This window comes from Virgibacillus subterraneus, assembly GCF_900110695.1.
GTDB lineage: Bacteria > Bacillota > Bacilli > Bacillales > Amphibacillaceae > Lentibacillus > Lentibacillus subterraneus.
The window spans coordinates 173,014-230,684 of sequence record NZ_FOEH01000004.1 but is presented as its reverse complement, the minus strand read 5'-3'; the positions used below and the strand labels follow the sequence as shown (position 1 = coordinate 230,684).

51 protein-coding genes and 1 other annotated feature (2 of these 52 only partly in view) are annotated in these 57,671 nt (G+C 37.7%); of the genes, 46 read left to right on the top strand and 5 right to left on the bottom strand.

Annotated features, from left to right (window positions below):
• From BMY13_RS12950 to pyrE, 14 genes are all read left to right on the top strand, one after another.
• A protein-coding gene (locus tag BMY13_RS12950; protein ID WP_092493023.1) for a DivIVA domain-containing protein crosses the window boundary here: on the top strand, positions 1–461 show its 3' portion. Its footprint begins 46 nt before the window's first position; 461 of the gene's 507 nt are visible here — the last part of the coding sequence; the start codon falls outside the window, past its left edge; the stop codon is at positions 459–461.
• A gap of 61 nt (positions 462–522) precedes the next feature.
• Positions 523–748, top strand: a binding site (T-box leader).
• A gap of 55 nt (positions 749–803) precedes the next feature.
• Positions 804–3,560, top strand: a complete 2,757-nt coding sequence (ileS, locus tag BMY13_RS12945; protein WP_092505093.1) for an isoleucine--tRNA ligase — start codon at positions 804–806, stop codon at positions 3,558–3,560.
• 201 nt (positions 3,561–3,761) lie between these two features.
• Positions 3,762–4,232 carry a signal peptidase II gene (gene lspA, locus BMY13_RS12940; RefSeq protein WP_092493021.1) on the top strand — a complete coding sequence of 157 codons (471 nt, stop codon included), beginning with the start codon at positions 3,762–3,764 and terminating at the stop codon, positions 4,230–4,232.
• The gene (locus tag BMY13_RS12935) at positions 4,229–5,137 is read left to right on the top strand and encodes an RluA family pseudouridine synthase (RefSeq protein ID WP_092493020.1); all 909 of its coding nucleotides are present in this window, start codon (positions 4,229–4,231) and stop codon (positions 5,135–5,137) included. The genes lspA and BMY13_RS12935 overlap by 4 nt, the downstream gene beginning before the upstream one ends.
• A 242-nt stretch (positions 5,138–5,379) precedes the next feature.
• A complete protein-coding gene (gene pyrR / locus BMY13_RS12930) occupies positions 5,380–5,922 on the top strand; it encodes a bifunctional pyr operon transcriptional regulator/uracil phosphoribosyltransferase PyrR (RefSeq protein ID WP_092493243.1) in 543 nt (180 codons plus the stop codon).
• A gap of 158 nt (positions 5,923–6,080) precedes the next feature.
• Positions 6,081–7,463 (top strand): solute carrier family 23 protein, encoded by a 1,383-nt coding sequence (locus BMY13_RS12925; protein ID WP_092505091.1) that lies wholly within the window; start codon positions 6,081–6,083, stop codon positions 7,461–7,463.
• 13 nt (positions 7,464–7,476) lie between these two features.
• Positions 7,477–8,397 carry an aspartate carbamoyltransferase catalytic subunit gene (locus BMY13_RS12920; RefSeq protein WP_092493018.1) on the top strand — a complete coding sequence of 307 codons (921 nt, stop codon included), beginning with the start codon at positions 7,477–7,479 and terminating at the stop codon, positions 8,395–8,397.
• Positions 8,360–9,643 (top strand): dihydroorotase, encoded by a 1,284-nt coding sequence (locus BMY13_RS12915; protein ID WP_092505089.1) that lies wholly within the window; start codon positions 8,360–8,362, stop codon positions 9,641–9,643. Before BMY13_RS12920 ends, BMY13_RS12915 begins: the two co-directional genes overlap by 38 nt.
• Positions 9,636–10,736 carry a carbamoyl phosphate synthase small subunit gene (locus BMY13_RS12910; RefSeq protein ID WP_092505087.1) on the top strand — a complete coding sequence of 367 codons (1,101 nt, stop codon included), beginning with the start codon at positions 9,636–9,638 and terminating at the stop codon, positions 10,734–10,736. Before BMY13_RS12915 ends, BMY13_RS12910 begins: the two co-directional genes overlap by 8 nt.
• Complete coding sequence (gene carB, locus BMY13_RS12905) at positions 10,729–13,929, top strand: carbamoyl-phosphate synthase large subunit (RefSeq protein ID WP_092505085.1); 3,201 nt, start codon at positions 10,729–10,731, stop codon at positions 13,927–13,929. The genes BMY13_RS12910 and carB overlap by 8 nt, the downstream gene beginning before the upstream one ends.
• Complete coding sequence (locus BMY13_RS12900; RefSeq protein ID WP_092505083.1) at positions 13,926–14,678, top strand: dihydroorotate dehydrogenase electron transfer subunit; 753 nt, start codon at positions 13,926–13,928, stop codon at positions 14,676–14,678. Before carB ends, BMY13_RS12900 begins: the two co-directional genes overlap by 4 nt.
• The gene (locus tag BMY13_RS12895) at positions 14,675–15,589 is read left to right on the top strand and encodes a dihydroorotate dehydrogenase (protein ID WP_092505081.1); all 915 of its coding nucleotides are present in this window, start codon (positions 14,675–14,677) and stop codon (positions 15,587–15,589) included. The genes BMY13_RS12900 and BMY13_RS12895 overlap by 4 nt, the downstream gene beginning before the upstream one ends.
• A complete protein-coding gene (pyrF, locus tag BMY13_RS12890; RefSeq protein WP_092505079.1) occupies positions 15,586–16,296 on the top strand; it encodes an orotidine-5'-phosphate decarboxylase in 711 nt (236 codons plus the stop codon). Before BMY13_RS12895 ends, pyrF begins: the two co-directional genes overlap by 4 nt.
• Positions 16,283–16,897 (top strand): orotate phosphoribosyltransferase, encoded by a 615-nt coding sequence (gene pyrE / locus BMY13_RS12885; protein WP_092505077.1) that lies wholly within the window; start codon positions 16,283–16,285, stop codon positions 16,895–16,897. Before pyrF ends, pyrE begins: the two co-directional genes overlap by 14 nt.
• Positions 16,898–16,953: 56 nt before the next feature.
• Here pyrE and BMY13_RS12880 read toward each other — a convergent pair whose 3' ends face one another.
• Positions 16,954–17,724 (bottom strand): class I SAM-dependent methyltransferase, encoded by a 771-nt coding sequence (locus BMY13_RS12880; protein WP_092505075.1) that lies wholly within the window; start codon positions 17,722–17,724, stop codon positions 16,954–16,956.
• Between the two features lie 113 nt (positions 17,725–17,837).
• Here BMY13_RS12880 and BMY13_RS12875 point away from each other — a divergent pair, with 113 nt between their 5' ends.
• Both BMY13_RS12875 and BMY13_RS12870 read left to right on the top strand, forming a co-directional pair.
• Positions 17,838–18,698, top strand: a complete 861-nt coding sequence (locus tag BMY13_RS12875; RefSeq protein WP_092505073.1) for a LysR family transcriptional regulator — start codon at positions 17,838–17,840, stop codon at positions 18,696–18,698.
• 194 nt (positions 18,699–18,892) lie between these two features.
• The gene (locus BMY13_RS12870) at positions 18,893–19,315 is read left to right on the top strand and encodes an organic hydroperoxide resistance protein (protein WP_092493008.1); all 423 of its coding nucleotides are present in this window, start codon (positions 18,893–18,895) and stop codon (positions 19,313–19,315) included.
• 36 nt (positions 19,316–19,351) lie between these two features.
• Here the strand turns inward: BMY13_RS12870 and BMY13_RS12865 are convergent, their stop codons facing one another.
• Positions 19,352–21,058 carry an Rqc2 family fibronectin-binding protein gene (locus BMY13_RS12865; RefSeq protein WP_092505070.1) on the bottom strand — a complete coding sequence of 569 codons (1,707 nt, stop codon included), beginning with the start codon at positions 21,056–21,058 and terminating at the stop codon, positions 19,352–19,354.
• A 967-nt stretch (positions 21,059–22,025) separates the two neighbouring features.
• Between BMY13_RS12865 and BMY13_RS12855 the strand changes: the two genes are divergently transcribed.
• The 15 genes from BMY13_RS12855 (at position 22,026) to spoVM (ending at position 38,467) form a co-directional block, all read left to right on the top strand.
• Positions 22,026–24,680 carry a calcium-translocating P-type ATPase, SERCA-type gene (locus tag BMY13_RS12855; protein ID WP_092505066.1) on the top strand — a complete coding sequence of 885 codons (2,655 nt, stop codon included), beginning with the start codon at positions 22,026–22,028 and terminating at the stop codon, positions 24,678–24,680.
• 360 nt (positions 24,681–25,040) lie between these two features.
• Entirely contained in the window at positions 25,041–25,922 is an 882-nt protein-coding gene (locus BMY13_RS12850; RefSeq protein ID WP_092493005.1) for a YicC/YloC family endoribonuclease, read from the top strand.
• 132 nt (positions 25,923–26,054) lie between these two features.
• Complete coding sequence (remA, locus tag BMY13_RS12845; protein WP_092493004.1) at positions 26,055–26,315, top strand: extracellular matrix/biofilm regulator RemA; 261 nt, start codon at positions 26,055–26,057, stop codon at positions 26,313–26,315.
• A gap of 15 nt (positions 26,316–26,330) precedes the next feature.
• Positions 26,331–26,951, top strand: coding sequence for a guanylate kinase (gene gmk / locus BMY13_RS12840; RefSeq protein WP_092493003.1), 621 nt, complete (start codon positions 26,331–26,333; stop codon positions 26,949–26,951).
• Positions 26,948–27,154 (top strand): DNA-directed RNA polymerase subunit omega, encoded by a 207-nt coding sequence (gene rpoZ, locus BMY13_RS12835; protein ID WP_281243709.1) that lies wholly within the window; start codon positions 26,948–26,950, stop codon positions 27,152–27,154. The genes gmk and rpoZ overlap by 4 nt, the downstream gene beginning before the upstream one ends.
• A gap of 159 nt (positions 27,155–27,313) precedes the next feature.
• A complete protein-coding gene (gene coaBC, locus BMY13_RS12830) occupies positions 27,314–28,522 on the top strand; it encodes a bifunctional phosphopantothenoylcysteine decarboxylase/phosphopantothenate--cysteine ligase CoaBC (RefSeq protein WP_092505064.1) in 1,209 nt (402 codons plus the stop codon).
• Positions 28,519–30,930: a primosomal protein N' gene (gene priA / locus BMY13_RS12825; RefSeq protein ID WP_092505062.1), complete on the top strand. Its 2,412-nt coding sequence runs from the start codon at positions 28,519–28,521 to the stop codon at positions 30,928–30,930. The genes coaBC and priA overlap by 4 nt, the downstream gene beginning before the upstream one ends.
• A gap of 16 nt (positions 30,931–30,946) precedes the next feature.
• Entirely contained in the window at positions 30,947–31,885 is a 939-nt protein-coding gene (fmt, locus tag BMY13_RS12820) for a methionyl-tRNA formyltransferase (protein ID WP_092505060.1), read from the top strand.
• Entirely contained in the window at positions 31,886–33,232 is a 1,347-nt protein-coding gene (rsmB, locus tag BMY13_RS12815) for a 16S rRNA (cytosine(967)-C(5))-methyltransferase RsmB (protein ID WP_092505058.1), read from the top strand. It abuts the gene before it with no gap.
• A gap of 46 nt (positions 33,233–33,278) precedes the next feature.
• Complete coding sequence (locus BMY13_RS12810) at positions 33,279–34,034, top strand: Stp1/IreP family PP2C-type Ser/Thr phosphatase (RefSeq protein ID WP_092492998.1); 756 nt, start codon at positions 33,279–33,281, stop codon at positions 34,032–34,034.
• Positions 34,034–36,040 (top strand): Stk1 family PASTA domain-containing Ser/Thr kinase, encoded by a 2,007-nt coding sequence (gene pknB / locus BMY13_RS12805; RefSeq protein ID WP_092492997.1) that lies wholly within the window; start codon positions 34,034–34,036, stop codon positions 36,038–36,040. The genes BMY13_RS12810 and pknB overlap by 1 nt, the downstream gene beginning before the upstream one ends.
• Positions 36,041–36,925: a ribosome small subunit-dependent GTPase A gene (gene rsgA, locus BMY13_RS12800; protein ID WP_092505056.1), complete on the top strand. Its 885-nt coding sequence runs from the start codon at positions 36,041–36,043 to the stop codon at positions 36,923–36,925.
• A gap of 2 nt (positions 36,926–36,927) precedes the next feature.
• Positions 36,928–37,590, top strand: a complete 663-nt coding sequence (gene rpe / locus BMY13_RS12795) for a ribulose-phosphate 3-epimerase (RefSeq protein WP_092492995.1) — start codon at positions 36,928–36,930, stop codon at positions 37,588–37,590.
• A gap of 4 nt (positions 37,591–37,594) precedes the next feature.
• Positions 37,595–38,263, top strand: coding sequence for a thiamine diphosphokinase (locus tag BMY13_RS12790; RefSeq protein WP_092505054.1), 669 nt, complete (start codon positions 37,595–37,597; stop codon positions 38,261–38,263).
• A gap of 120 nt (positions 38,264–38,383) precedes the next feature.
• On the top strand, positions 38,384–38,467 hold the full coding sequence (gene spoVM, locus BMY13_RS12785; protein WP_092492993.1) for a stage V sporulation protein SpoVM: 84 nt from the start codon (positions 38,384–38,386) through the stop codon (positions 38,465–38,467).
• Between the two features lie 205 nt (positions 38,468–38,672).
• On the opposite strand, the gene rpmB is transcribed toward spoVM, so the two are convergent.
• Positions 38,673–38,861 carry a 50S ribosomal protein L28 gene (gene rpmB / locus BMY13_RS12780; RefSeq protein WP_092492992.1) on the bottom strand — a complete coding sequence of 63 codons (189 nt, stop codon included), beginning with the start codon at positions 38,859–38,861 and terminating at the stop codon, positions 38,673–38,675.
• Positions 38,862–39,098: 237 nt separating this feature from the next.
• Between rpmB and BMY13_RS12775 the strand changes: the two genes are divergently transcribed.
• Positions 39,099–39,461 carry an Asp23/Gls24 family envelope stress response protein gene (locus tag BMY13_RS12775; protein ID WP_092492991.1) on the top strand — a complete coding sequence of 121 codons (363 nt, stop codon included), beginning with the start codon at positions 39,099–39,101 and terminating at the stop codon, positions 39,459–39,461.
• A gap of 330 nt (positions 39,462–39,791) precedes the next feature.
• Positions 39,792–41,456, top strand: a complete 1,665-nt coding sequence (locus BMY13_RS12770; protein ID WP_092505052.1) for a DAK2 domain-containing protein — start codon at positions 39,792–39,794, stop codon at positions 41,454–41,456.
• 534 nt (positions 41,457–41,990) lie between these two features.
• Here the strand turns inward: BMY13_RS12770 and BMY13_RS12765 are convergent.
• Positions 41,991–43,274 carry an NCS2 family permease gene (locus tag BMY13_RS12765; RefSeq protein WP_092505050.1) on the bottom strand — a complete coding sequence of 428 codons (1,284 nt, stop codon included), beginning with the start codon at positions 43,272–43,274 and terminating at the stop codon, positions 41,991–41,993.
• A gap of 256 nt (positions 43,275–43,530) precedes the next feature.
• Between BMY13_RS12765 and sdaAB the strand changes: the two genes are divergently transcribed.
• From sdaAB to rnc, 9 genes are all read left to right on the top strand, one after another.
• Positions 43,531–44,193, top strand: coding sequence for an L-serine ammonia-lyase, iron-sulfur-dependent subunit beta (sdaAB, locus tag BMY13_RS12760; protein ID WP_092505048.1), 663 nt, complete (start codon positions 43,531–43,533; stop codon positions 44,191–44,193).
• Positions 44,194–44,220: 27 nt separating this feature from the next.
• Positions 44,221–45,096 (top strand): L-serine ammonia-lyase, iron-sulfur-dependent, subunit alpha, encoded by an 876-nt coding sequence (sdaAA, locus tag BMY13_RS12755; protein ID WP_092505046.1) that lies wholly within the window; start codon positions 44,221–44,223, stop codon positions 45,094–45,096.
• Between the two features lie 14 nt (positions 45,097–45,110).
• The gene (gene recG / locus BMY13_RS12750) at positions 45,111–47,144 is read left to right on the top strand and encodes an ATP-dependent DNA helicase RecG (protein ID WP_092505044.1); all 2,034 of its coding nucleotides are present in this window, start codon (positions 45,111–45,113) and stop codon (positions 47,142–47,144) included.
• Between the two features lie 419 nt (positions 47,145–47,563).
• Positions 47,564–48,145 carry a transcription factor FapR gene (fapR, locus tag BMY13_RS12745; RefSeq protein WP_092492985.1) on the top strand — a complete coding sequence of 194 codons (582 nt, stop codon included), beginning with the start codon at positions 47,564–47,566 and terminating at the stop codon, positions 48,143–48,145.
• Positions 48,142–49,149 carry a phosphate acyltransferase PlsX gene (plsX, locus tag BMY13_RS12740; protein ID WP_092492984.1) on the top strand — a complete coding sequence of 336 codons (1,008 nt, stop codon included), beginning with the start codon at positions 48,142–48,144 and terminating at the stop codon, positions 49,147–49,149. Before fapR ends, plsX begins: the two co-directional genes overlap by 4 nt.
• On the top strand, positions 49,146–50,087 hold the full coding sequence (fabD, locus tag BMY13_RS12735) for an ACP S-malonyltransferase (protein ID WP_092505042.1): 942 nt from the start codon (positions 49,146–49,148) through the stop codon (positions 50,085–50,087). Before plsX ends, fabD begins: the two co-directional genes overlap by 4 nt.
• Positions 50,087–50,827, top strand: coding sequence for a 3-oxoacyl-[acyl-carrier-protein] reductase (gene fabG / locus BMY13_RS12730; protein WP_092505040.1), 741 nt, complete (start codon positions 50,087–50,089; stop codon positions 50,825–50,827). Before fabD ends, fabG begins: the two co-directional genes overlap by 1 nt.
• Positions 50,828–50,892: 65 nt before the next feature.
• Positions 50,893–51,129, top strand: coding sequence for an acyl carrier protein (gene acpP / locus BMY13_RS12725; protein WP_092492981.1), 237 nt, complete (start codon positions 50,893–50,895; stop codon positions 51,127–51,129).
• Positions 51,130–51,231: 102 nt separating this feature from the next.
• Positions 51,232–51,915: a ribonuclease III gene (gene rnc / locus BMY13_RS12720; protein WP_092492980.1), complete on the top strand. Its 684-nt coding sequence runs from the start codon at positions 51,232–51,234 to the stop codon at positions 51,913–51,915.
• Between the two features lie 334 nt (positions 51,916–52,249).
• Here rnc and BMY13_RS12715 read toward each other — a convergent pair whose 3' ends face one another.
• Complete coding sequence (locus BMY13_RS12715; protein WP_092492979.1) at positions 52,250–52,474, bottom strand: DUF1128 domain-containing protein; 225 nt, start codon at positions 52,472–52,474, stop codon at positions 52,250–52,252.
• 173 nt (positions 52,475–52,647) lie between these two features.
• Between BMY13_RS12715 and smc the strand changes: the two genes are divergently transcribed.
• The 4 genes in view from smc to ffh are tightly spaced (at most 50 nt apart) and all read left to right on the top strand, a layout consistent with a single transcriptional unit that may run on beyond the window.
• Positions 52,648–56,214: a chromosome segregation protein SMC gene (smc, locus tag BMY13_RS12710; RefSeq protein ID WP_092505038.1), complete on the top strand. Its 3,567-nt coding sequence runs from the start codon at positions 52,648–52,650 to the stop codon at positions 56,212–56,214.
• A gap of 16 nt (positions 56,215–56,230) precedes the next feature.
• A complete protein-coding gene (ftsY, locus tag BMY13_RS12705; RefSeq protein WP_092505036.1) occupies positions 56,231–57,229 on the top strand; it encodes a signal recognition particle-docking protein FtsY in 999 nt (332 codons plus the stop codon).
• 50 nt (positions 57,230–57,279) lie between these two features.
• Positions 57,280–57,600 (top strand): putative DNA-binding protein, encoded by a 321-nt coding sequence (locus BMY13_RS12700; protein WP_092492976.1) that lies wholly within the window; start codon positions 57,280–57,282, stop codon positions 57,598–57,600.
• A 13-nt stretch (positions 57,601–57,613) separates the two neighbouring features.
• Positions 57,614–57,671, top strand: the start of a protein-coding gene (gene ffh / locus BMY13_RS12695; protein ID WP_092505034.1) for a signal recognition particle protein. 1,286 nt of this gene lie beyond the right edge of the window; the window shows 58 of its 1,344 coding nt (coding positions 1–58); it begins with the start codon at positions 57,614–57,616; its stop codon lies beyond the right edge, outside the window.

The window sequence follows — 57,671 nt, the reverse complement described above, 5'->3', positions numbered from 1 at the left end:
GTTTTCGTGGATATGATGAAGATGAGGTCAATGAATTTCTGGATCAGGTAATAAAAGATTATGAGATGGCAATTCGTGAGAAAAAAGATTTAACAGAAAAAGTTGAGCAGTTAAATGAAAAGCTTGGTCATTTTACCAATATTGAGACAACATTAAATAAATCCATTTTGGTTGCTCAGGAAACAGCGGAAGAAGTTAAAGGGAACGCTACTAAAGAATCCAAATTAATTATTAAAGAAGCTGAGAAAAACGCTGATCGCATTATTAATGAAGCCCTTAATAAATCCCGCCGTATATCAATGGATGTTGAAGAGTTAAAAAAACAAGCTAAAGTATTCCGAACCCGTTTAAAAATGCTTGTTGAGGCTCAATTAGAAATGATAGGTACAGATGACTGGGAAGAATTGTTCGACGCAGAGTTTGGCGGAGAGCTTGAGGCTGCTGCAGATAAAGAATCATAAGCCTTGACGTTTTATGGAATTTTACATATAATTCATTATACACAAATGTTATATGCAAATGAAAACTACGATGATAGAGGCAGTATGAATGTAATTGCTGTTTAGCGAGTCGGGAACCGGTGGAAGCCTGATACAGTAATACTTCAGAAAATCACTCTTGAGTACCCATTTTGAATTCAACTAAAGTAGAAATGGGCGTCTGTTCACGTTACGAATATCGAGTGAATTTAAAATATGCATTATTTTAAATTTATAAGGGTGGTACCGCGAGTCTTCTCGTCCCTTTTGGGGATGTTTGAGGGCTTTTTTTAATTAAATTGAAATGTATAGGAGGATGAACAAGTGGAGTATAAAGATACATTGCTAATGCCAAAAACCGAATTCCCAATGCGCGGAAATTTGCCGAATAAAGAACCAGAGCGCCAAAAAGCGTGGGATGATAAAAAACTATACGAAAAAGTACAAAAAAGAACAGAAGGACGTCCATCATTTATTTTGCATGATGGCCCTCCATACGCAAATGGTGATTTGCATATTGGTCACGCACTAAATAAAATATTAAAGGATTTTATTACACGCTATAAATCAATGACTGGATATCATGCTCCATATGTGCCTGGCTGGGATACACATGGACTTCCTATTGAAACTGCACTGACAAAAAAGAAAAAAATTAAGCGTAAGGAAATGAGTATTGCTGATTTCAGACAAAAATGTGCTGAATACGCAATGGGGCAACTTGATAATCAACGTACACAATTTAAACAATTAGGTGTACGGGGTGATTGGGATAACCCGTATATCACGCTTACTAAAGATTATGAGGCAGCACAAATCAGAGTTTTCGGTGATATGGCTAAAAAGGGGTATATTTATAAAGGACTTAAACCTGTGTATTGGTCACCATCGTCAGAATCAGCATTAGCTGAAGCAGAGATTGAATATCATGATAAACGTTCACCATCCATTTATGTCTCATTCGATGTAACCGATGGAAAAGGCGTACTTGATGCTGGAGACAAATTCATCATTTGGACTACTACACCCTGGACTATTCCGGCCAATCTTGGAATTAGTTTACATCCAGATCTTGAGTATTCCGTTGTTGCTGTTAATAATGAAAAATATATTATTGCTTCCGACTTAGTAGAAACGGTAACCGAAGAATTGGAATGGGAAAATCCAGAGGTAGTTAAAACATTTAAAGGCGAGAAAGCAGATAAAGTTGTTACAAAGCATCCATTTTATGAACGTGATTCACTTATCATGCTTGGTGACCACGTTACTACAGATGCAGGTACTGGTTGTGTCCACACAGCTCCAGGTCATGGTGAAGATGACTTTTATGTATCGAGGTCTTATGGACTGGATGCTCTGTCTCCAGTTGATGATAAAGGTGTTTTCACCAATGAGGCTCCAGGATTTGAAGGATTATTCTATGATCAGGCGAACAAGCCGATTACGGAAAGGCTTGAAGAGGTTGGTGCGTTATTGAAGCTTACATTTATTACGCATTCATACCCACATGATTGGCGTACGAAAAAGCCAACAATCTTCCGTGCTACCTCACAATGGTTTGCATCCATAAAAGATTTCCGCCAAAATATTTTGGATGAGATTAATCGGATTAATTGGTATCCGTCATGGGGGGAAACACGTCTTCATAACATGGTTCGTGACCGCGAAGATTGGTGTATTTCACGTCAACGTACATGGGGTGTTCCAATTCCAGTATTTTATGGGGAGGATAACACACCAATTATTACCGATGAAACGATTGAACATGTTTCACAGGTATTTGCAGAACATGGTTCGAACGTATGGTTTGAGTGGGAAGCTAAAGACCTATTGCCTAAAGGCTACACTTCAGAACATAGTCCAAACGGTAAGTTTACCAAGGAAACGGATATTATGGATGTATGGTTCGATTCAGGCTCATCTCATGAAGCAGTCCTTGTAGGGCGGGAGGATCACCGTCGTCCAGCAGATGTTTATCTGGAGGGCAGTGACCAATATCGTGGCTGGTTCAACTCGTCACTATCAACTTCTGTTGCGGTGACAGGTAAAGCGCCATATGAAAATATTATCAGTCATGGATTTGTGCTTGATGGCAATGGGAGAAAGATGAGTAAATCATTAGGAAATGTTATGGTTCCATCTAAGGTTCAGAAACAATTAGGTGCTGATATCTTGCGTTTATGGGTATCATCTGTTGACTATCAAGCAGATGTTAGAATCTCACAGGAAATCTTGAAACAAATTTCTGAGGCTTATCGTAAAATTAGAAATACGATTCGCTTTATGCTGGCGAATCTGTCAGACTTTGATCCAGCAAAGGATGCTGTCCCTGAAAGTGAAATGGAAGAAGTGGATCGCTATATGGTTCATCGTTTGCAAAACTTAGTCTCAAATGTTCGTGCAAATTATGAAAAGTTTGAGTACTCACCAATCTTTTCACAAATTCATAATTTCTGTGCGGTTGATTTAAGCTCGTTTTATTTGGATTTCGCAAAAGATGTCCTATATATCGAGGCACAAGATAATAAGCGTCGGAGAAGTATTCAAACAGGATACTATGAAATCTTAACAACACTTGTTAAATTACTGACGCCAATTATTCCACATACAACAGATGAAGTATGGGAATATATTCCTGGGGTAGAAGAAGAAAGTGTTCAACTTACGGATATTCCAGAACCAAGAAAAATTACTGACTTTGAAAATTCCCAGGATAAATGGGATCACTTCATGAAAGTTCGTGATGATGTCCTAAAAGCATTAGAAGATGCTCGAAATGAAAAGACTATTGGTAAGTCGCTTGAAGCCAGAATTACCTTAGTTCCAAAAGATCCGAAAACTAAAGAAGTATTAGAGGAAATCTTTAATGTTCATCAACTGTTTATTGTTTCCGAAGCTGTTGTTGCAGAAAAATCAGCTGATGCTTCTGAATACCGTTACGTTGATATAGCAGTTGAAAAGCATCCCGGAGAGAAATGCGAACGCTGCTGGACTGCTTCAGAAACTGTTGGTGAAGATAAAGATCACCCAGAGTTATGTACACGATGTGCAGATATAGTGAAAGAACACTATAGTGCATAATTTGATTTTAAGAGCGCCTGTTCCTTTTGAATTTTTTCAAGGAAGAGGCGCTTTTGCTATATCTATGGTAAAATGCAAAAGTAATAGTTTGTTTGCAGATAAGATAGTATAACTACTTTCTTACTACATAGTAGTTAAGGCGCTCGTCATTAAGGCTTGGTGATAAGCCAAGTCTTCTAAATGAAAATTGGGGGAAATGAAATGTTTTTATATTACATAATTGCACTTGTTATTATAGCCGTTGACCAACTATCAAAGTGGGCCATTATAAAAACAATGGAAATTGGGGAACAAATAACTGTGATTGAGAATTTTTTCTACCTAACATCACATCGAAATAGTGGTGCAGCATGGGGAATATTGCAAGGGCAAATGATTTTTTTCTATATCGTTACTGTAATTGTGATCATTGGTGTTGTTTATTACATGGAAAAATATGCAAAGGATAGTAAGTTATTGGCTATATCCTTAAGTTTTATTTTAGGTGGTGCAATTGGTAACTTTATAGACCGCCTTTTTCGAAAAGAAGTTGTCGACTTTTTTGACTTCAACCTAGTTGGATATGACTATCCAATATTTAATATAGCAGATTCGGCCTTAGTAGTTGGTGTGATTCTTGTGCTTATTGCAACATTCATCGATGAAAAGAAGAAAGGAAAAAATCAAAAATGACTTTAAACCAACACATCGTATTAGAAACTGAAAACAAAATAAGAATAGATAAGCTGTTATCGAATTTGGTTAGCGAGTCCCGTTCACAGGTCCAATCATGGATTACCAATGAACTTGTATTAGTAAATGGCGAAATTATAAAACCCAACTATAAATGTCAAACTGCGGATGAGATTAGATGGACGATTCCTGAACCAGAACCATTAAACATAAAACCTGAAAACATTCCACTACGGATAGTTTATGAGGATAGTGACTTGCTTGTTGTTAACAAACCCAAAGGAATGGTAGTGCACCCATCCGCTGGCCACCAAAATGGCACATTGGTAAATGCGTTACTTTATCACTGTGACGATTTATCTGGGATTAATGGTGTAGAACGGCCAGGCATTGTCCATCGGATTGATAAAGACACCAGTGGACTTCTAGTGGTTGCTAAAAGCGATCTCGCACATACAAATCTGTCAGAACAGATGGCCACAAAAGATATTGAGCGAAAGTACGAAGCAGTTGTTCATGGTGTTATTGAACATGAAACAGGGTTAATTGATGCCCCAATTGGCAGAGACAAAAATGATAGGCAGAAAATGGGTGTTGTAGATAGTGGTAAACCAGCAGTTACCCATTTTAGGGTTATACGACGATTTGAAAATTTCACACATGTAGAATGCCAGCTGGAAACAGGCCGTACTCATCAAATACGTGTACACATGAAATATATAGATTTTCCAATTGTTGGTGATCCTAAATATGGACGGAGAAAAACGTTGGAGACAAATGGACAGGTATTGCATGCTAAATCACTGGGTTTTAAGCATCCGAGAACAAATGAATGGCTATTTTTTGAGGAGGAAGCACCAGCTTATTTCAAGGAATTACTGTCACAAATGGAGAAAATGTATTGACAGATTGAAGCTGGTTTGTAATAATTAATCAAATGAATAAAAGATCCTTTAACAGAGTCCAGTGAGGCGAAGAAGGAAGCGGAACGTATTAAGTATGTAGAGATACGTATATCTAAATCCCTTTTTTCCTTATGGAGAAAAGGGATTTTTTAGCGGCTAAGAAGGTATAAAACCTTTTTTACGCATAAATGCAACTAAGGTTTGGTGATAGGCCAAGTTTTCAAACAGAAAGAGGTGCAGCAGTGAACAAAAAAACGGAAGTACTGGATCAGTCAGCAATGAACAGAGCCCTAACTAGAATCGCCCATGAAATTGTTGAAAAAAATAAAGGTGGGGAAAATTTACTTTTAGTAGGGATTAAAACAAGAGGAATTCCCATTGCGAAACGATTACAGGAAAAGATAAATCAAATCGAGGGAATTAATGTTCCAATTGGTGAGTTGGATATAACGTTGTATCGTGATGATTTAGAAAAAGCAACAACTAATCATGATCCTGAATTAAAGGAAACCAATATTGACGTCGACTTTAATGGGAAAAAAGTAATATTAATTGATGATGTGTTATTTACAGGCAGAACAGTCAGAGCAGCTATGGATGCCGTAATGGATGTCGGCAGACCCACGCAGATACAGCTAGGTGTATTAATTGACCGTGGACACAGAGAATTGCCTATACGAGCTGATTATGTTGGTAAGAACATACCAACATCAGATAAAGAGATTATCGTAGTAAACTTACATGAAGAAGATAACCACGACGAAGTAAGTATATACGAAAAGTAAATAATGAGACCTTTAACTAAATCCAGCGAGATTTAAAAGGTTGCCCTGAGAACACGTGTATTTTATTGTAACTACACGTATACCTCTTTGCGACCTTATGCAAAGAGGTTTTTTAATGGCAGTTTTTAACTAAAAACCAACAAATGGAGGAATGGAAGATGAAACAAGAAAAAGTAGCTTTGAATGTTAATGAAGTACCTAAACCACAAAAATGGCTTATTTTAAGTCTGCAGCATTTATTTGCAATGTTCGGAGCAACCATCCTCGTTCCATTTCTTACAGGGTTATCTCCGGCAGTAGCATTAGTTTCAAGTGGACTTGGAACGCTGGCATATCTGCTGATTACAAAAGGGAAAATTCCAGCATATCTTGGGTCAAGCTTTGCATTTATCGCACCTATTATTGGAGCTACTGCTTCAGGTGGAGTCGAAGGTGCAATGGTTGGTAGCTTTCTTGCCGGAATTGTATATGGTTTGGTTGCGTTATTCATCCGGTTGCTGGGACTGGATTGGCTGATGCGCATTCTGCCACCAATTGTCGTTGGACCAGTCATCATTGTGATTGGGCTAGGACTAGCTTCAACTGCTATTGATATGGCGATGTATGTTCCAGGAATAGATGAGCAAGTATATAGCAGTACACACTTTCTGGTAGCACTAGTAACACTTACTGTAACAATTATTGCTTCCATTTTTCTTAGAGGATTTTTTGGACTTATTCCAATTCTAATTGGCATTGTATTTGGATATATTTTCTCTATCTTCCAAGGAATTGTTGATACTTCAGAAATCAAGGCTGAATGGGCAGAAATTACTTCTGCAGGTTCGATTGGAGAATTTTTCACAGCAATCTTTCAAAAACCGGATTTTATTATTCCGTTTGTTAACTATTCACCTTTTGAAGTACTAAGTGGCGAGATTATTCTTATAATGGTTCCTGTTGCACTAGTAACAATTGCAGAGCATATTGGCGATCAGATGGTGTTATCAAAAGTTGTCGGCAATAATTTCATCAAGAAGCCAGGTCTTCACCGTTCTATCCTTGGTGATGGTGTGGCAACGATAATTGCTTCATTTCTTGGTGGCCCTCCGAATACAACATACGGTGAAAATATTGGGGTTTTGTCAATTACTCGTGTATTCAGTGTTTTTGTCATAGGAGGAGCGGCAGTCCTCGCATTGTTCTTTGGATTTACTGGGATTATCACCGCAACAATAAGTTCTATCCCTTCAGCTGTAATGGGTGGGGTATCGATTCTCTTGTTTGGAATTATTGCATCAAATGGATTGCGTATGCTTATTGATAACCAAATTGATTTAAGTGATAAACGTAATCTGATTATCTCATCAGTGATTCTCGTGATTGGAATTGGTGGTGCTTTCATACAGGTTACAGAAAATCTGCAGATTGCAGGTATGGCATTATCAGCTCTAATTGGTGTTACGTTAAACCTTTTGTTACCTGGAAAAGAAAGCGGCTATGGTAATGGAACCATGTTTGATGATACTGATGTATCCGAAAATAAAGAACATGTGGCTTAGAAAAGGAGGAGTTATGCGACACTTTGTATCGACTAGAAATTTGTCTAGCAAGTATATTTTTCTTATTTTGAATAAAGCGGAAGAATTACGGCTCCAACAAGAAAAGTTACCAGAACAGATTTTCGTGGCTAATCTTTTTTTTGAACCTAGTACCAGAACGAAAATGAGCTTTAGTGTTGCTCAGAGAAAGTTAGGTATGGAAACGCTCGACTTTCAGATGGAAACGTCCAGTGTTACAAAAGGTGAAACGTTGTATGATACAGCAAAGACCTGTGAGGCGATTGGAGCAAATCTGTTGGTTATTCGTCATCAGGAGGATAATTGGTATGATGAACTCACTCCAAATCTATCGCTTCCGGTGATAAATGCTGGGGCTGGTAGAGGTGAGCATCCAACACAATGTATGCTTGATCTGTTGACTATCTATCAGGAGTTTGGAACGTTCACTAATTTAAACGTAGTAATAGTGGGTGATATTAAACACAGCAGAGTTGCCAGGTCTAATGCATACGCTTTAACTACACTAGGAGCAAACGTTTACTTTGCTGCAGCTCCTGGGTTTAAAGATGACACCATGAATTTTCCATATATATCTATCGATGAAGCTGTTGAAAAGTGTGATATCATGATGTTACTTCGAATACAACATGAACGGCATACAGCAAAGCAATATGATTCCACTTCTTATTTAGTGCAATTTGGCCTCACCAAGGAACGGGAAAGCAGAATGAAGGACCATGCCATTATTCTTCATCCTGCCCCTGTGAATCGTGGGGTTGAGATTGACACTGAACTAGTAGAATGTCAGCGGTCACGTATATTTAAACAAATGGAAAATGGTGTTTATACTCGAATGGCTATAATGATCATCTTATTAAAGGAATGGGGCTATCATAATGAAACTAATCCTAACAAATGCAAAAAGATTAATTAGTAAAAATGATGTAGAGAAATGTGAAATATTTATTGATGAAGGGAAAATCAAGCAAATAGCACCAAAAGTGTTGCAAGAAGCAGATGAAGTAATAGATTGTGAGAATAACTTTGTTTTCCCGGGTTTCATCGATGTACATATCCATCTTCGTGAGCCAGGCGGGGAACATAAGGAAACGATTGAGACTGGTACAAAAGCAGCTGCACGTGGCGGTTTTACAACGGTATGCGCGATGCCGAATACATCGCCTGTTCCTGACGATGTTGAAACGGTAAATGAGTTATTGGAAAAAATTAAAAGAGACGCCCATGTTCGTGTACTTCCATATGGAGCAATTACATGTAATTTAAAAGGTGAGGAATTAACCAATATTAGTGAACTCTCCAAATTAGGTGTATTTGCTTTCACCGATGATGGAGTAGGTGTTCAAACTGCTGATTTTATGCTTCAGGCAATGACTGAAGCAGCAGCCTCCGGGATGACAATAGTTGCCCATTGTGAAGATAATTCAATCGTATACGGCGGTGTAGTACATCAAGGAAATGTAAGTAAACGATTAGACCTCCCAGGAATTCCCTCGATAAGCGAATCAGTTCAAATTGCTCGTGATGTTCTTTTAGCAGAAGAGACCGGATGTCATTATCATGTTTGCCATGTTAGCACAAAAGAATCAGTACGAGTAATACGCGATGCTAAGAAGGTAGGCATCCATGTGACTGCCGAAGTAACCCCACATCATTTACTATTAAATGAACAAGCAGTTAAAACAGACGATGCTAATTATAAAATGAATCCCCCACTACGGAGTGAGGAAGACCAAAACGCCTTATTGGACGGGTTGTTGGATGGAACAATTGATTTCATTGCAACGGACCACGCACCACACGCAAATGAAGAAAAAGAACAAGGATTCCATAAGTCTCCTTTTGGGATTGTTGGTCTGGAGACTGCTTTTTCACTCTTATATACGAATCTAGTCTTAACGGATAAAATCACATTAAAACAATTAGTAGATTGGTTAACCATAAAGCCTGCTGGGGTTTTTAATTTACCATTTGGGGAATTAGAAGAGAATACTACAGCGGACCTTGCCATTTTCAATTTAACGAAAGAAGCTCACATAGATAAATACTCATTTTTTTCAAAAGGAAAAAACACACCATTTCATAATTGGAAGGTACAAGGCATTCCATTTGCAACAATAGCTCAAGGAAAAATCGTATACAAGGAGGATTCACATGACTAATCGTCGGCTTATTCTGGAAGATGGAACTGTATTTAACGGTGAAGGATTTGGCAGTGATGCTAGCACAACAGGAGAAGTTGTATTTAATACAGGTATGACAGGTTACCAGGAAGTCATTTCTGATCCATCATACTGTGGCCAAATCGTTACAATGACATATCCTTTAGTTGGTAATTATGGTATTAATCGGGATGATTTTGAAACTGTTACACCTTTTATTCATGGATTTATTGTTAAGGAATTATGTGAATATCCATCAAATTTTCGCAGCGACGAAACGTTGCATGATTATTTGAAAGCGAACAATATTCCTGGTATCTCCGGTATTGATACAAGAAAATTAACGAAAATTATTCGCAGGCATGGGACAATGAAAGCAATCATAACGGACAGCGACGATTCAGCTTATGAATTGGTCGCAAAAGTAAAGAAACTGCCATATCAGACGGATCAGGTAAAACAAACATCTACCATTAAACCTTATGTAGTACCAGGACGGGGCACGCGAATTATTTTAGTAGATTTTGGTATGAAGCACGGTATTTTACGAGAATTAACAAAAAGAGATTGCCATATTACGGTTGTTCCATATAATTATGGGGCAGAAAATATTTTACGATTAAAACCTGAAGGGATCATGCTGACAAATGGCCCAGGTGATCCAAAAGATGTTCCTGAATCGATTGAAATGATAAAAACAGTGGTAGAACAGGTACCATTATTCGGTATTTGTCTGGGGCATCAGCTTCTTGCATTAGCATGTGGTGCGGATACGGAGAAAATGAAGTTTGGGCACCGTGGAGCAAATCATCCGGTTAAGGATCTGGAAAAAAATAAAACATATATGACATCACAGAATCACAGTTATGCAGTTACACACGAATCATTAAAACAAACAGACTTAGAACTTACGCAGATTGCACTTAATGATAATACGGTTGAAGGAATAAGGCACAAAGGCTTTCAGGCATTTTCAGTTCAGTATCATCCAGAAAGTTCACCAGGACCAGAGGATACAAATCAATTTTTTGATGCATTTTTACAATTGATTAATAATGCGAAAGCTAAAAGTGAGGAGGAATCATATGCCTAAGAATACGAATCTAAACAAGATACTAGTCATTGGTTCAGGACCAATTGTGATCGGGCAGGCAGCTGAATTTGATTATTCAGGTACGCAAGCATGTCAAGCTTTAACAGAAGAAGGATATACCGTAATTCTTGCTAATTCCAACCCAGCAACAATAATGACCGATCATACAGTGGCAGATAAGGTTTATATGGAGCCTTTAACAGTTGAATTCTTAATCAAGATTATCCGCAAAGAACAGCCTGATGCAATATTGCCAACACTTGGTGGGCAAACAGGTCTGAATTTGGCGGTGGAATTAGAAAATACGGGTATTTTGGGAGAATATGGTGTTGAATTGCTCGGAACCTCACTCGAAGCAATCGAAAAAGCAGAAGATCGTGAAAAATTTCGTTCTTTAATGCATGAGCTTCATGAGCCTGTACCGGATAGTCAGATTGTAAATTCTGTCGATCATGCATGTGATTTTGCCAATGAAATTGGTTTTCCTGTCATTGTGCGCCCTGCTTACACCCTAGGAGGAACCGGCGGGGGGATGTGCTATGACGAACGGGAACTTAAAGAAATTGCCCGTAATGGATTATCATTGTCACCGGTTAATCAATGTTTAATTGAAAAAAACATTGCAGGATTTAAAGAAATTGAATATGAAGTAATGCGTGATAAAAACGATCAGGCCATTGTCGTCTGTAACATGGAAAATGTCGATCCAGTTGGAATTCACACAGGTGATTCTATCGTCGTTGCACCCTCTCAAACCTTAAGTGATCGCGAATATCAATTGTTACGCAATGCATCTTTAAAAATAATTCGTGCTTTGGAGATTGAGGGTGGATGCAATGTACAGCTAGCACTTGATCCTAATAGCTTTAATTACTATATTATTGAAGTTAATCCACGTGTCAGCAGGTCATCCGCTTTGGCATCAAAAGCTACAGGATATCCAATCGCAAAAATGGCAGCGAAAATTGCTGTAGGATTAACATTAGATGAAATTATTAATCCAATCACTGGCACAACCTATGCATGTTTTGAACCTGCACTTGATTATGTTGTGACCAAGCTCCCAAGATTCCCATTCGATAAATTTGTAACAGGGGATCGTTACCTTGGCACCCAAATGAAGGCGACTGGCGAAATCATGTCAATCGGACGTAATTTTGAAGAGTCATTATTAAAAGGAATTCGTTCTCTTGATATAGGTACAGAGGAATTATGGCTGCCAAGTTTAGCAAATAAGACTGTTGAGGAATTACAAGCGAGATTACAAAAAGCAGATGATGAACGATTGTTCGTTTTAGCAGAAGTTATTCGAAAAGGGATGACGGTTGAAGAAGTATTTCAATTAACAAAAATTGACCGATTTTTCCTAATAAAAATTAAGCGGTTAATTGATTGGGAAACAATATTAACTGCTAATAAACTTTCACAGGATATTTTACTAGAAGCAAAAACACAAGGGTTCTCTGACACGCATATTGCGAGATTGTGGAATGTAACAATTGATGACGTATACGAATTTCGCATGGAAAACGCAATAAAACCTGTTTATAAAATGGTAGATACCTGTGCAGCAGAATTTGAATCTGAAACACCTTATTTCTATAGTACCTTTGAAGATGAAAATGAATCCGTTCAGTCAGATAGCAAAAAAATACTAGTACTCGGGTCAGGACCTATTCGAATAGGGCAGGGTATCGAATTTGACTATGCTACGGTTCACTCTGTATTAGCTATTAAAGAGATGGGTTATGAAGCTATCATTATGAATAATAATCCTGAGACAGTTTCAACTGATTTCAGTATTTCAGATAAGCTTTATTTTGAACCTCTGACACTTGAAGATGTCATGCATGTTATAAATTTAGAACAACCTGAAGGCGTGATTGTCCAGTTTGGTGGACAGACGGCGATTAACTTAGCCGAAGGGCTGGAACGTCGTGGTGTGAAAATATTAGGTACAGATTTAGAATCAATCGACAAAGCAGAAGACCGTGACAAATTTGAACATTTATTAAATGACCTCTCAATAAAAAGACCTGAAGGAAGATCGGTAACAAAATTAGATCATGCAGTGGAGGTAGCAAAAGATATTGGCTATCCAGTATTAGTTAGGCCATCCTATGTAATCGGCGGAAGCCGGATGGAGATTGTTTACAATGATGAAGAACTTAATGCCTATTTGGCAAAATCAAATGGGGCTGATAGCGCACATCCTATATTAATCGATAACTATATAACTGGAATTGAAGTGGAAGTGGATGCAATCAGTGATGGTGAAACGGTTATTGTACCTGGAGTTATGGAGCATATCGAACGGTCTGGTGTTCATTCTGGAGACTCCATAGCAGTTTATCCTCCACAGCGAATTAGTAAAGCTGTTAAGGAAAATTGTTTAGATGCAACTGTTAAAATTGCTCAATCGTTAAATGTAAAAGGATTAATTAATATCCAGTTTATTGTTTGTGAGGAAGATGTCTACGTTCTCGAAGTGAATCCACGTGCAAGCAGGACGATTCCATTCCTTAGTAAAATAACAGGTGTAACCATGGCAAATATTGCTACTAGATGCATTTTAGGGGAAACATTAGAAAGTATGGGATATGAGTCAGGTATATTGCCTGAGCAAGATGCTGTATCCGTTAAAGTTCCAGTATTCTCATTTGAAAAACTACGTAGTGTTGATACTATTCTTGGGCCAGAGATGAAATCAACGGGAGAAGCAATTGGCCATGATAAAACGCTGGAAAAAGCATTGTATAAAGGACTGATAGCTGCCGGGTTATCTGTACCACAGGAAGGTGCAGTGCTGCTTACGATAGCAGATAAAGATAAGAAAGAAACAATTGAAATTGCCGATCGTTTTCATCAATTAGGATTTCAATTGTATGCAACATCTGGAACAGCTTCATTTATAAAATGGTACGATATTCCAGTTACAGAAGTTGCAAAAATAGGATCTAGCACACCAAATGTTTTATCTATCATTGAAAATGGTGATGTTCAATTTGTCATCAATACATTGACTTCGGGAATTAAGCCTAGATCTGATGGCTTCATGATTAGACGGGAAGCAGTTGAACATGGTATTGCTTGTTTAACCAACTTAGATACAGCAAATGCCATATTGAATGTAATTGATTCGACTACTTTTAGTGCAAGACCTATGACAGGTAAGAAAGTAGTTTCTTCATGAAGAGAAAAGTAGAACTGGTTGTTAAATCGGTAGATGTTATTGCGCTAGATACGTTTGAAATGACACTTGTGAATGAATATGTAGCCAAAACTGCGATCCCAGGACAGTTTCTACATTTGTTGGTTGATGGCCATACATTGCGTCGGCCAATTTCAATCGCAAATGTAGACCGCAATAATAATGAAATTACGATTTTATTTAAAATAGTTGGTGATGGAACAAAACAATTGGCAGCATATAAACCTGGTATGTCGATTGATGCTTTAGGACCTAGCGGTAACGGATTTTCATATGAGGGTAAATTGAATTCAGTATTGTTAGTTGGCGGGGGTATTGGAATTCCGCCACTATACAACCTGGGGAAGACTCTTAAAAAGAAAGGAATCAAAGTTACAGCTGTCCTAGGATTCCAGTCGAAAGAACATGTTTTTTACGAAGCGAATTTAAGAGAACTAGGAAAAACATATGTCGTGACGAATGATGGAACATACGGATATCGAGGGTTTGTAACTAGTGTAATGGATCAGATTGAAGATTTTGATACGTATTATTCCTGTGGTCCCATCCCCATGCTAAAAGCTGTTACAAAGCAATTGCAGGATCACAGTGGTTACATTTCACTTGAAGAACGGATGGGCTGTGGTGTTGGAGCGTGTTTTGCATGTGTTATTCCTACAGATAGTCATGGCGGTTATAAAAAAATTTGCAAGGACGGACCTGTATTCGCAGCGGATGAGGTGGTATTATGACAGACTTAGCGGTAGATTTACCCGGTTTAAAATTAAAAAATCCAGTTATGCCTGCTTCCGGATGCTTTGGATTTGGCAGGGAATATAGTGAATTTTATGATCTGAAAAAGCTTGGTGCAGTCATTATGAAAGCTGCAACAGGTGAAGTACGTTACGGTAATAAAACACCCCGTGTTGCAGAAACAACATCAGGAATGTTGAACGCAATCGGTCTGCAAAATCCTGGTGTAGAAAAAATTATTGAAACCGAAATACCCTTTATAGCAGCGTATGCTGTTCCAATCATTGCGAATGTAGCCGGAAGTTCCCTCGAAGAATATGTGAAGGTAGCGAGCGCTTTTAATCATGCTGAATCGGTTAACGCATTAGAACTTAACATTTCCTGTCCTAATGTAAAAGAAGGCGGGATTCAGTTTGGTACTAATCCTGATATGGCAGCTGAGGTAACGCAAAAAGTTAAAGAAGCTAGTAATCTGCCAGTCTATGTAAAGCTTTCCCCTAATGTTACTGACATTACAGCAATGGCAAAGGCAGTTGAAAAGGCAGGAGCAGATGGGTTATCTATGATTAACACGGTAACAGGGATGCAAATCGATTTAGATAATAAGCAGCCATTATTGGCTAATAAAACTGGTGGTCTTTCTGGTCAGGCAATTAAACCAATTGCGATTCGGATGATTTATGAAGTAAAGCAGCATGTCAATATACCAATTATTGGTATGGGCGGAATTTCTTCAGCTGAAGATGTACTGGAATTCTTGCTTGCTGGAGCTAATGCTGTAGCCGTGGGAACAGCTAACTTCCAAAATCCTTTTGCATGTCCGGAAATAATTGATGAATTACCAGCTGTATTACAAAAATACGGATTCGATTCGGTTAAGGATGCCATTGGAAAGGGGCATGGAGTATGAGGAATAACATGTATCTAGCATTGGATTTTTCCACCTGGAATGAAGCCAGAACGTTTATTGATGCTCATAATTTTCAAGGAGTTCCTGTAAAAGTTGGCATGGAGCTATTTTACCGGGAAGGTCCTCGATTAATAGAGAATCTAAAGCAGGATAATCATGACATCTTTCTTGATTTAAAGCTTCATGATATCCCCACGACAGTAATGAAGGCGATGACAAATATTGCGAATCTTGAAGTTGATATGGTTAATGTCCATGCGTTAGGTGGCAGTGAAATGATTAAACGGGCAAAAGAAGGGTTGATTTCTGGGGATTCGAATCACGAACCAAAATTAATTGCAGTAACAGTTCTTACGTCGATGGATGATACTTCTTTATATAAAGAGTTAAATATTGGCGGAAGTGTAAATGAGAATGTTGTTCGGCTTGCTGTAACAGCAAATAAAAATGGAGCAGATGGTGTCGTTTGCTCGGTTCAGGAAGCAAAGGAAATTAAAGATGTATGTGGCTCATCGTTTTTAACTGTTACACCCGGAATTCGGTTGCAAGGATCTGATGGGAACGATCAAAAGCGAATCGCAACGCCGGCTCTTGCTAGGGAAAATGGAGCTGACTTTCTCGTGATTGGTCGGACCGTAACAAATGCACAGGATCCAAAGTCAGCATATGAGAAAGTGCAGGAGGAGTGGCGAAATGGTATTAAGTAATGATATAGCAAGGGATCTTTTAGAAATAAAAGCTGTTCAAATAAGAACAGATCGTTATTTTACATGGACATCTGGAATCAAATCACCCATTTATTGTGATAATCGGCTGACAATGTCTTATCCAAAAATTCGCGCAAAAATCATTGAAGCATTTGTTGAATTAATCGAGCAAATGGACGAAAAACCGGATGTTATTGCTGGATGTGCAACAGCAGGAATTCCACATGCGGCATGGATTGCTGATAAGCTGGACCTGCCAATGATTTACGTTCGATCTAAGCCAAAAGGACATGGCAAAGGAAACCAGATTGAGGGAAAGGTTGAAGACGGACAAAAGACAGTAGTTATTGAAGACTTGATTTCTACTGGTGGGTCATCAATCGATTCAGCCAAAGCACTTCAGTTAGAAGGTGTTAATGTACTGGGTGTTCTCGCTATTTTTACATATGGATTAACGAAAGCCAAAAAGCAGTTTGATGAAATGAAATTATCACACCAAACGATTACGAACTATGATGAAATACTTAATTTACTTTTAGCAGACGGCATTATTAATGAATATGAGAATAAAAAGTTACAGGAGTGGCGGAATGAACTTTAAAATTATTATTGATAGCTGTCTAATGGTTTAAAGTCTTTTAGACAGCCTTCCTTATACTAATCTGTTCTTTTAGCACCCAATGCCATCCATTCATCAATGGCGAATGAATGGATGATGTCATCCTCAGTATCCACCTGAAAATAGTTCTTTGTTTCATTATCTGATTCAAGAATAAATTGACCTACATGTTGAATTGTTTCATCATCATCCAATGTGCGCTGAACCCATTCGCGGAATGGCAACACTTTCTTATGGGTTTGTTCTTTGATAATAGATAAATCATGATCAACAAACAGGTTTTTCCATTCTATTAAAGAGCGTGACCGTATATGACTGTGATCGCGCATTTTTTCGAGTGAATTAATGAATTGATCAAATTTACAATCTTCTGGAGCAATATTATCTATTAACAAAAACTGTCCTTCAGGCTTTAATACTCGATTAACTTCTGCAATAAACCTCTCTGGATTGGGAAAATGATGTGCAGCTATTCTGCATGTAACAATATCAAAATTTTCGCCTGTAAATGGCAAGTCTTCCGCATCAGCTACAGCATAATAAATATTTTTATGCGATTCCAGATACAGAGCTGTATTCTCTAGCATTTCTTCGGTAATATCAGTAGCTACAACTTCTTCAACATGATTAGCAAGATTCTTGGCAACATGACCGCCCCCAGTCGCAATATCAAGAACCTTCATCGTTGACTTAGGCTGCAGCCAGTTAATCATTAATGATAAATCTTTACCAAATGCATGTGTTGAACTCGTCACATAGGCTTCTTTATTTTTCGAAAAGACACGTTTTACATCAACTTTCTCTCGCATGGATTCACCCTCTTTTCATATTCTACTTTAATCATATGCTTTGTTATGCAATAAGTACAATATTAGTTTATAATATAAAGTAATAACAAATACTTATCATACGAGGAGCCATTATGAAAATAGAAGATTATGAACTACTGTTAAAATTGAATGAAGTAGGTACAATTCGCGGGACTGCCAAAGCGATATTAATTTCACAGCCAGCGGTTACCCAACGACTTAAGTACATAGAGGAATATTTTGAAGAAAGTATTTTTATTCGAACACCAAAAAAATTAGTTTTGACTCCGGCCGGTGAAATGATATTAAGCCATGCGAGAAAAGTGGTTGATCAGGAAGAAGTAATCAAAAGTTCGCTTGCACAATCAAGCGAAGAAGTTCAGGGAACACTATCTATTGCTTGCTCATCACTTGTGAGTCAGCGTTTTTTACCGTCAATTCTGGCAGATTATACGAAAGAATTTCCCAAGGTTGCTATTGATTTAGTAACTGGTATTAGTGAAGATATTAAAAGGGGCCATAAAAATTACCATGTATGCATTATTCGTGGTGAGAAGTTAAAAGAAAGTGTTTGTACGAATCTTTTCGATGATCCGTTATACATTTTTGATACCGAACCTTTTCCAAAAAATAAGTTAAAAGAACGCCCGCTAATATCATTTAAGAGTGATGATAGCATGCATGAATTAGTAGATAATTGGCTTTATCATCATCAGGATGAGATAAAACCTGTGAAAACGATTCGAGTTGATCAAATCGAAACATGCAAACAGTTTATGAAGCAAGGTCTCGGGATGTCCGTTCTCCCAAAAAGCGTCTCAGATTCGATGATGGATGAGTTTCCGCATATCTCTATGAAATTAAATGGTGAGCGAGTTACTAGAGATACCTGGGTTTGTTATCAGGAAGGTGTACGTAAATTACCACAAGTGGATCAGTTTATTTCTGCAGTATTGAGTGAAAACTTCCTTTAGCAGTTAAGAAAGCATACCTTCTTAATTGGTATATAAGGCTTTCGCCATTGATGGTTGCATTCCAATGTATAAGGGGTATTAAGGAAAAATACGCTTTCATAGTGTCTGACGATAATCCAAGTTTTCTAAGATGTTTAATAAGAACAATAAAAAGGAACATAATATATATATAGTACTCAAAGGAGTGTTTTAAGATGAGTGAAGTAATATTTACATCAAAAGCAACGGCAAAAAATGGACGTGACGGACATGTTAAATCGGATGACGGTTTAATTGACTTAAACTTAGTAAATCCGGCAAATAATAAAGATGAAAAAGGATCAAATCCAGAACAGCTTTTTGCAGCAACATACTCAGCGTGTTTTGACGGAGCGCTTAACTTAGTTGCCTCAAAGCAAAAAAAGAAGATTGACTCAGAAACTACTGCTGAAGTCAGTTTTTGCAAGGACCCTGAGGATGATGGCTTTAAAATTGAGGTAACTCTCAATATTAATATTGAAGGTGTTAGTCCTGAAGAGGCAGAGGAATTGGCTGAAGATGCCCATCAAGTGTGCCCTTATTCCAAAGCAACTCGTGGAAATGTTGAGGTAACCCTAAATCCAAAAGCAGTTTCCTAAATCTAATTAAAGTAAAACGGATAATCCAATTCAGGATTATCCGTTTTTTAGTTTTTCTACGGTAGCTTGATCTGGTGTTACAAATAACGTTTTCTGGTTGTCGTAGGTAACATAACCAGGTTTAGCACCATTCGGCTTTTTTACATGGCGAATTTTCGTATAATCAACAGGTACTGATGATGATTGCTGTGATTTACTGAAGAATGCTGCAAGCAGTGCTGCTTCAAGCAATGTATCTTCACTTGGCTCCTTATCACGAATAATGACATGAGATCCCGGTATGTTTTTCGTATGCAGCCAAATATCATCACGATGTGCAAGCTTCGTTGTTACATATTCATTTTGTTTATTATTTTTCCCTACAAGAATTGGTGTCCCATCTGTTGCAATAAACTTTTCTGGTTCAGGTTTAACTTCTTTCTTTCTCTTTTTTCCTTGTTTTTGCCTTTTTAAATAACCTTCTTCACGAAGTTCATCTCGGATTTCTTCAATGTCAGCCTCACGTGCGGAATCTATTTGCTGGAGCAATTGCTCTAAATAGGCAATCTCGTTATTTGCCTTTTTAATTTCCTGTTTTACTTTTTTCATGGAAGTTTTTAGTTTTTGATACGTTTTGAAAAAGCTTTGTGCATTTTCACTAGGTGTCTTATTTGGGTTTAATTCGATTATCATTTCATTTTGATTTGGATCATAATAATCGATTACTGTAGCTGATTGATCACCTTGCTTTACTTGATGCATATTGGCTGTTAACAGCTCGCCCAACCGTTGATAACGGTCGGCACCTTCAGCTTTTTTGATTGTTTTTTCATGTTTCTTTAGCTTACGTTGATTCTTATCTTTTTCATTTTTTATAAACTGATAAAGATCTTTTGCTTGCTGCTTCACACGATCTCTCTCTGCTTTACCGGAATAAAAATTATCAAGCATGTGGTTAGTGTCTGAAAAGACTTCCTCTTGACCGTCAAGAAAAGATATTGGGAGGACATGAAAATCTTCTTTTTTGTACCGGTAAATTGTTGGTGTATAGTTATTATTTTGTATCAGTTCCTGTATGGCTTCAAACCTGGCTTTATAGGTCTCAGATGATCCAAGCTTTGCCTGATGGACGATTTCTTTAGCAATTAAAGGAGAAACACCTATTAAGGTATGGACGATTTGGGCATCCATTTTTCCGGCATTAAAATCAAGCTTTCGAACAAATGTTTCTTTGTCAATATCCAATAAATTCAGCTTATCCTGACTTGGTGGAAGTTTATAGTCATGACCGGGTAATGTTGTTCGATATCGGTTTTGTGAGATAGATACATGTTTTAAACTATCAAGGATATGTCCCTTTTCTCCATCAACTAGCATAACGTTACTGTGTTTGCCCATTAGCTCGATCACAAGTTTTTTCGTTGTCATGTCGCCAATTTCATTTCGTGCTTGAATCGAAAAGGTAACAATTCGCTCCATTCCGTATTGATCTATGGATTCAACTACTGCACCGGATAAATGTTTACGAAGCAACATGCAAAACATCGAAGGTTCTTTAGGGTTTTTATAGGAATCTCTTGTTATGTGTAACCGTGCGTATACAGGATGAATCGACAATAGCAATGTATGGTTTTCGCCGTGACTTCGTATAGTGAAAACTAATTCTGTCAAAGTCGGCTGATAAATTTTCGTGATTTTTCCTGGGGTTAAGGTTGTATTTAGTTCGCTCGTTACTGCTCTTGTAACGATTCCATCAAATGGCATGTAATCACCTCTTGCTTTCTAATAAGTAAGGCTGCTTTTTAAAGTGTATGACACCGTTACGGAAATACACTTCGCTTTCTGCAGTCAACGCTTCAGCTTCCTCGGAAGCAAAATCACTTCCTGCGGGATCTTCAGCTGTTGGTTCGACGAACAGGACGTTCCAGTACTGGCGTTGGTCACAGGACGTGACCGGTTTTAGCCGGTGACACGCAGGAGTCTTCGTGTATTTCCTACGCTCGATTTTGCTAACTATAATCTAGAAAATTAACAAAATGTATATTCTGGTGGATAAAAGCAATGTTTTTTAAACTATTTAAAGAAACACGCAGTTCTTTTTAAGTCCAGCTGGAAAGATACTCGCTTTTCTGGGGCAGCAATTCAGCCTCAACGGAGCAAGTAACGCTCACTGCGGGATCCTCAATTGCTACTCTTCCCTTAGGAGAAACACATTTTTACACAGCTTGTAATTGCTCCACGAATGTTGATTTCATAGACCATAACTACTCATTAATCAGAAGAACTCTACCGGTGGAGGCAGTATAAGTAGACTCCTATGGGAACAGCACGTTACTAAGACTCCGGAAGAAGTATTCTTAACATTACGAGGAGGCTGATGCCGTGCTCATGGCTAAGAAGACACTACGAAGGCGATAGAAGGAGTATATGTCGCCTTTGTACCCGGAGAGGTGAAAGCAAAGTATTTTGCCGGAACGAATCAAGGCACTCACCATCATTAGAACGGGAAAAAGTGTCACAAAAGAAAATATCATTGAGACACAGTTTAAATCAACTGCAAGGGTTAAGAAGCAACAAAATTTAAAAAAAGAACCAAAAGTAAAATACATTCTTAAACGGGCACTTCCGCTTTTGATTCAATTATAGCATTTTTTGGGACGAGTCTGCATAGATATCGTATAAAGATTACGTTTAACTATAGTGCATGTAGATGAATTTGGAGGAATGCAGTGTGAAATGGTATCAATTAGATGTAGACCATGTCGAACAAAAATTGCATGTTACGACAAACCGCGGACTTGCAGAAAAACAAGTGGAACAACGCAGAAAAGAATTCGGAGCAAATAAACTAGAAACTGAAAAAAACACATCTAAGTGGTTGATCTTTTTTAAACAATTCCAGGATTTTATGGTTCTGGTTCTTCTTGCTGCAACCTTAATTGCTGGATTACTTGGTGAATATGTTGATGCAATAGCGATTATGGTAATCGTTTTAGTAAATAGTTTTCTTGGCTTTTTTCAAGAACAAAAAGCAGAAAAATCACTTGCTAAACTAAAAGAAATGTCTGCACCTGTGGCGAATGTTCTCCGTGATGGGAAGTGGGAAAAGATTCCATCCCAAGATGTGGTTGTGGGTGACGTATTGCGTATGAACAGTGGAGATCGGATTCCTGCTGATATACGCATAACGAAATCAAATAGCATGGAGACAGAAGAATCGGCACTTACCGGTGAATCGCTCCCAGTAATGAAGCATGCTACTGCAATAAGTAAAGACCACCTTGACGCACAGGATCAGGTCAACATGGGCTTCATGGGAACGTTGGTTACAAGAGGATCCGGACTAGGTATCGTTGTTGGAACCGGAATGAATACAGTAATGGGACAAATTGCATCATTAATGGTGAAGACAAAGAAGACTATCACTCCATTAGAGCATAAGCTTACAGAACTGGGAAAAATTCTAATTGTCGTTGCACTTTTTTTAACGGCATTAGTCGTTTTTGTAGGTGTTTATCAGGGTCATCCTTTATATAATATGTTTCTTGCAGGAGTATCTTTAGCGGTTGCAGCTATACCAGAAGGACTACCTGCAATCGTTACAGTTGCATTATCATTAGGTGTTCAGCGCATGATTAAGAAGAAAGCGATTGTTCGAAAGCTTTCTGCAGTGGAAACTTTAGGGTGTGCTTCAGTTATTTGTTCTGATAAGACTGGTACAATGACAGAGAACCAAATGACGGTAAAAGAAGTCTATGTAAATGGGAAAAACTTATATGTTACGGGCGATGGTTACGAAATACAGGGCGATTTTTTTGCAAATAAAGAAAAAGTGGACCGCGATTACCCCAATCTTGAATCGATGCTCTTATATGGTCTGTTATGTAATAATGCGTCATTACAAGTCAAAAAAGGGAAATACTTTGTTGACGGGGATCCAACCGACGGAGCATTGCTTGTTGCTGCCAGAAAGCTTGGGTTATCCCCAAAAGTGAATGACAATTTCCAAATTATAAAAGAAATACCATTTGATTCTGATCGCAAAAGAATGAGTATGGTTATTGAAGATGAAAACCACATGCGGTTTCTAATTACGAAAGGTGCTCCAGACGTATTATTGCCACGTTCTGCTTTCTTTTTAGGTGAAGGTGGTCGCAAATTGTTGCGTTCAGAGGACAAGCAAACGATTGACAATGAAATTAACAACATGGCTCAAAAGGCGTTACGAACGATAGCAATAGGCATGAAGCCAATTTCAAAGGATGATCCTTTAAATTCAGCCACACTGGAGAAAGATTTAACGTTTGTTGGCTTATGCGGAATGATGGATCCACCAAGAAAAGAAGTAAAAACAGCTATTATGGAATGTCGGGATGCTGGCATTAAGACAGTAATGATTACTGGCGACCATGAAAAAACCGCTCGTGCAATTGCGATTAACCTGAACCTGCTTCCTGAAAATGGAATGGTTTTGGATGGATACCAACTAAACCAAATGTCTGTCACAGAACTTCGTAATGTCATCGATCAGGTTTACGTATTTGCTCGTGTTACTCCAGAGCATAAATTAAAAATTGTCCAAGCCTTTCAGGAAAAAGGTCATATTGTAGCAATGACTGGGGATGGTGTGAATGATGCGCCAGCCATTAAAGCAAGTGACATTGGAATTAGTATGGGAAGGAGCGGAACAGATGTAACAAAAGAAGCTTCTTCATTAGTACTAATGGATGATAACTTTGCTACTATCAAATCTGCAATTAGTGAAGGAAGAAATATTTACGAAAACATTCGAAAATTTATCCGTTATTTATTAGCGTCAAATGTGGGTGAGATTCTTGTTATGCTCTTTGCTATGTTATTAGCACTCCCTTTGCCATTGGTACCAGTACAAATATTATGGGTGAACCTTGTAACAGACGGACTTCCCGCAATGGCACTTGGGCTGGATCAATCAGAAGGTGATGTAATGCGAAGGAGGCCAAGAAATCCAAGAGAAGGAATATTTGCTAGGGGGTTGGGCTTTAAAATAATCAGTCGTGGCATATTAATTGGTGTTTTTACATTGATTGCGTTTATGATGACATATCAGGATAACCCGGATAATTTAATTTATGGACAAACTATTGCATTTACAACATTGGTAATGGCTCAATTAATTCATGTGTTCGATTGCCGAAGTGAAAATTCGGTTTTTGCCCGCAATCCTTTTGAAAATAAATATTTGGTTTTAGCAGTACTTTCATCACTTCTATTGTTGCTTGTTGTTATCTATTGGGAGCCGTTGCAGCCAATCTTTCATACGACATTTCTAAATGTTAGAGACTGGATGCTAATACTTGTTCTCAGCTCACTTCCAACTGTTTTATTTGGGTTTACAAAAAAATAATTGTCAGAGCCCTTAATGTTAAAAGTGGTTCAGTTACGGTGTACAAAAATGCAATTTGCAGCCGTAATTGAACCGCTTTTTTAATATATTGCTGAAAAGATCAAATGGAATGAGCAGAAGAACTTTGATGGGAATTTGTGAGACATCCTTCGAAAACACTGGCTGGCGAGTTCCTACAGAGAGCGACAGAACGAGGATTTCACGGAAGGCGGGCACATTCCCGGCAACCACCAATAGCAATTACATTTCAACTGGTTTAACTTCAAAATCGAATTAGTATAATAGATGGGTTTTTATTTTTTTGTAAAGGACTGTTATAATAAGGAAATATAGTGTTTCTAATTGATGGATGTGATAAATATGGTAATGAGCATGACGGGGTACGGTCAGGATGTATTTCACCTTGGTAATACGACTGTGACCGTAGAGATACGGAGTGTGAATCACCGCTTTTTGGATTTCACTGCGAAAATTCCCCGTTCTTTATTGTTTCTGGAGGATAAAATCAAGAGAATACTTCAATCGTACTTTCAACGAGGCAGAATGGAAGTATATATAAATGTTCAGGGAGATGGACTTGTCCAAAAAGAACTCTATACAGATTGGGAATTGATGGACAAATACATAGACCAAATTAAAAGTGCTAAAGCACGGTATAACCTTGCTGGGGAAATTCCAGTTACGATCATGCCGGAGATTCCTGATTTATTTTCTGTTCAGGAGACAGAGAATTATTCCGATGAACTAAAAAATTTCATCACAACAAGTACGAAGCGTGCGTGTGAACAATTGCTGTTGATGCGGAAAGAAGAGGGGGCCTTTCTGCTAAAGGATGTACGTAATAGAATGCTTGAAATTCAAGAAACGGTTTCCCATCTGCAAACTCGTCGTGAAAGTGTGATTGAGGAATATCGTGACCGTATCCAGTCTCGAATTTACAACTATCTTGGTGAAAATGATGTAATTGATCAGACACGTATGCATCAGGAAATTGCGCTTCTCGCCGAAAAGGGTGACATAACCGAGGAGATCACTAGACTTCAGAGTCATATTGATCACTTTTTTGAAACAGTAGAACTAAATGATGCGGTTGGACGTAAACTGGATTTTATTATGCAGGAAATGCATAGGGAAGCAAATACTGTCGGATCGAAATCCACCGATGCTAAAATCGGAGTATGGATTGTTTCATTGAAAAGTGAAATAGAGAAAATTAAAGAACAAATTCAAAATATAGAGTAAACATTTGAATTTTGCATTCCATTTTACTTATAATAGTCGTATTATAAAGAGAGAAAGAGCTATATCATAGAAAGAGGAGTAATTTCATAATTAACAAGCTACTAAGGCTAGTATACTTAAGGGGGAGCAATTTTGAGCTTACGATTAATTAATATAGGGTTTGGTAATGTCGTTTCTGCCAATCGGATTATATCGATTGTATCACCGGAATCGGCACCGATAAAACGAATTATAACAGTGGCACGTGATAACAATAAACTTGTAGATGCGACTTATGGACGACGTACAAGAGCAGTGATCATTACAGATAGTGATTATGTTGTTCTATCTGCTGTTCAGCCCGAAACTGTTGGACAACGTGTTTTAAGTCATGAAGAAATTTCAGATGAATGACTAGGAGGAACTATTTTGATTGATGAAAAGGGTATATTGTTTATCCTATCCGGTCCATCAGGTGTAGGAAAAGGAACGGTTAGGCGAGAACTTTTTGAGAAAGCAAATGACTTAAAATATTCTATTTCCATGACAACAAGAGAAAAACGGGCTGGCGAAACTGAAGGCATTGATTACTTTTATAAGTCAAAAGAAGAGTTTGAAACGCTGATAGAAGAGAAACAGCTGTTAGAATATGCTCAATTTGTTAATAATTATTATGGGACTCCAAGAAAATATGTTGAAGATACACTGGCAGACGGTCACGACGTTTTTCTTGAAATTGAAGTACAAGGTGCTATGCAGGTAAAAGAGAATTTTCCGGAAGGTGTATTTATTTTTCTTTTCCCGCCTAGTTTGGAAGAGTTGAAGAATCGAATTGTCAGCCGTGGAACAGAGTCCAAGGAATTAGTTTTGCAGCGATTACGTGAAGCACGGAAAGAAATTGAAATGATGGATGCGTATAACTATGTTGTCGTAAACGATCATGTTGATTCAGCAGTTTCAAAAATACAGTCCATTATTCAAAGTGAGCACTGTAAACGGGATCGAATTGCAAAACAATATAAACAGCTATTGGAGGATGAAATGAAATGATGTTAGAGCCATCTATTGATGAACTGCAGGAAAAGATTAAATCAAAATATACCCTTGTAACCTTATCAGCAAGACGGGCAAGAGAAATGCGTTATGCGAAAGATATGTTAATCGAAAACCCAAAATCGCATAAGCTTGTTGGGGTTGCACTTGAAGAAATTCTCGCAGAAAAATTATTTGTAAAAGAAGAAGATAGTAAATAATCACAACGACCCTCGCTATTCAGACAATTGCGGGGGTTTTGTTTGGCAAAGGAGAAAGTATAAATTTTCTAATACTGATAGGGAGTACATAATTAATAATCGCTAATTATTATGTTATAACTAGGAATAGTAACTTTAAGTCAGGTAAGGGGTGCAGGTATGGTACATAATAAAAATATACTTTTGGGAGTGTCAGGTGGCATCGCCGTATATAAAGCATGTGCGTTAACAAGTAAATTAACACAGCAAGGTGCAAATGTTAAGGTGATGATGACAGAAAGCGCAACAAGGTTTGTATCACCTTTAACTTTTCAGGCTTTATCCAGGAACCCTGTTTATACAGATACATTTGATGAAAAAAACCCTGCTAAAATAGCTCATATTGATATAGCTGATTGGGCGGATATTGCGATAATTGCTCCGGCAACAGCTAATATTATCGGAAAAATGGCCAATGGTGTCTCTGATGATATGCTTTCAACTACTTTACTTGCGACTCAGGCCAGCGTTTATATTGCTCCAGCTATGAATGTTCATATGTACGCGCACCCTGCAGTAATTAAGAATATGAAGCTGTTGGATAAATGGGGATACCATTTTATAGAGCCTGGCGCAGGTTATCTTGCGTGTGGATACGTTGGAAAGGGACGACTGGAAGAGCCGGAAAGTATTATTGATGCTGTCGTAGAACACCAGGGAAGGGATACATTATTTACCGGTAAAAAAGTATTGGTTTCAGCTGGTCCTACTCAGGAGAAGGTTGATCCTGTTCGTTTCTTCACCAACAAATCATCTGGGAAAATGGGATTTGCCATTGCTGAAGCCGCTGCGAATATGGGGGCAGAAGTAACGCTTGTCGCGGGTGTGGTAAATCTTGAAACCTCTAATAAAAATATTAATAGAATCGACGTAACAACAGCTGCAGAAATGTTTGAGATAATGCATCAGCATTTTCAGGCAAATGATATTGTGATTAAAGCGGCAGCAGTAGCTGATTATCGTCCGAAACAAATTTATGATGACAAAATGAAAAAGCAGCCTAATGACTGGCAGATTGAAATGGAGAGGACGAAAGATATCCTTCAATCCCTTGGTGATGTGAAGCAGGATCAATTTTTAGTAGGATTTGCAGCTGAAACATCAAATGCACTTCAGAATGGTATCAGTAAATTACATAAAAAATACTTGGATGCTATTGTCATAAATAATGTTTCAGTTGATGGAGCAGGCTTTGGCGGGGATACAAATATCGTCACATATGTAAATAAATTAGAGCAGCCAGAAGAGATTTCTTTAACATCCAAGCATGAAGTCGCTAATCAGTTAATGGCTTTTATTGCCCGTGATATAAAGGGTGAAGTGAAGTGAATATAGCCAAGGTGATAGTAGATGTTCCGGCCAGTTCCATAAATCAAACGTTTGATTATAAGATTCCAGAGCAATTTCAGGATATTCTTAAGGTAGGAATGCGCGTTATTGTCCCATTTGGACCAAGGAAGATCATGGGGTTTGTTGTCGGGCGAACAGGTGAATCATCTTTTGATAAACTAAAGAATATTAGTGATGTCCTTGATTTAACGCCAGTTCTAACAGATGAATTAATAGGCTTGGGTAAATGGCTGGCAAACCAGACATTAAGTTTATATATTACTGCGTTTCAGGCCATGCTTCCACAGGTTATGAAAGCACAATATAAAAAAGAGTTAGAGCGGGTGACAGATGGTCCTTTATCGGATGAACTGGAATCCTTTTTCGCAGGGCGGGACTTTGTGGCATATGAAGAACTAACAGGCTCAGCAGTCAGCTATTCACAAATTCAAAAGGCGGTACAGGATGGGGATGTTGTTGTTAATTATCTTGTTAAGTCAAAAATAACCAAAAAACATGTCACGATGATTGCGCCTAATCGTGAGCCTCACCTTTTGGAAGAAGCAATTCAGGATTTATCCAAAAATGCCAGAAAACAAAAAGAACTGCTTGCCTTTTTTATCGATAACCAACAGGAAATAGAACAAAGTGTATTAACCAAAAAGTTTAATACAACTAGTTCTACTGTTAAGACGTTGTTAGATAAAGAATTGCTAAAATCAAACAGGAAAGAGATCTATCGAAACCCATATGACGATAAATCATTTGAACAGACAACTGCCTTGACCTTAACAGAGCAGCAGCAAGAGACAATTGTACCGATACAAGAACATATTAGAGATGAAAAGCATGATGTTTTTCTGATTCATGGTGTAACAGGAAGCGGCAAGACTGAAATTTATCTGCAGGCAATCCAGGATGTGATTGAAAAAGGACAGGAGGCAATTGTACTTGTACCGGAAATATCACTCACACCACAGATGGTCAAACGATTCAAAGGTAGATTTGGTTCAAACGTAGCAGTTTTACATAGTGCGCTATCAAACGGAGAAAAATATGATGAATGGCGTCGTATTCATCGAAAAGAGGTTCAAGTTGTTGTTGGTGCAAGATCAGCTATTTTTGCTCCGTTTGAAAATCTGGGTATCATAATTATTGATGAAGAGCATGAAAATAGCTATAAACAGGAGGATCAGCCGCGCTATCATGCACGAGATGTAGCTATTTTCCGTGGTGAGAATCATCGTTGTCCAGTTATATTGGGAAGTGCAACCCCAACGCTGGAATCATTTGCACGAGCGCAAAAGGGTGTATATAAGCTAGCTACGTTATCGAAACGAACGAATGAAAAAGAAATGCCTAAGGTTAATATTGTTGATATGAGAAACGAGCTCCACGAAGGAAATCGTTCGATGTTTTCAAGAAGTCTAAAGGAGAATATAGAGCAGCGCATACAACGCGGGGAACAAATTGTACTGTTATTAAATAGAAGAGGGTATTCTACGTTCGTTATGTGTCGAGACTGTGGTCATGTAAACGAATGCCCACATTGTGATATTGCACTTACATACCATAAGAACAGCAGCCAATTAAAGTGTCATTATTGTTCTTATGAAGAGTCAATGCCGACAAATTGCCCATCATGCAAAAGTGACTTAATCCGCTTTTTTGGAACTGGAACACAACGGATTGAAGAGTCATTGACACAGTTGATCCCAGAAGCAAGAATCGTTAGGATGGACGTCGATACAACCAGAAGAAAAGGATCTCACGAAAAAATACTAAACCAATTTGCTGATAAAGAAGCGGATATATTATTAGGAACACAAATGATTGCGAAAGGTCTTGATTTTGAAAACGTAACGTTAGTTGGTGTTCTAACGGCTGATTCAATGTTGCATTTACCAGACTTTCGTTCCTCTGAAAAAACATTTCAACTGTTGACACAAGTAAGCGGTCGGGCAGGCAGACACGATTTGCCTGGTGAAGTAATTATCCAAACATATACACCCGAGCACTATAGTATTGAACTAGCAAGTAACTACGATTTCATGCAATTTTATAAGAATGAAATGAGTACACGAAAAACATTTCAATATCCGCCATATGTTTTTCTTACATTAATTACCGTCTCACATCAAAATCATGTTACAGTCGTTCAAACAGCACAGCGAATTGCTCAGTTGCTTCTGAACAATATCAGCAATGAGGAGACAGTTGTCCTAGGTCCAACACCATCTCCAATAGCACGTATGAAAGATAGATATCGCTATCAATGCATGATAAAATACAAGAATGAACCGAATTTAAGAACATTAATAAGAAAAATTATTCGTCAATTTGATGATGAGGTTCGAAAAAATGATCTTTTGATTACAGTAGACATGCAACCGTATCAATTGATGTAGAAAGGAGTACTAGCTGATGAAAAAAATAGTCTTTATGGGAACACCTGATTTTTCAGTTCCAATTCTACAATCACTAGTACAAGCGGAATATGAAATCGTATTAGTTGTGACACAACCAGACCGTCCAAAAGGTCGAAAAAAAATAATAACACCAACTCCAGTAAAGTCGGAAGCCGAAAAACATGGAATCCCTGTACTTCAACCTGTAAAATTAAAAGATGAATATACAAAAATACTTGCATATGAGCCTGATTTAATTGTAACTGCAGCATTTGGACAACTGTTACCGAATGAATTGCTGAAGGCACCTGAGTTTGGCTGTATTAATGTGCATGCTTCATTATTACCGGAATTAAGAGGTGGTGCTCCAATCCATTATGCTATTTTGCAAGGTAAAGAAGAGACAGGTGTAACAATTATGTACATGGTTGAAAAGCTTGATGCAGGTGATATACTTACACAGCGACCTGAGCCAATTACAACAGTGGATAATGTTGGGACAATGCATGATAAATTATCCATAACAGGGGCAAACTTATTAATTGATACATTGCCGCGATTATTCGATAATAGCATACAACCTACTAAACAGAATGATGAAGAAGCAACATTTGCAAGAAACATAAAGCGTGAACAGGAGCAAATAGATTGGAATAAGAGTAATGATGCGGTTTATAACCAAATAAGAGGGCTGCATCCTTGGCCAGTGGCATTTACGACTTATCAAAATAATGTAATGAAAATCTGGTGGGGAGAACCGGATGATACGGAATATAAAGGATCTCCAGGGGAAATTGCAGGTATTGACGACGAAGCTTTTGTAGTAGTATGTGGTAATCAAAAAGGAGTTCGAATTACTGAAATTCAACCAGCAGGTAAAAAACGTATGACCGTCAAGCAATACCTTCAGGGATCTTCTGATCGTATAAAAACTGGCATAAAAATGGGTGATTAAATGAGTAACTATCAAGTAAGAAAAGCTATCGTTGATTTGCTGTTACGAATTGAGCAGGATAGCGGCTATAGCCATTTGTTAATTAATAATGAAATAAAGTCAAGAAAAATTGAACCAAAAGATGAGTCTCTTTTAACTGAAATTGTCTATGGTACTATTCAGCGTAAGTTAACGTTAGATTATTATTTAGCTGCTTTTATTGATAAAAAGAAAAAAATTCAGCCCTGGGTCCGAATGGTACTCAGGATGTCTGTCTATCAGATGACTTTTTTAAATAAAGTGCCAGATCATGCGGTTATTCATGAAGCTGTTGAAATTGCTAAAACGAGAGGACATAAAGGAATTGCTTCATTTGTAAATGGTGTTCTTAGAAGTGTCCAACGAAAAGGAGTACCTGATACATCTACAATAGAAAGTACTTCTAAACGTATTTCAATTGAAACAAGTCATCCAGAATGGCTTGTAGAGCGTTGGATTTCGATGTATGGTAATGATATTACACGCGATATGTGCCAAGCTAATCTTAAGAGAAAAGCATTAACTGTACGTGTTCAGCCTCTAAAAATTTCTCGACAAAAGGCGTTGGATGAGCTAGATAAACTCGGATTCGAAACACGAGAGTCAGAATTTTCAAGCCAGGGAATCATTATTGATAAGGGAAATATTTTAAAGACGGCGTTATTTTCTGAAGGATATCTAACAATCCAAGATCAAACCTCCATGCTCGTTGCAGAAATGCTTCATCCTAAACCAGGAATGGACGTGTTGGACGCTTGCAGTGCGCCAGGTGGTAAAGTTACACATATCGCAGAAAAAATGGAAAACAAAGGGTCAATTGATGCGTATGACTTGCATGCCAAGAAGACAAAACTAATTGAAGACAAAGCTGCTGTATTGGATTTAACGATAATTGATGCTAAACAAGGCGATGCAAGAAAATTACAAGAAAAACATGCAAAAGAAAGTTTTGATAGGATTCTTGTTGACGCCCCATGTTCAGGACTAGGTGTTATCCGAGGAAAGCCAGATATAAAATATAATAAACAGGAAAAGGATATCTACCAATTATCAGAAATTCAAAGTGATATACTAGAACATATAGCACCATTGTTAAAAAAGGGTGGATTGTTAATCTACAGTACTTGTACAGTAGATAAAAAAGAAAATGAAGATGTAGTAGAGGCCTTTTTAGAGAAAAACTCCGATTTCATCTTAGACACGTCCTTGTTTGAAGATTTGCCAGCAATGATAACAGGTTCACCAGGGATTACAGAGATGGGCTTGCAGATATATCCACAAACATTTTACACAGATGGCTTTTTTCTAACAAGACTTACAAAGGTTTAATAAAAATTTGCTATTAAAAAGTAGCACTGCTTTATGGGGTGATAGGATGAAAGGAAAATTTCTTACAGATAAGGGTCAAATCAGAAACCACAATGAGGATTCCGGGGGAGTCTTTTATAATCAAAGTGATCAAATGCTGGTAATTGTGGCTGACGGTATGGGAGGACATCAAGCAGGTGATGTAGCTAGTCAGATGGCAACATCAGTTATTCAGAAAAAATGGGAGGAATGTAATCAATTAAATTCTCCTGAAGAAACCGAAGTATGGTTATCAAAATCAATACAGGAAATAAACAATTCCATCTTTGAACAGGCAAATACTGATGAAGAATGCCAGGGGATGGGGACAACCGTAGTTATAGCTGTTTGTACAGAAAATTTTGCAACCATTTCACATGTTGGTGATAGTCGCGGTTACATATTAAATGAAACTGGATTTAAGCAGTTAACGGAGGACCACTCATTAGTTAATGAACTTGTTCGATCGGGGCAAATCAGTAAAGATGACGCAGAACAACATCCTCGAAAAAATGTATTATTAAAGGCATTGGGTACTGATATAAACATTATAGCTGACACAAAATCAATTGGCTGGGAACATGGCGATAAACTTTTGCTGTGTTCTGATGGTTTAACAAATAAGGTAACAGATAAAGAACTATTCCAGTTTACTCAACTGGAAAAAGGACTGGAATCATCAGGTAACGAGATGATTAAGCTTGCAAACGAACGGGGTGGGGAGGATAATATCTCCCTTGTTATTGTACACCATGATTCAACAGAGAAAGAGGGTGAGTCGTAGTGTTAAAAGGTCACCTGTTAAATGATCGTTACCAGATTGGCGAAACTATTGGCGGTGGTGGGATGGCCAATGTTTATTTAGCGAATGATACGATTTTAAATCGTGATGTTGCAGTTAAAGTATTACGATTGGATTATGCAAATGATGAAGAATTTATTGCCCGTTTTGACCGAGAAGCCCAGTCAGCGACAAGCCTTTCACATCCAAATGTCGTAAATATATATGATGTAGGTGAAGAAGATCATATTTTATATATGGTTATGGAATATGTGGACGGGATGACACTTAAAGAATACATACAGAGTTATGGTCCAATAGATGTACAAGAAGCATTGGATATTATGAAACAAGTGACAGCAGCAATTTCGCATGCACATGCTAACGATATTGTACACCGGGATATTAAGCCGCAAAATATTCTAATAGATTCTTATGGACGGGTTAAAGTGACTGATTTTGGCATTGCTGTGGCATTGAGTGCAACTTCACTTACACAGACGAATTCAATCCTTGGTTCTGTACATTATCTGTCACCAGAGCAAGCACGTGGCGGTATGGCAACCAAAAAATCAGATGTCTATTCACTAGGAATTGTATTATTTGAACTGTTGACAGGACGTTTACCATTTTCGGGGCAGTCACCAGTTTCAATAGCGTTAAAACATTTGCAAAACGATACGCCTTCCGTAAAAAGGTTTAACCCTGATGTACCGCAAAGCGTTGAGAATATTGTTCTTAAGGCAACTGCTAAGGATCCATTTCATCGTTATGATACGGTATATGATTTAGAAGATGGACTAGAAACTGCACTCGATCCGGATAGAATTGATGAAGAAAAGTATGTACCGCCTAGTGAAGCAGGAGAAGAAACAAAAGCAATTCCCATCATTACGGATAATCAGCTTCAAGATAATGTGCATGATAATACACTTGTCCATCAAGCAAACGAAAGTACCAAAAATTTCACAAATAATAATGATAATCAATCTGATTCTAAAACAGGCAATCGAAAGCGAAAGAAAAAATGGCTTATTTTTTTCATTATTTTATTTGCCTTATTTGGAATAGGAATAGCAGCTTACTTCATAATTTCTGCTTTCCAGCCAAAAGATGTCGTTATTCCTGATGTTACAAATATGGAATATGAAGAAGCATTAACTGAACTTAGAGATCTTAATTTAGAAACTGAGCGTGAGTTAATGTATTCAGAGGATGTTGAAGAGGATATTGTTATTAAAACAAATCCACAGACCGGAAGTACAGTGAAAGAAGAATCACTCGTTACAATATTTGTTAGCCAAGGTAAAGAGAAAGTGGCATTTGGTGATTATGTAGGTGAAGACTATAATCAGGTTAAATCCCTACTTGAATCTAAGGGATATACGGATTTTAGACAATTTGAAATATTTGATGATAATAAACCCGGGGTTATTATTGGTCAAATTGAGCCATCGCCAGGTACAGAAGTTGTGCCAAGTGAGACAAAGGTAATATTTGAAGTAAGTAAAGGGCAGAGACCAATTTATTTGGATAACCTTGAAGGAATGACGGAACAAGAAGCAATAACTGCTTTAGAAGACCAGGGTCTGTCTGCAAATATAGAAGAAGAATATTCAGAGACCGTATCTGAGGGCGAAGTTATCCGCCAGGACCCCACAACTGGAACCGAAATGGAGAAAGGTGATACAGTCAAATTATATATTTCGAAAGGTGCTGAGGAAAAACCACCTAAAAACCATTCTGAAACATTTACTGTTGTTTATAATCCCGATAGTCAAGAGTCAGAGAATCAGGATGAACCAGTAAAGCAGAGTGTTAAAATCTATATTGGTGATGCAAACCGTAAGATATCAGATGTTGCAATAGATGAAACGATAACCGAAGACAAGGAATATAACATTACATTAACTATAAACCCAGATAGTATTGCACAATATAAAGTTGTCCGTGATGGAAATGTATATATTGACAAATCGATTCGATATGAAGATGTAGAAGGTGAGTAAATGGCAGAAGGCAGAATTATAAAGGCGATAAGCGGATTCTATTATGTGAAGTCTGACGGTGAAGTGCACCAATGCAGAGGAAGAGGTGTTTTTCGCAAAAAAAACATAACCCCACTAGTTGGAGATTTTGTAGTTTTTGATAAGAATAATCCTGACGAGGGCTATGTAATGGAAGTAAAGCCAAGGAAGAACGAATTGATACGGCCACCAGTTGCAAATATTGATCAAGCGATCATTGTTAGTTCTGCTACTATGCCAGACTTTAATCCTTTGTTATTAGATCGGTTTCTTGTCTTAATTGAATCGAAGGGAATTAAGCCAATCATTTTTGTTACGAAGAAGGATATTATCTCTGAATCGCAACGACAGTTTATTGATGACTATGTAAGGGAGTATCAGCAAATAGGCTATGAAGTGGAACTACTGTCTTCCAAAGAAAACCTAAATGAATTAAGCAAACTGGAAAGTTATTTTTCCAATAATGTATCTGTTATTGCCGGTCAGTCCGGCGTTGGAAAATCATCATTCTTAAATGCAATTAATCCATTACTGCAATTAAAGACTGATGATATTTCAAAGAGTCTTGGAAGAGGTAAACATACAACAAGACATGTTGAATTGGTAGAAGTGGGTGATGGGCTAGTAGCTGATACACCTGGGTTTAGCACACTTGATTTCAATGAAATTGAAGCAAATGAATTAGATGAATGCTTTCCAGAAATAAATGAGCTAAAGCCTTACTGTAAATTTCGAGGCTGTATGCATAATAAAGAACCAAAATGTGCTGTGAAACAAGCTGTGGAAAAAGATGAGATTTCAAATAAGCGGTATGAGCACTATATAAGTTTTTTAAATGAAATTAATTCAAGAAAGCCGAGGTATTAATTATGGTAAAAATAGCACCTTCCATATTGTCAGCTGATTTTTCAAAACTAGGAGACGAAATAAAAAATGTTGAACAAGGTGGGGCGGATTATATCCATGTCGATGTAATGGACGGTCATTTTGTTCCAAACATTACAATTGGTCCATTAATAGTTGAAGCTATAAAGCCAAAAACAAAATTACCGTTAGATGTTCACTTAATGATCGAAAATCCTGATGCGTACATTCCGATGTTCGCTGAAGCCGGTGCTTCAATAATTACGGTTCATCAGGAAGCAAGCAGACATCTGCACAGGACAATACAGTTAATTAAAGATAATGGTGTAAAAGCAGGAGTAGTGTTGAATCCTGCTACTCCAGTAGACACAATTAAAGATATTTTACATGAAATTGATATGGTTTTAATCATGACGGTCAATCCTGGATTCGGTGGTCAATCATTTATTCATCATGGTGTACAAAAAATTGAGCAAGTTGCTGATTGGAGAAATGAATTTAATTTGTCCTTTGAAATCGAGGTAGATGGTGGTGTTAACAGGGACACAGCAAAGCTATGTACTGATGCGGGTGCGGATGTATTAGTTGCAGGCAGTGCAATATTTAAGCAATCTAATCGACGTCAGGCAATAGATCAGATTACACAGTCAATTGAGAAGGCGAATTGATGTTATGTCATATGTTGCAATAATGGGGAACGGACCTACGGAGTTACTTCCTGATCTTTCTTTATATATGCACACGGTGGATGTATGGATTGGAGCGGATCGAGGTGCTCTAACCCTAGCAGAAGGTAAAATGCCGCTTGACTATGCTGTAGGAGATTTTGATTCTATAAATAATATAGAAAAAAACACTGTACAAGCATATGCAAATTCATATGAAGTTTATCCTGTTGAAAAGGATCAAACCGATTTAGAAATTGCACTAACAAAGGCATATGAATTACAGCCAGAAAAAATTTATTTATTCGGTGTAACCGGAGGACGTCTCGATCATGCATTAATTAATATTCAATTACTTTACTCCATAATGAATCGGGGTATTCAAGGAGTTATTGTTGATATTCAAAATCAGCTTGAATTAACGTTCCCCGGCAGTTATGAAATAAAGCAGAATAAACGATATCCGAATATTTCTTTTATTCCATATACCCAGTATGTAAAAGGATTGACGCTAAATGGTTTTTATTATCCATTGCAAAATCAGTCGATAACGTGGGGGTCGACTCTCTGTATATCAAACAAGCTTCTTTCAAATTATGGTACTTTTTCGTATAAGGAAGGCATACTATTAATAATAAAGAGTCGTGATGCTATGTCAGATACGATTCCAATGTAAGCTTTGTTTAACAGGAAGAAAAGTTTAGAATTTTTCTTCCTGCATAAGTGTAACTAAGGCTTTCTCCATAAAGCTTGGCGAAAGCCAAGTTTTCTAATATACAGAGGAGGCGGAGAACTCATGAAATTTTATACTATTAAACTCCCAAGGTTTATCGGCGGATTTGTTCGAGTTGTCATTGGTACTTTTAAAAAGGATAGATAGGGTAAAATGAGCTTTTGTCAATTCATTTGGCAAAAGCTCATTTTTTTTGGACAAGGTTGAAAGTTAGAAGGATTTGTTTTAATGGCGGAGTTCTTAGTTGTAATTAGCAATAAAAAAGGTATTTTTACTAACTAAAAAAGCATCCAATTTAATGGATGCTTTTAAGCTATTAACTAATGTTCGATTGTTCTGATCTCAGGTATATTTATACGCGCTCTACTTTACCAGATTTCAAGGCACGAGTAGATACGTAAACACGTTTAGGTTTGCCATCTACCATAATACGAACTTTTTGCACATTAGCCTTCCAATTACGTTTGTTGGAATTCATAGCGTGAGAGCGTTGGTTTCCACTGCGAGTTTTACGTCCAGTAACAACACATTTTCTAGCCATGGTAATCCCTCCTACTCTGACATGTGTCATATAATTACTTAATTAATTTATCACATGTATCGCTAGAATGCAATTGTTATTGGGAATTATATAAAGAAAAATATCTTGACAGAACAATATAAATCATCCATTGTTATAGAGGATAAAATTTTACATAAGTGTGTCTGAAGCTTTTAAAATGAATATGCTTGTAGTAAAATATTCTTATAATGATTGGGTATTAAAGGAGGATAATTAATGTCCATTGAACTTAATACAAATGATGGTCAAGTAACTATTACGAACGAGGTTATATCTACAATTGCAGGTGGCGCAGCAGTAGAGTGTTATGGAATTGTTGGCATGGCATCAAAAAGCCAGATTAGAGATGGAATTGCTGAAATTCTTCGTAAAGAGAATTTTTCAAAGGGTGTAATTGTGCGCCAGGAAGAAAATCATCTCCATATCGATATGTATATCATTGTTAGTTATGGTACAAAAATCTCTGAAGTTGCACATAATGTACAATCACAAGTCAAATATACGTTAAACAAGTCCTTAGGATTGGCAATTGACTCGGTTAATATTTACATTCAAGGTGTCCGGGTCGCAAGGGATTAGTCTTTTCATTAGCAGTTAGGAAATATTAATACTTTCTTACTGCATATGCACAACTAAGGCTTTCGCCATTAAAGCGTGGCGAAAAGCCAAGTTTTTTAACATGTGATAACTTTGGAAAACTAAACAGCTGCTTTTTATTGAACATTTGGATAGAGCTCATAAATTACTTTTTTGTTAAACTAACTTGAAAAAATTAGTCACCAGATTATCTTGAGGCGCTTACGCTTTTCTTTCACTTTAATTCTAGTGGTTTAAAGTATAAGTGAAATAAAGGCTTTCGCCATTAATTCTTGGCGACAAGCCAAGTTTTTCGAATGAGGAGGAAGTATTTTGAAGGTACAAACGTTGAATGGCATAACGTTTACGCAAATGGTTCTCTCTGGAGCAAACCATTTGTCGAATAATGCTCAGAAAATAGATGCATTAAATGTTTTTCCAGTTCCTGATGGAGACACTGGAACAAATATGAATTTATCGATGACGTCAGGTGCAAGTGAAGTAAAGAAAATTAATAGTGAAAATGTGTCGGAAATCGCTACTGCATTTGCAAAGGGATTGCTCATGGGAGCCAGAGGTAACTCTGGTGTGATTCTATCTCAATTATTTCGCGGATTTGCTAAAGGATTAGAAAATAAAGAAACCGTATCATCCAAAGACATGGCAAATGCATTTGATAGCGGAGTAGACACTGCTTATAAAGCTGTAATGAAGCCTGTTGAAGGTACCATTTTAACAGTTGCTAAGGATGCTGCTAAAGTAGCGATTAGCAAAGCGAAAACAGAAAAAGATGTAATCGCTTTAATGGAAGAAGTCGTTAAAGAAGCAAAGGCATCATTGAAACGTACACCAGATCTTTTACCTGTGCTTAAAGAAGTGGGAGTTGTAGATTCTGGTGGACAAGGTCTTTTAACAATTTATGAAGGATTTCTTGCTGCTCTAAAAGGTGAAGAATTACCAGAACAGGATGCTGATGCAGCAGAAATGGAAGAAATGGTAAATGCTGAACATCATAAAATTGCACAAGATTTCATGGATACATCCGAAATTGAATTTGGTTACTGTACTGAGTTCATGGTCAAGTTTGAAGAAGATAAATTAAATGAAAATCCATTTGATGAAGAAACATTTCGTAATGAACTTAGTGAGCATGGTGATTCACTTCTTGTTGTGGCAGATGATGAAATAGCAAAAGTTCATGTTCATGCAGAATATCCTGGATCAGTAATGACTCTTGGGCAACGTTTTGGCAGTTTAATTAATATGAAAATTGAAAACATGCGTGAACAGCATACAGCAATTGTTGGAAGCCAAGATACAGAGGCTACCCCAAAAGCGCAAGCTGAATATGGAATTGTAACTGTTGCTATGGGATCTGGACTGACTTCTTTATTTGAAAGCCTTGGTGCGTCTGTTGTAATCGAAGGCGGGCAGACGATGAATCCAAGTACACAGGACATTACAAATGCAATTGAAAAAGCTAATGCTAAAAATGTACTTATACTTCCAAATAATAAAAATATTGTAATGGCTGCTGAGCAAGCTGCAGAACTAGCTGAAGTAAGTGCTGAAGTTGTTCCAACAAAGACAATTCCACAAGGGATAAGTGCATTGCTTGCCTTTCATCCAGATAGTGATATCAAGAACAACAAAGAAGCAATGGAAGAAGCAAGTACACAGGTTAAAACGGGTCAAGTTACATATGCTGTACGCGATACGCAAATTGATGGTATTACAATTGAAAAGAATCATTTTATGGGTATTGCAGATGGAAAGATTAAAGGATCCAATCAAGATAAAATAGAAACTGTTAAATTATTACTGAATGAAATGATTACAGAGGATGATGAAATTCTAACTATTCTTCAAGGTGAGGATGCAAGTGCTGAAGAAGTGGAATTAATTGAGAAGTATATTGAAGAGACGTATGAAGATATGGAAATTGAAATACACAATGGAAACCAGCCGATTTATTCGTTTATTTTTTCAGTAGAATAAACAAGCCTCGTCTTTTTGTGGTACACAAATAGTAAAAACGTAGAGTAAATTGGGCATTGAATTGGATAGCAATTTGATGCTCTTTTTTATATTTTGGTATATAGCTCTCATCTAAATTTTGCTTTAAAATGTTAGGTGATATGGTGGATCTTTAATGTACAACTGAAATAACCCATTTTCTGTGGACGAGCTTGGAAATCCCCATCGTTCGTCCTGAGTGAAGAGGCTTGCAAAATATATAAGGATGATCGATTAAGTATAAGGCACTTCCTGGGAATGCGATTACTCGCCCCATCTCATCGAAGCGACAGCTGAAGATCCCTCAGGAAACTGAAGCGTTGCCCGCGGAAAGCGGAATGTATCTCTGGAGCGGTGGCATAGCACTCAAGTATTTCCTCGCATTAATTTGCAGCTTATATCAAACACTTGTTAAGATTTATTGTTTGCAAAAGCTGAAATCAACTATATTAAAAAAATAGCAGTTCAATTAATGGTACAAGTTGCGTTTTGTACGTGAAATTGAACTGCTTACTTTTAAATTCCGGTTATTTTTATGATAAAGTCAAACAGAAACAATGCTGAGATAATAATTAATGTGATAGATAGTTCCTTCTGTTTACCTACAGCAAGCTTAACAATTGGGTATGCAATAAAACCAAATGCCATCCCATCCGCTATACTGTACGTAAACGGTATTAATGCGACGATTAAGAAGGCTGGCAGTGCTTCAGATAAATCATCCAATGGAACGTGTCTGATATTCTGCGCCATTAAAACCCCAACAATGATTAATATTGGGCTAATAGCAGCATTTGGTATCATGGATATCCATGGAATAATAAAAATCGTTGCTAAAAATAGTAATCCAGCTGTTACAGAAGCTTTTCTTGACCTACCATTTGATGCTATTACAGCCGCATTCTCTGCCGCTGATACAGTTGGTGATGTACCAAAAAATGCGCAAGTAAGCGATGAGAATGCAGTTACTTGATATGCTTTTTTATAGCTGTCGTTACGTTCCAACATATGAAGCTGTCCATGCAATAATCCCATGTTTTCGAAGATAAGAATCATCGCTAAAGGAAAGATTGCCAGCCAGAATGCAAGCTCATCAACTGCTGTAAATGATGGAACAAATAACATTTCACCCATATTAATACTCACAGTACTTTTTCCAGTGTCCAGAATACCGAAGAAATGCGCAAATATAGTCCCGCTTATCATCGTAATTAGGAAGTTAGCTGGGATATTCTTAATAAATAAAAATATAGCAATGAATAATGTTAATAAACTTACGATGACAGTAGGTGAAGTGAAATCACCAATAGCAACAATGGTGTTCTCACCACTGATAACAAGTTCGCTTTTTTCTAAGCCTATTAAGATTAGGAAAAAGCCTAGTCCTACTGTAATTGCATGTTTTAATGATTCAGGAATTGCTTCTTTTAGTAGGACACCTAAGCGACTAAACGCAGTAATTATAAATAATACAGAAGCAATCATTACAACTGCTAAGCCTTCTTGAAACGTTAATCCTGCACCTTCGACAATGGAATAGGCAAATAATGCATTAATCCCCATCCCAGGAATCAGAATCAATGGGAGCTTAGCAAATAATCCCATCAGAATTGTTCCGACAAAACTTGCCATTATCGTTGCAAGCATTCCAGCTTCAAGTGAAATCCCTGCTTCACTTAGGATAGACCCATTTACAGCAACAATATAGACTGTAGTAAGGTAGCCAACCAAACCGGCAACAATTTCTGTTCGCCATTTACCATTAGTAGCTTCTAACTCAGTGTTGTTATTATAAGGCATCTAATCTCCTCAAATTTCTAACTGTCCCTCTCCCACCCGACTATATATAGTGTACTCAATAGTTAAATGAATACACTCTTAATGTATAATCCACAAATAGTTATTATATGTTCCCCTTCAAAAAAAGTCAATGAAGTCAAGCAGTAAGTTAGACTTGAGGAAAATAAAGCTCAATTCAACCCTCGGGTGATTATTAGATGGGTTTTTGTTATAATTAGCAATGGAGAGAAATTTATTTTGGGGACGGTGTTGATTCGTGAAGTATAATTCAGTCTTTGATATTATTGGACCAGTTATGATTGGTCCTTCTAGTTCACATACAGCAGGTGCAGCAAGAATAGGAAAAGCTGCACGTAACTTATTCGGTGAAGAGCCAAAATGGGCAAGAATTCATTTATATGAATCATTTGCTAAAACTTATAAAGGACACGGAACAGACTTTGCTTTAGTTGGTGGATTGTTAGGGTACGAAACAGATGATACACGAATGAATCAAGCATTGGTAACTGCGAAAGAGAAAAATATCGATGTTCAATTTATTGAGGATAGTGCGGCTGTTGACCATCCCAATACTGCGCGGCTAGTTATTGGAAATGATACAGATCAACTTGAGCTTGTAGGTATATCTATCGGGGGCGGAAAAGTAGAAATCACTGAATTAAATGGTTTCGAATTACGGTTATCAGGCAATCACCCAGCAATTCTTATCATGCATAATGATCGCTATGGAGCTATTGCTTCTGTAACCAAAATTTTGGCTAAAAATGAGATTAACATTGGACATATGGAAGTGAACCGCAAAGATGTTGGAAAAGAAGCATTAATGGTTATTGAGGTCGACCAAAATGTGGAAGATACTATTTTAAAAGAGTTAGAGAGTGCTGATCATATTATTCAGATCTCAAAAATAGTGAGCTAATCGGCAATAGAGAGGAGTTTTCATCATATGTTTCGTAATGCTGCAGAATTAGTAGAAATGGCAGAAAAGGAAGATGTTTTAATATCTGAAATTATGATTCGTCAAGAGATGGAAGTAAAAGATAAATCACGTGAAGAAGTTTATTCCGAAATGGAAAAGAATCTGGAAGTGATGGAAAGAGCAGTAGAAGATAGCCTTAAAGGTGTAGAATCTGTTACTGGATTAACTGGCGGGGATGCAGTTTTAATTCAAAATTATATGAAGGAAAAGACTCCACTATCAGGTAATCTATTAATGGATGCTGTTAGTAAGGCAATGGGTACCAATGAAGTGAATGCAGCAATGGGTACAATTTGTGCAACACCAACTGCCGGGAGTGCAGGCTGTGTACCTGGGACATTATTTGCTGTTAAGAACCAGTTGAATCCGACGCGTGAACAAATGATACGCTATCTTTTTACTTCTGGTGCATTTGGATTTGTTGTTGCGAACAATTCGTTTATTTCTGGGGCTGCTGGCGGATGTCAGGCAGAAGTAGGCTCAGCAGGAGCAATGGCATCTGCTGCAATAGTTGAAATGGCCGGTGGAACGCCGCAGCAATCAGCTGAGGCATTTGCTATGACACTGAAGAATATGCTTGGTCTTGTTTGTGACCCAGTTGCGGGTCTTGTTGAAGTGCCTTGTGTAAAACGAAATGCTGGGGGGGCTTCACTTGCTATTGTATCAGCAGATATGGCTTTAGCTGGTGTTACAAGCAGAATTCCGTGTGATGAAGTAATTGGTGCCATGTACCGTATTGGGAAGCAAATGCCATCAAGCTTGCGTGAGACAGGTGAAGGCGGACTAGCAGATACCCCGACAGGACGTCTATTAAAAGAGAAAATATTCGGTATGTCCGTTTAGAAAGAGTGATTAACGTGCTAAGCGATCCAGTAATACAATTAAAAGGGGTAGGTGATAAATTTGCAGGAAATCTGGCAGAGATGAATCTTCATACTGTGGAAGATTTGCTGTATTATTTCCCCAACCGCTACGATGTATTTGAAATTAAACCTCTTAGCGAATTAATTCATGAAGATAAAGTTACAATCGAGGGAAGGGTAGTGAATGAGCCTTCCCTTACTTTTTATGGAAAGAAAAAGTCCCGGTTAACTTTTAATGTAGAAGTCGAGAATGTAGCGATTAAGGCTGTTATGTTTAACCGTGCATTTGCCAAAAAACAAATTAATGCAGGTGACACAATTACATTAACTGGTAAATGGGATGCACACCGTCTGCAAATAACTGTCAATAATTATAATAAAGGCCCGGCATCTGAACAAACTGCGATCCAGCCAATGTACCCGCTCAAGGGTGACGTAACAAACTATAAATTAAAGAAAACGATACAGTCCGCTATTAGCGAATATGGAGCTGAGATCACTGAAATTTTACCAAGTTATTATTTGGAAACTTATAAACTTCCAGAACGACGAAGTGCGGTAACTACTATGCATTTTCCTAAGAATAGAATTGATCTAAAACATGCAAGACGAAGATTTACATATGAAGAATTTTTATTATTTCAGCTAAGAATGCAGTTATTAAGAAAAATTAAACGTGAGGCGACAGAAGGTAATGCTCAGCACTATAACGCGATGCAAGTCCAGGAATTTATTGATACTTTCCCGTTCTCTTTAACCAATGCGCAACAAAAATCATTAAATCAAATTCTGGCGGACATGAAATCACCCTACCGAATGAATCGTCTTTTACAAGGTGATGTTGGTTCTGGCAAAACAGCAGTGGCAGCAATTTGCCTATACGCTGCAATAACTGCTGGTAAGCAAGGAGCCTTAATGGTACCAACAGAAATATTGGCCGAGCAGCACTATCAATCACTTACAGAATTGTTCGGTGATAAAGCGACAATCGTATTATTGACCGGTTCTGTAAAGGGGAAAAAAAGAAAAGAAATGACTGCCGCAATTGATAATCATGAGGTAGATATTGTTATAGGGACGCATGCTCTAATTCAGGATGATGTTTTCTTTGATAATCTTGGTTTTGCTATTGTTGACGAGCAGCATCGGTTTGGGGTTAAGCAACGCCGTACACTACGTGATAAGGGGTTAAATCCTGATGTTTTATTTATGACAGCTACCCCTATCCCACGAACATTAGCAATTACTGCCTTTGGCGATATGGATGTTTCAGTAATTGATGAAATGCCATCAGGAAGAAAAGAAATTGAAACATACTGGACAAAAGAAAATACGCTTGATCGGGTACTCGGATTCATTGAAAAACGTGTTAATCAAGGTGAACAAGCCTATGTTATATGTCCGTTAATTGAAGAGTCAGACAAGATGGATATTCAAAATGCCGTTGACCTTTTTCACCAATTACAAGAATTTTATTCAAATTCTTTAAAAGTTGGGCTTATGCATGGACGACTTACAGCCGATGAAAAAGATGAGGTCATGAAACAATATGCAGCAAATGAAATTCAAGTATTGGTCTCGACAACTGTTGTTGAAGTGGGAGTGAATGTCCAAAACGCAACAATTATGGTTATTTATGATGCAGAGCGTTTTGGCTTATCCCAGTTACATCAGCTTAGAGGGCGCGTAGGTCGTGGAAATAAACAAAGCTATTGTATTCTAATTGCTGATCCAAAAGGAGAAGTCGGAAAAGAACGGATGCGTATTATGACTGAAACTAATAACGGCTTTGAGTTATCCGAGCAGGATTTAAAGCTCCGTGGTCCGGGTGATTTCTTTGGCAAAAAACAAAGTGGTCTGCCAGACTTCAAGGTAGCAGATATGATTCATGATTATCGCGCTTTAGAAACTGCCAGGCAGGACGCGCAGGAAATAATTGAGAAGAATTTACTGGAGGAAAATAGTGAATTTTATCAACTAAGAGTTAACTTGGAAAACGATACATTTCTTCATGATAAACTCGATTAATTGTTAACTTGCATATTTAGACTTGGTATTATATATTACTATTAGTACCAAGTCATAGTATTAGCAGTAATACCACATTTTTTATTAGGATATTATAAAATGGAAGCGTTGTGTACAACTGAACTTAATAAATAAGCCATGTTCAGCTTCAGTGACCAGTGACTAGTGGACTTCCTACTCCTCCTTACGATAAGGTAACATCGAATCGAATGACGAAGGATGGCCGACTAAAAACGGGCTTTGCTCCCAACGTCCGCACACCCCTATGAAGGGCGTGTTGCCTTTATCTCAGGTAAAGGGAGATCGACTAAAATCGCCGCGATACGCGGCAACGTCAGACCCACCCGCGATGCGCGGGCGCAGTCCATACGTCACTAAACGGTCACTTACGCTTTTGTTTATTTGGATGGTGCCATTAAATGAAGATAAGTAAAATGGAACGGCAGCGATTATTAAAAGAAACGATTGAAAATACTCCATTTATTACTGATGACGATTTATCAAAAAAATTCAATGTTAGTATTCAAACAATTCGTCTGGACCGAATGGAACTATCGATTCCTGAGCTTCGCGAGCGTATTAAGTCAGTTGCGACATACCAATGGAACGAAACAGTGAAAGCACTAACTTTAGATGAAGTAATTGGGGAAATTATTGATTTGGAATTAGATAATCGGGCAATTTCAATATTAGTAATCAATAAAGAACATGTTTTTTCGAGAAATAAGATAGCGAGGGGACATCATTTGTTTGCTCAAGCAAACTCACTTGCTGTTGCCGTTATTAATGATGAACTTGCATTAACAGTAAAATCTGAACTTAAGTTTACCCGTCAGGTTAATGAGGGAGAACGTGTGGTTGCTAAAGCCTTTGTAGAAGAAGTGAGCGATAAAGGTTTAACGGTTGTCCGGGTGAACAGCTTCGTTGAAAACGAAAAAGTGTTTACTGGGTTATTTCATATGTATCGCTCAAATGATCAAAAAGGGGACAATCTAAAATGAAAATAGCAATTGATGCCATGGGAGGCGACCATGCACCTAAGGAAATTGTCTTAGGAGCGATGGATGCTGTTTCCCAAATTGAAAATTTAACGATAAACTTAATAGGTGATGAGAAAAAAATAAACGAATATTTAACCAATTCAAAAAATATTAATGTTATTCATACGGATGAAGTAATTACTGCTGCCGATGAACCTGTTCGAGCGGTACGGCGTAAAAAAAACTCTTCACTTGTATTAATGGGTAAAGAAGTAAAGGAACATCGGGCTGATGCATGTATATCTGCCGGGAATACTGGTGCCCTTATGAGCGCTGGACTATTTGTAGTGGGAAGAATATCAGGAATTGACCGCCCCGCACTTAGCCCGACATTGCCAACAATAGACGGAAAAGGCTTTTTATTACTTGATGTTGGAGCAAATGTAGATGCAAAAGCTCATCATCTTGTTCAATACGCAATTATGGGATCCATTTATACGGAAAAAGTGCGCGCTATTACTAACCCAACAGTAGGATTATTAAACGTTGGTACTGAAGACGGGAAAGGAAATGAGCTTACTAAAAAGGCGTTTTCTCAATTAAAAAAAGCCCCAATTAATTTCATTGGGAATGTTGAAGCCCGAGACATATTATCAGGAACCGCTGACGTAGTTGTGACAGATGGATTTAGCGGAAATATTGCACTTAAAACTATTGAAGGTACTGCAATGACAATGTTCTCGATGCTTAAAGAAACCTTTATGTCTTCTGTTAAAACAAAAATTGCCGCCGGAATGGTGAAAAGTGATTTGAAGGGGCTGCAAGGAAAGTTGGATTATTCAGAGTATGGCGGCGCTGGATTATTTGGTCTTTCTGCACCTGTAATTAAGGCACACGGTTCGTCTAATCGCCGTGCAGTATACAATGCAATTAAACAGGCAGCACATATGGTTGAATTTAACGTAACTAATACAATTGAAACTACTATGGAATCCATTGATTTGGAGGAGGGGGAGAGCGAATGAAACGAATAGCATTTATGTTCCCAGGACAAGGATCACAAACAGTGGGCATGGGGAAAGCATTTTATGATGAATATACTGAAATACAAGAATTATTTCGTGAAGCGGATCAGCTTTTAGACTCAGAGATATCAACTATTATGTTCGATGGTTCTAAGGAAATATTAACAGAAACCGAAAATGCTCAGCCCGCATTATTACTTTCGGGTTTTGCTGTACATACGTTACTCTTAAAAGAAGGAATAAAGCCTGACATGGCTGTTGGTCATAGTCTTGGAGAATATAGTGCACTAGTCGCAGCGGGTTCGATTTCCTTCAAAGAAGCATTACCTCTTGTTGCTTCACGAGGTAAGTTGATGGAAGAAGCGTTTCCAATGGGAAAAGGAGCAATGGCAGCGGTTCTTGGTATGTCTGAGGGGGATATAAAACAAACTCTTCAACATCTGGATGAAGATGAAGTTGTTGATATTGCCAACCTAAATTGCCCTGGTCAGATTGTTATTTCCGGGTCTAAAGAAGGAATTGAAACAGCAAGCACGCTTTTAAAAGAAAATGGTGCAAAACGTGTTTTACCACTTAATGTTAGTGGTCCATTCCATTCCAGACTTATGAAGACAGCTAATGAGCAGTTTTCAAAAGAGTTAAATGATATAGATTTTAATGATGCACGCATCCCAGTTTATGCGAATGTTTCTGCTCAACCAGTAACTGAAAAGGAAGAAATAAAAGATTTACTAATCAGGCAGCTTTATTCACCTGTTAGATTTGAAGAATCCATCCGTAATATGATTGATGATGGTGTGGATGCCTTTGTTGAGGTAGGTAATGGTAAAGTATTAAGTGGTTTAGTGAGGAAAATTGACCGTAACGTTAAAACATTTGCAGTACAGGATCCAGCATCGTTAAACGATTTTATTTCGTGGTATAAGGAGGACTTGTAATGTTACAAGGGAAAAACGCACTAATAACTGGTGCTTCACGAGGTATCGGTCGCTCCATTGCCCTGGAATTAGCAAAACAAGGTGCAAATGTGGCAGTAAATTATTCTGGCAGTGAAGAAAAAGCACAATCTGTTGTTGATGAAATTAAGCAATTGGGTGTAAAATCATTTAAGGTACAGGCAGATGTTGCAAACGAAGAAAACGCTAAAGCAATGGTTAAAGAAGTTGTAAGTCAATTTGGCAGTTTGGACATCTTAGTTAATAATGCTGGAATTACACGGGATAATTTGATAATGCGAATGAAGGAAGATGAATTCGATCAAGTGATTAACACTAACCTCAAAGGAGTATTCCAATGTACCAAAGCTGTTTCAAGACAGATGATGAAACAAAAAGCCGGTAGAATTGTTAATGTTGCTTCAATCGTAGGTGTGAGTGGAAACCCGGGGCAGGCTAACTATGTTGCAGCTAAAGCTGGCGTTATCGGACTGACGAAATCCACTGCAAAAGAATTCGCATCGCGCAATATCTTGGTTAACGCTGTTGCGCCTGGTTTTATTTCAACAGATATGACAAATGAACTAACTGATGAGCAAAAAGAAAGTATGCTTGCAATGGTTCCATTAGCGAAACTTGGTGAACCAGAAGATGTGGCAAAAGTTGTACGTTTCCTCACATCAGATGATGCCAATTACATTACTGGACAAACCATTCATATTGATGGTGGAATGGTAATGTAGTGTAAAAGCAGATTGTGAGCTTGCTTAGTATGAAAGATATTATCCTCGAAGGGGGGTGAAGTATTATGGCAGATGTATTTGATCGTGTAAAAAATATCATCGTTGATCGTCTTGATGTGGAAGAATCTAAAGTAAAAATGGAAGCCTCTTTCAAAGATGACTTAGAAGCTGACTCATTAGACGTTGTTGAGCTTGTTATGGAGCTTGAAGATGAATTTGATATGGAAATAGCAGACGAAGAAGCAGAGAAAATTAATACTGTGGGTGATGCTGTTAACTACATAAACAGTATTCAATCATAAATATAGTTGAAAGTCTCGCAAATGCGGGACTTTCCGTATATTTAATATTTCAGATTAATTTTTTGCTAAGCAAAATAAATAGTACAGAGTGGTGATAATGATATGAATATTTCATCGTTGCAAGAACAACTTGATATTACATTTAATGACCATGACTTAATCAGACAGGCTTTTACACATTCATCTTATGTGAATGAGCATCGTGAAGAATCGTTTTCGGATAATGAACGTTTGGAGTTTTTAGGAGATGCCGTTTTGGAATTAGGTGTTTCTCAATATCTGTATCGAAACCAGAATAGCATGGCTGAAGGAGATCTAACTAAACTACGAGCTTCAATTGTTTGTGAACCATCTTTAGTCAATTTTGCCCGTGAATTGAATTTCGGGGAATATATACGGTTAGGAAAAGGTGAGGAACAAACAGGTGGTCGGGATCGTCCAGCTTTATTGGCAGACGTTTTTGAAGCGTTCCTTGGAGCATTGTATCTGGATAAGGGATACGATGTTGCTACCCAATTTTTAGAGAAATATGTATTTCCGAAAATAAAAACTGGTGCTTTTTCGCATGCGATGGATTACAAGAGCCAACTGCAAGAGCTTGTGCAGCAACATAAAATTCATAACATAGAATATAGTATCGTGGAAGAAAATGGCCCTTCCCATGACAAGGAGTTTGTTTCACAGGTACTAATTAAAGGTGATGTTGCAGGAGTTGGTGTTGGTCGTACAAAAAAAGAAGCCGAGCAACGTGCAGCAAAGAATGGATTGGATAGCTATAACGATTAAGAAATATTAAAGAATAAACCAGAGAATCATTTGATTCTCTGGCCTTTTACATAGTTTAAAACTATAAAATTTATTGCTGGTATAACTGAACTACAAAACCAGCCACGTCAGATACGACATACAGGACGCACTAGTGCCGGTGAGGCCAAAGGACGTGTCGTTTTAAACGACCAGCCCGCCTAGAGACTAATGGACTTATCACACCGTCTCTACAATAAGAAATAAAGGTGACTAAGACCGCCACTGTGGCCACGTCCTCGAACCATCCGCAAAGTTGAGCGCATTGTATACGCGCTTAACAGGCGTTTTGCGCTTTTAATTTAATGGATTTATGTTATGATTTCCTTACAGACCGTAATTCATCAATAAATGCTTGTGTTTCTGAAGCACTTAACTGCCCCTTCTGCGTAATCATATCATACATAAATTTAATGTCCTCGTATTTTTCCAAATCATAATCTTCCGGATCCATAATGGTGCGGTTAACGACATTCAACATCTCTGCAAGTTCATCGAGGATAAACTTTAAGTTTTCTTGTGATGGATTCTCCAAATTCATGTAAACACCTCATCTAATTAGTTTGACAATAACAAAAGCAATAAATCACGTATGTACTTGGCTATGCCTTCTTTTGTGCCTATGTTTATGATAAAATAAATGCGGTAAAAAGCCAAATTTTATATGGTACATAAAATTTTACTTTATCTCGGCAAGAAATAGGAGAATGTATAATGTATTTAAAACGATTAGAAAGTGTAGGATTCAAATCATTTGCTGAACGGATCAATGTTGATTTTGTTCCCGGTGTTACAGCAGTAGTTGGCCCAAATGGAAGTGGAAAAAGTAATATAACGGATGCAATCAGATGGGTACTTGGGGAGCAATCAGCAAGATCCTTACGTGGTTCCAAAATGGAAGATATTATTTTCCAGGGAAGTGATTCCAGAAAGCCCTTGAATGTTGCCGAGGTCACTCTAGTACTAGATAATAGTGATCAGGCGCTTCCACTTGACTATGAAGAAGTTAGTGTTACACGTCGTGTATACCGTTCAGGAGAAAGTGAATTTTATATTAATAAACAAGCCTGTCGATTGAAAGATATCGTGGAATTATTTATGGATTCAGGTCTTGGTCGTGAAGCATTCTCGATTATAAGTCAGGGAAAAGTAGAGGAAATTTTAAGTTCCAAAGCAGAAGAACGACGAACTATTTTTGAAGAGGCAGCGGGCGTACTTAAATACAAACAGCGCAAGAAAAAGGCGGAATATAAATTAGCTGAAACACAAGAGAATTTAAATCGTGTAGAAGATATTATATATGAAATAGAGCAACAAATAGATCCCCTAGAAGAACAAGCTGAAACCGCTAAGAAATATTTGGATAAGAAAGAACAACTGAAACAACAAGAAATCTCGCTTCTTGTTACGGAAATTGAACAACTTCATGAACAGTGGCAAGCGTTACTCGATGAATTAGATAAAGAAAAAATGAATGAAATTAATTTAAAAACGTCAATACAGCAAAAAGAAGCAAAACTGGAAAAAGAACGTCAGGAAATTCATGATCTTGATGAAGAAATCGAAAATCTGCAGGCAAATCTTTTAACAACAACACAACAACTTGAACAACTTGAAGGCAAAAAACAGGTACATAATGAACGAACAAAACATTTTGCTGAAAACAAAGAAAAGCTGGAATCACAGAAAAATGAAACTGCAAATCGTATCGATAAACTAAAAGATGAACTAAATGAAAAAAATGAACAACTTTCATCTTTACAAGCGGAACGAAATAATACAAAACAGCAGGTTGAACAATTAGAAGAAAAGTTGACAACAGATAGAGAAAACATTGCTGAGCAAATCGAAGAACTGAAATCAGAATATATTGAGTTTCTAAATAAGCAAGCTGCAAAGCGAAATGAAAAACAATCGATTGAACAGCAGCAACAGCAGATTTCTGGCAAAAAAAATAAACAGGCAGAGAAATTTGAGGATTTGCTTATACAACGAACCGAGCTTACGAATCAAAAAGATAAACTGCAGTCTGACTATTCAGCTCAAGAAAAAAAATATAACGCTATGGCATCAGTTATACAACAATTGAAGGAAAAGTTGAGTACTGACCGACAAGAATTTCAAGAAGCACAGACGAAGCTATATCAAGGCTATCAATATATTGAGAAGTTAAAATCCAAACAAGAAATGCTTGAAGATATGAAAGAAGATTATCAAGGATTCTTCTATGGTGTGAAGGCCGTTTTGAAAGCACGCGAGGAACGGAAACTTGATGGTATCTCTGGTGCTGTGATTGAACTGGTTGATGTACCTAAAACATATATTACAGCAATTGAAACAGTACTCGGTGCTCAAGCTCAGCATGTAGTTGTAAACGATGATACGGCAGCTCGTAATGCGATTAGCTGGCTTAAAAAAACAAGTAATGGACGAGCAACCTTTTTACCATTATCCTCAATAAAAGCCCGTTTTGTGCCACAAGATGTATTAACAAAAGTGCAGAACCACGATGGTTTTATTGGTGTCGCTGCGGATTTAGTATCTGCACATAATGACTTTCAAAAAGCAGTCAATCACTTAATGGGGCATGTAATAATCGCGAAAACATTGCGAGATGCTAACGAAATCGCAAAAATTGTTATGCGTAAATACCGTATTGTTACACTTGAGGGTGACGTTGTTAATCCAGGAGGTTCAATGTCTGGTGGAGCGCAGAAGAAATCAAATCAGTCTTTATTCACAAGAGAAAAAGATTTGCAGGAAGTAACAGATAAATTAAGTGAATTTCAGAAGAAGGCTACTGCATTTGAACAGAAAGTTGACAAACAAAAGCAGCAAATTGATACGACAGAAAAGGAATTAGTAGATGAAGAACACGCTATTACGAATGAGCATCAAATGCTCCAGGAAATTCGATCCTCGTACAAAGAGGTGGAAATGAAACTGGTGTCACTTAATGATAGTCTTACGTTATATGATCAAGATAAACAGCAATTTGATCATGATAACGAGGAATTAGAATCCCGTGATAAGCAACTTTCAAGTGAACTAGATGATATTTCAAATCAGCTTGTAATGGTGCAAAATCAGATTAATGAACTTACTGAACAAGAAGCGGATTTTAAAGAAAATCAAGAGCAATTGCAGCAGGACTTTCAAAAAGCACAAGTAACTTTAGCTGAACAGGAAGAACGTTTGAGGAGCCAACGTGAAAAAACGAATACGGTTAGTGATCAATTAACAGAATACAAAGCCCAATTTGAAAAATACGCAAGCGATTTAAATGACTTACTTGAAATGCAAAATTCCACAGAAACCGAAGCTGATATTGATCAGAACATCAAGTTGGCTAAGGATGATAAGGAAGCTTTAACGAGTAAAATCCAGTATATGCGTTCCAATAGAGCAGAAAGAACACAGCTTATGCAGGATCAAGAAAGAGAGTTAAAAGAAGAGAACACAAAGCATCAATCATTTATGCAAGAAATTCAGCAAAAAGAAGTTAAAGCGAACCGTTTAGATGTAGAGCTGGAGAATAGGCTGTCGCAACTGCAATCAGATTATACGATTACGTTTGAAAAAGCTAAACAGACCTACGATAAGACAGAGGATATTGAAGAGACTAAATCAATGGTGAATCAAATTAAACAAGCGATTGACCAGCTTGGAACAGTGAATTTGGGTGCGATTGATGAATATGACCGTATTTCTGAGCGTTATGACTTTTTATCTGAGCAAAAGAATGACTTAGTGGAAGCAAAACAAACGTTATATACCGTGATCTCAGAAATGGATGAGGAGATGCAAAAGCGATTCGGTGAAACGTTCAATCAGATAAAGGACGAGTTCGCTGTTGTTTTTGAGCAATTGTTTGGAGGCGGTCGTGCTGAGTTGAAGCTAACCGACCCAAGTAATCTTTTGGATACAGGTGTAGAAATTATTGCACAGCCACCAGGTAAAAGACTGCAGCATTTAGGTCTGCTTTCTGGTGGTGAACGCGCATTAACAGCAATAGCGTTACTATTTTCGATATTACGAGTTCGTCCTGTACCGTTCTGTGTATTAGATGAGGTAGAAGCAGCACTTGATGAAGCGAATGTTACAAGGTTTGCAAAATATGTCAATGCGTATAGTGAAAATACGCAATTTATTGTAATCACACACCGAAAAGGTACAATGGAAGAGGCAAATGTATTATATGGTGTCACAATGCAAGAGTCTGGAGTATCACGTTTAGTATCTGTTCGGCTAGAAGATACGAAAGAATTAGTTAACTCGTAGGGAGGATGTCACATAGATGAGTTTCATGGAAAAATTGAAAAATAAATTCAAGCAAAATGAGGAAACAGAAGAAGTCTCAGCAAAATATAAAGAAGGCATGGAAAAGACGAGAAACTCCTTTTCAGGAAAAATTAATGATTTAATCGCCCGCTATCGAAAAGTCGATGAGGATTTTTTTGAAGAACTGGAAGAAGTACTTATTTCAGCAGACGTTGGGGTTATGACTGTAATGGATCTTGTTGAAGGATTAAAGATGGAAGTAAAACGTCAAAATATAAAAGATACGAAAGAAGTGAAGGATGTTATTTCTGAAAAGCTTGTAGAAATTTACTATGGAGATGATGATGAACAAATTGAAGAATTGCGTATTGAGGAAGATCAACTTTCTGTAATCCTTGTTGTTGGTGTAAATGGAGTTGGCAAAACAACCTCTATTGGTAAACTTGCACACAAATTAAAACAGGATGGTAAAAATGTTGTATTAGCAGCCGGTGACACTTTCCGTGCTGGCGCTATCGAACAGTTGGATGTGTGGGGAGAACGTGCCAATGTAGATGTAATTAAGCAAAGTGCCGGAAGTGACCCTGCTGCGGTTATATTTGACGGGATTAATGCTGCGAAATCTCGTAATGCTGATGTATTAATCTGTGATACAGCTGGAAGGTTACAAAATAAGGTGAACTTAATGAATGAGCTTTCCAAAGTTAAGCGGGTTATTGAGCGGGAAGTTCCTGGGGCACCACATGAAGTGTTGCTAGTATTAGATGGAACGACTGGTCAAAATGCAATGAGTCAGGCAAAAACATTTTCCGACGCAACCGATGTAACTGGTATTGTACTAACGAAGCTTGATGGAACTGCAAAAGGTGGAATTGTTTTAGCAATCCGAAATGAATTAAATATCCCTGTTAAATATGTGGGGCTTGGTGAAAAAGTAGAGGATCTTCAGGAGTTTAACGCACATGCATTTGTCTATGGTTTATTCGCTGATCTCCTTGAAGAGAATCCAGAATAATGTTACTATACTTTATGTAAAGGAATTTCACTTAACAAGGGGTGTTTTGATTGCTGGAAAAAACAACGCGAGTTAATTATTTATTCGACTTTTATCAAGAGCTACTAACCCCTAAACAGCGTAATTATATGGAAATGTATTATTTGGAGGACTATTCACTGGGTGAAATTTCCGAGCTATTTGAGGTTTCCAGGCAAGCTGTTTATGATAATATTAGACGTACAGAAAAAATGCTTGAGTCCTATGAACAAAAGTTGAAACTATATGATAAATTTCAGCAGCGTGTCAATATTTTAGCCCAGCTGAATGAAGTGACTGCTAATGATAGTAATATGCAAAAGTTTATTAATCAATTAAAAGAATTAGATTAGGGGGACACCTTCTATGGCATTTGAAGGATTGGCCGACCGTTTACAAAGCACGATGAAAAAAATAAAAGGTA

Excerpts from the sequence above, each read along its gene's own strand:
- lspA (WP_092493021.1), top strand. The coding sequence starts at position 3,762 with ATGTTTTTATATTACATAATTGCACTTGTTATTATAGCCGTTGACCAA.
- BMY13_RS12935 (WP_092493020.1), top strand. The coding sequence starts at position 4,229 with ATGACTTTAAACCAACACATCGTATTAGAAACTGAAAACAAAATAAGA.
- BMY13_RS12925 (WP_092505091.1), top strand. The coding sequence starts at position 6,081 with ATGAAACAAGAAAAAGTAGCTTTGAATGTTAATGAAGTACCTAAACCA.
- BMY13_RS12920 (WP_092493018.1), top strand. The coding sequence starts at position 7,477 with ATGCGACACTTTGTATCGACTAGAAATTTGTCTAGCAAGTATATTTTT.
- BMY13_RS12915 (WP_092505089.1), top strand. The coding sequence starts at position 8,360 with ATGAAACTAATCCTAACAAATGCAAAAAGATTAATTAGTAAAAATGAT.
- BMY13_RS12910 (WP_092505087.1), top strand. The coding sequence starts at position 9,636 with ATGACTAATCGTCGGCTTATTCTGGAAGATGGAACTGTATTTAACGGT.
- carB (WP_092505085.1), top strand. The coding sequence starts at position 10,729 with ATGCCTAAGAATACGAATCTAAACAAGATACTAGTCATTGGTTCAGGA.
- BMY13_RS12900 (WP_092505083.1), top strand. The coding sequence starts at position 13,926 with ATGAAGAGAAAAGTAGAACTGGTTGTTAAATCGGTAGATGTTATTGCG.
- BMY13_RS12895 (WP_092505081.1), top strand. The coding sequence starts at position 14,675 with ATGACAGACTTAGCGGTAGATTTACCCGGTTTAAAATTAAAAAATCCA.
- pyrF (WP_092505079.1), top strand. The coding sequence starts at position 15,586 with ATGAGGAATAACATGTATCTAGCATTGGATTTTTCCACCTGGAATGAA.
- pyrE (WP_092505077.1), top strand. The coding sequence starts at position 16,283 with ATGGTATTAAGTAATGATATAGCAAGGGATCTTTTAGAAATAAAAGCT.
- BMY13_RS12880 (WP_092505075.1), bottom strand. The coding sequence starts at position 17,724 with ATGCGAGAGAAAGTTGATGTAAAACGTGTCTTTTCGAAAAATAAAGAA.
- BMY13_RS12875 (WP_092505073.1), top strand. The coding sequence starts at position 17,838 with ATGAAAATAGAAGATTATGAACTACTGTTAAAATTGAATGAAGTAGGT.
- BMY13_RS12870 (WP_092493008.1), top strand. The coding sequence starts at position 18,893 with ATGAGTGAAGTAATATTTACATCAAAAGCAACGGCAAAAAATGGACGT.
- BMY13_RS12865 (WP_092505070.1), bottom strand. The coding sequence starts at position 21,058 with ATGCCATTTGATGGAATCGTTACAAGAGCAGTAACGAGCGAACTAAAT.
- BMY13_RS12850 (WP_092493005.1), top strand. The coding sequence starts at position 25,041 with ATGGTAATGAGCATGACGGGGTACGGTCAGGATGTATTTCACCTTGGT.
- rpoZ (WP_281243709.1), top strand. The coding sequence starts at position 26,948 with ATGATGTTAGAGCCATCTATTGATGAACTGCAGGAAAAGATTAAATCA.
- coaBC (WP_092505064.1), top strand. The coding sequence starts at position 27,314 with ATGGTACATAATAAAAATATACTTTTGGGAGTGTCAGGTGGCATCGCC.
- fmt (WP_092505060.1), top strand. The coding sequence starts at position 30,947 with ATGAAAAAAATAGTCTTTATGGGAACACCTGATTTTTCAGTTCCAATT.
- rsmB (WP_092505058.1), top strand. The coding sequence starts at position 31,886 with ATGAGTAACTATCAAGTAAGAAAAGCTATCGTTGATTTGCTGTTACGA.
- BMY13_RS12810 (WP_092492998.1), top strand. The coding sequence starts at position 33,279 with ATGAAAGGAAAATTTCTTACAGATAAGGGTCAAATCAGAAACCACAAT.
- rsgA (WP_092505056.1), top strand. The coding sequence starts at position 36,041 with ATGGCAGAAGGCAGAATTATAAAGGCGATAAGCGGATTCTATTATGTG.
- rpe (WP_092492995.1), top strand. The coding sequence starts at position 36,928 with ATGGTAAAAATAGCACCTTCCATATTGTCAGCTGATTTTTCAAAACTA.
- BMY13_RS12790 (WP_092505054.1), top strand. The coding sequence starts at position 37,595 with ATGTCATATGTTGCAATAATGGGGAACGGACCTACGGAGTTACTTCCT.
- spoVM (WP_092492993.1), top strand. The coding sequence starts at position 38,384 with ATGAAATTTTATACTATTAAACTCCCAAGGTTTATCGGCGGATTTGTT.
- rpmB (WP_092492992.1), bottom strand. The coding sequence starts at position 38,861 with ATGGCTAGAAAATGTGTTGTTACTGGACGTAAAACTCGCAGTGGAAAC.
- BMY13_RS12775 (WP_092492991.1), top strand. The coding sequence starts at position 39,099 with ATGTCCATTGAACTTAATACAAATGATGGTCAAGTAACTATTACGAAC.
- BMY13_RS12765 (WP_092505050.1), bottom strand. The coding sequence starts at position 43,274 with ATGCCTTATAATAACAACACTGAGTTAGAAGCTACTAATGGTAAATGG.
- sdaAA (WP_092505046.1), top strand. The coding sequence starts at position 44,221 with ATGTTTCGTAATGCTGCAGAATTAGTAGAAATGGCAGAAAAGGAAGAT.
- fapR (WP_092492985.1), top strand. The coding sequence starts at position 47,564 with ATGAAGATAAGTAAAATGGAACGGCAGCGATTATTAAAAGAAACGATT.
- plsX (WP_092492984.1), top strand. The coding sequence starts at position 48,142 with ATGAAAATAGCAATTGATGCCATGGGAGGCGACCATGCACCTAAGGAA.
- fabD (WP_092505042.1), top strand. The coding sequence starts at position 49,146 with ATGAAACGAATAGCATTTATGTTCCCAGGACAAGGATCACAAACAGTG.
- fabG (WP_092505040.1), top strand. The coding sequence starts at position 50,087 with ATGTTACAAGGGAAAAACGCACTAATAACTGGTGCTTCACGAGGTATC.
- acpP (WP_092492981.1), top strand. The coding sequence starts at position 50,893 with ATGGCAGATGTATTTGATCGTGTAAAAAATATCATCGTTGATCGTCTT.
- rnc (WP_092492980.1), top strand. The coding sequence starts at position 51,232 with ATGAATATTTCATCGTTGCAAGAACAACTTGATATTACATTTAATGAC.
- BMY13_RS12715 (WP_092492979.1), bottom strand. The coding sequence starts at position 52,474 with ATGAATTTGGAGAATCCATCACAAGAAAACTTAAAGTTTATCCTCGAT.
- smc (WP_092505038.1), top strand. The coding sequence starts at position 52,648 with ATGTATTTAAAACGATTAGAAAGTGTAGGATTCAAATCATTTGCTGAA.
- ftsY (WP_092505036.1), top strand. The coding sequence starts at position 56,231 with ATGAGTTTCATGGAAAAATTGAAAAATAAATTCAAGCAAAATGAGGAA.